We start from the raw sequence: 57,671 nt of genomic DNA, 5'->3' as shown, positions 1-57,671 counted from the left end.
CCGAGACCTGCGCGCGCCATCTTGATCGCGGCCGACAGTGCGTCGATAGCCGGGTCTTGCCCGAACACCACGCTCTTCAGATCGCGATCCAGCGTTTGCAGTTTGCTGCGATCGTCTTGCGACACGCTTTGCGGCGGGACGCGCGCAATCTTCGAGATGATTTCTTCGATCTCGTTCTTGCCGATGGTTTTCTTCTGCTTCGACTTCGGCAGGATGCGTTGCGCCGCGCCCGCTTCGTCGATCACGTCGATCGCCTTGTCCGGCAGATGACGATCCGTGATGAAGCGTGCCGACAACTCAGCCGCCGCCGACAGCGCGCCCGACGAATACTTCACGCCATGGTGCTCTTCGAAGCGCGACTTCAGGCCGCGCAGGATCGCCACCGTCTGCTCGACGGTCGGCTCGGTCACGTCGACCTTCTGGAAACGGCGCGACAACGCCGCGTCTTTTTCGAAGATGCCGCGATATTCCGTGAACGTGGTTGCACCGATGCACTTCAACGTGCCCGACGACAAAGCCGGCTTCAGCAGATTCGATGCGTCCAGCGTGCCGCCCGACGCAGCACCCGCGCCGATCAGCGTATGAATTTCGTCGATGAACAGGATTGCGTGCGGACGTTCCTTCAATTCCTTGAGGACCGTCTTCAGGCGTTGTTCGAAGTCGCCGCGATATTTGGTGCCGGCAAGCAGCGCGCCCATGTCGAGCGAGTACACCTGCGCATCGGCCAGAATATCCGGCACTTCGCCGCGCGTAATGCGCCAGGCGAGCCCTTCGGCGATCGCGGTCTTGCCGACCCCGGCCTCACCGACCAGCAGCGGATTGTTCTTGCGGCGACGGCATAGCACCTGGACCACGCGCTCGACTTCCGACTCGCGCCCGATCAGCGGGTCGATGCGGCCGTCTTTCGCCATCTGGTTCAGGTTCTGCGTGAACTGGGCGAGCGGCGTTTCTTTCTGCGCGGCGGCTTCGTCGGACTCGGCATTCGCGTCGCTCGCTTTCGCGGCGTCCGTGCTGCTGGTCTTGGCGATGCCGTGCGAGATGAAATTCACCACGTCCAGACGCGTCACGCCCTGCTGTTGCAGGTAGTACACCGCGTGCGAATCCTTCTCGCCGAAGATCGCCACCAGCACATTCGCGCCGGTCACTTCCTTCTTGCCATTCGAGGTGGATTGCACATGCATGATCGCGCGCTGGATCACACGCTGGAAACCCAGCGTGGGCTGCGTGTCGACGTCGTCCGTGCCAGGCACGGTCGGCGTGTTGTCATGAATGAAGTTGCGCAGGTTCTGGCGCAGATCCTCGATATTGGCCGCGCATGCACGCAACACCTCCGCCGCTGTTGGATTGTCCAACAGTGCCAGCAAAAGATGTTCGACCGTTATGAACTCGTGCCGCGCCTGGCGTGCTTCCATGAACGCCATGTGCAGGCTGACTTCCAGTTCCTGGGCAATCATGCTTCCTCCATCACACACTGCAGCGGATGCCCGGCCTGCCGTGCGTGGGTAACGACTTGCTCGACTTTGGTCGACGCGATGTCCCGCGTATAGACCCCACAAACTCCCCTGCCCTCGCGATGCACCTTCAACATCACCTGCGTTGCGGTTTCACGATCTTTATTGAAATATTCCTGCACGATCATCACGACAAATTCCATTGGCGTGAAGTCGTCATTCAGCAGCACTACCTTGTACATGGAAGGCGGCTTCAGCTTCTTTTCCTGCCGCTCCAGTACGGTGCCGTCCTGCTTGTCCGGGATAATCGCCATACACCCATTCTAAACAACTAGGACAGGCCCGCAATCCTGTCAAAACCCGGCCGACCGGCCGGTGAGCCCGTTCGCTCCCGCCTGATGGGTAAATACCCCAAAGCGGTGCGTCATTCGACGAGCCGATTGCGGAGCCGGCCCCTATCCTGTGATGCGTCGCGGCCGTGCTGCGCCGCAGTCGGATCGAGTATCGCACAACCTGCCCATGCTGGCTGACGGCACGCCCCAAGCCAGCGGACGGTGTGCGACCCGCAGAACAGCATGTGAGTCGATTATGCGACTTTTCAAGACGCCACGCTTGGGCAACCGCACATAAGAAAACAAAAGCGGGAAAAACCCTGGAAAACGCCTGTTTGCAACGCGACAACGACGTCTCAAAATTTTCTTGACACTCGAATAAAGAGCCTCAACAATCAAGCTGGCACTTTTTTCACTGCGCCATAAATCGAAAAAATGCCGATGGTGAGCTTGTGAGGAGGGAGCGGCTGCATCGCGCGGTCGTCGAGCTTTTCGAGGGCTCGTGGTAGTGACATGAGTTACAGGGGAAGTTGGAATGGCAACTGGTACGGTCAAATGGTTCAATGACGCAAAAGGTTTCGGATTCATCACGCCTGACGAAGGTGGTGAGGATCTGTTTGCACACTTCTCGGCCATCCAGATGAATGGGTTCAAGACCCTCAAGGAAGGTCAAAAAGTAACCTTCGAGGTCGTGCAAGGCCCGAAAGGCAAACAGGCATCGAACATCCAGGCACCTGCCTGATACTGTTCGTTACCCGTCCTTTTGAAACCCGGCTTCTTGCCGGGTTTCTTTTTTTGGGCGGCACATTCTAATTTACGGCAAATCGCGACCGTCGCTTGAGGCGTTGTTTGAGACATTGTTTGAGACGTCGTTTGACACATCGATAACGCGAATACCCAAATAACGGACACTCGCTTCCCTTTCCAAACGCTTTCGATGCTCACCAACTGCCGCCGGCCGTAAAAAAACCCCGGCCGCCTCACGACGCCGGGGTTTTGACTCAGGCTGGAAAAACCAGCGCGAATCGCTTACATGTTTTCGATCAACACCTGGCCAAAGCCCGAGCAGGACACCTGCGTCGCGCCTTCCATCAGGCGCGCGAAGTCATAGGTGACCCGCTTTTGCAGAATCGACTTTTCCATCGACTTGATGATTAGATCGGCCGCTTCGGTCCAACCCATGTGACGCAGCATCATTTCAGCCGAGAGAATTTCCGACCCCGGATTTACGTAGTCTTTGCCGGCGTACTTCGGCGCCGTGCCATGGGTGGCTTCGAACATTGCGACCGAATCCGACATGTTCGCCCCCGGCGCAATCCCGATACCGCCGACTTGCGCGGCCAGCGCGTCTGAAATGTAGTCGCCGTTCAGGTTCAGCGTGGCGATCACGTCGTATTCCGCCGGACGCAGCAGGATCTGCTGCAGGAACGCGTCCGCAATCACGTCTTTCACCACGACGTCGCCACCCGTTTTCGGGTTTTTGATCTTCATCCACGGACCGCCGTCGATCAGCTCCGCGGCGAATTCCTTCTGCGCCAGCGCATAACCGTAGTCGCGGAACGCGCCTTCGGTGAACTTCATGATGTTGCCTTTGTGCACCAGCGTGACCGAGCGGCGATTGTTGTCGATCGCATACTGGATCGCCTTGCGCACCAGGCGCTCCGTGCCTTCGCGCGACACCGGCTTGACACCGATCCCCGAGGTTTCCGGGAAACGGATCTTCTTCACACCCATTTCTTCGCGCAGGAACTTGATGACCTTCTTCGCGTCTTCCGACCCGGCAGGCCACTCGATGCCGGCATAGATGTCTTCCGAGTTCTCGCGGAAAATCACCATGTCGATCTTCTCAGGTTCACGAACCGGTGAAGGCACGCCCTTGAAGTACTGCACGGGGCGCAGGCAAACATACAGATCGAGTTCCTGGCGCAGCGCAACGTTCAGCGAGCGGATACCGCCGCCTACCGGCGTGGTGAGCGGCCCCTTGATCGAGACGACGTATTCCTTCAGCACCTGCAACGTTTCTTCCGGCAGCCACACGTCCGGGCCGTACACCTTGGTCGACTTCTCGCCGGCGTAGATTTCCATCCAGTGGATTTTCTTTTTACCCGCGTAGGCTTTTTCTACTGCGGCATCCACCACCTTCAACATCACCGGCGTGATGTCGAGCCCCGTTCCGTCGCCTTCGATATACGGAATGATCGGCTGGTCGGAAATGTTGAGCGAGAAATCGGCGTTGACGGTGATCTTGTCACCGCCGGTCGGAACCTTGATGTGCTGGTACGGCATGATCGGACTCCAGTGAAGGCTGTGCTGAAAGCTGATGGGAGACTGCGGAAACTGGGTGCTCCTCGCTACGCAATGCCGGACGCCTGCGAGCGGCCTGGTCGCCTATTCTAGCCCACGCCAACGCAGCAACGAGGCCGTATGCGGCTCGGGGTTTTCCAACATTGTCGAAAATCAAGACCACACGGTACATATTCTTATATCTTATATAAGACATAAGACTTAGAGCGGCTCATTATGCATTATTATTCCGCCATTTACTACCGAGCCAGCGCCCTTCCTGGCCTGCGCGGCACGCTACTGCCGCCGCTCGACCTTCATCGATTCCTCTATGCGACTCCTCGCCCTGAACAAACCGTTCGGCACCATCTGTCAGTTTTCGCCGCACGAAACGCGGGCGTCGCTGGCCGATTGGGTGAAGGTGCCCGGCATCTATCCCGCAGGCCGGCTCGACTCCGATAGCGAAGGGCTGCTTCTCCTTACCGACGACGGCGCGCTGCAGGCACGCATCGCCGAGCCGCGTCACAAACTGGTCAAACGCTATTGGGCACAGGTGGAAGGCGCAGTCGATGATGCCACCTTGAAGAAGCTCGCACGCGGTGTCGATCTCGGCGATTACGTGACGCGGCCCTGCCGTGCCGAATACGTCGAGCCGACCGATTCGCTTTGGGCCCGCACGCCGCCGATCCGCTATCGCGCCGCAATTCCCACCACATGGATCGAGTTGTCGATCACCGAAGGCAAGAACCGCCAGGTGCGACGCATGACCGCGGCGGTGGGATTCCCGACATTGCGTCTCGTGCGCGCCGGCATCGGCGCACTCGATATTTTTTCGCTCGGGCTGCAGCCGGGAGAGAGTGTCGAATTGCCGCTGAAGGCTCCGTGGGAAGGCATCGTCTGAATGCGTTTACACGCGTGCCATGTCTGCACCGAACCGGCACTGAACCTGCATCGATCTAATATTCTGACCCGCAGCGAAAAAGCTAACTCGTTGTATCCGCAAACAAAATAGCGCGTGAAACCAATATGAAAAACGCGTGAAACAGTTGCGTTGACGATCGCGTTGCAGCCATTCATTTGCTTCTGCATGAAGGCATATAAATTTTCCGCAAAATTCACGTCAACCGGTGCGCGAGCTCACGCGTTATTCGACGCAGATGCCGCCCGAAGCTATCCGGCATTCAGCCTTAAGGGCCTTTGCACACGCCGCTCTCGCGGTGAGTACGGGGAGTCTGAGCGCTAAGCAGACGTGTCGAAAAAAATGTTCGATGCGGCTGTCAACCGAAAGGTGGATGGCACGTTTACCGACATGACTCTACATATAACCGGGTCATTTGGTTAATCAACTAAAGCTGAGGATTCACAAAATGAACAAACTGATCGCCGCTCTGGTCGCTGGTCTCTTCGCAACGGCAGCATTCGCACAAGCTTCGGCACCGGCAGCAGCTTCGGCAGCTCCGGCAGCAGCAGCTTCGTCGGCAAAGAAGACCACGAAGCACGCTCACAAGAAGTCGCACAAGAAGGCAGCAGCTGCAGCTGCAGCTTCGGGCGCTTCGGAGTAAGTTTGTTGTAAAAACGCAGTCAAGAACTAGCTTCATTGCCGTTCTTACGGCGTTGAAAGGCAGATCACCGCAAGGCGATCTGCCTTTTTGTTTTTGACGCGCTCGCGTAACATTCGCGAGTTAAATTCCAGCAAGGAGTCATGCCGTGCGATTTCCCATGCGCTCGTTGATTGCGCGTTTCGCTGTTGCCGTTGCACTGCCGCTCGCCGCGATGTCGTTCGCCGCGACCACCGCTGCCCCCGCTCATGCGCAACAGATGCCGGCCGGTGCGAAGCAGCCCGGCGATTTTCCTCGCGCAAAGCTGACCGCGGGCATGTTCGTCATCGACGCAGCCGTTGCCGCTAACGACGCCGATCGCGAACAAGGCCTGATGTATCGCACGACCCTCGCGCCGAATGAAGGCATGCTGTTCGTCTTCAATGAAAACGCCGTGCATTGCTTCTGGATGAAGAACACGTTGATCCCGCTGTCGATCGCGTTCATGCGCGCCGACGGCACGGTCACCGACATCGACGAGATGCAGGCCGAGACCACCAACAATCACTGCCCGAAGAACAATGGCGTGTATGCGTTGGAAATGAGCAAGGGCTGGTTCTCGTCAAAAGGCATCAAACCGGGCATGAAAATCCAGGGCTTGCCGGCCGCGCAATAAAGGCGCGTCGACCACGACGACACCCTGCCGATTCTTCAGCGGCCGCTTTTCAGATAAAGCCGGTGCCTTTCGCGAGGCGCCGGCTTTTTTGCATTCAGCGCGGGGCGGGCGATGCCCGGCACCACGCGGCAGACGCCGGCGTCGGCCCGCGAGCCCATACGAGCAGGCCTTCACACGCGGCTGGCAAGATTCCTGCAAAAGACAGGCCGACGCGCTATCCTAGTATTCTTGGCAAAGCAGCATCCAAGGCTCCCCGGGCAGCACAGACTGCCGCCCGGCAAGCGTTTCAGGCGCGCCATTTCAAGGAGGTTCACGTGCCCCGCAAGACTCCCATCGAGCGCTACCGGAATATCGGCATTAGCGCTCACATCGACGCCGGCAAAACCACCACCACTGAACGCATCCTGTTCTACACAGGCGTGACCCACAAGATCGGCGAGGTTCACGACGGTGCTGCGACGATGGACTGGATGGAACAGGAGCAGGAGCGCGGCATCACGATCACATCGGCTGCCACGACTGCTTTCTGGAAGGGTATGGCCGGCAACTATCCAGAACACCGGATCAACATCATCGACACCCCGGGTCACGTCGACTTCACGATTGAAGTTGAGCGCTCGATGCGCGTGCTCGACGGCGCCTGCATGGTGTACGACTCGGTCGGCGGCGTGCAGCCGCAATCCGAAACCGTGTGGCGTCAGGCGAACAAGTACAAGGTGCCGCGTATTGCGTTCGTCAACAAGATGGACCGCGTCGGCGCGGACTTCTTCCGCGTGCAGCGGCAGATCGGCGATCGCCTGAAGGGCAACGCGGTGCCGATCCAGATTCCGGTCGGCGCGGAAGATCATTTCCAGGGCGTGGTCGACCTCGTCAAGATGAAGGCGATCTACTGGGACGAAGAGAACCAGGGCATCAAGTTCGAGTACCGCGACATTCCGCCCGAACTCGAAGCTACCGCGAAGGAATGGCACGACAAGATGGTCGAGTCCGCCGCTGAAGCGAGCGAGGAATTGCTCGACAAATATCTGCACGGCGGCACGCTAACCGAAGAGGAAATCAAGCACGGCATTCGTGTGCGTACCATCGCCAACGAGATCGTGCCGATGCTGTGCGGCAGCGCGTTCAAGAACAAGGGCGTGCAAGCCATGCTCGACGCGGTGATCGACTATCTGCCGTCGCCGATCGACGTGCCCGCTATCACGGGTCACGACGAGTACGACAAGGAAATCGAGCGCCATCCGACTGACACCGATCCGTTCTCGGCGCTCGCCTTCAAGATCATGACCGACCCGTTCGTCGGCCAGCTGATTTTCTTCCGTGTCTATTCGGGCGTGGTGAATTCGGGCGACACGGTCTACAACGCGGTCAAGGAAAAGAAGGAACGCCTCGGCCGGATCCTGCAGATGCATGCGAACGAGCGCAAGGAAATCAAGGAAGTCTACGCGGGCGACATTGCCGCGGCCGTCGGCCTGAAGGAAGCCACTACCGGCGACACGCTGTGCGATCCGAATCACGTGATCATCCTCGAACGGATGATCTTCCCGGAGCCGGTGATTTCGCAGGCCGTCGAGCCGAAGACCAAGGTCGACCAGGAAAAGATGGGCATCGCGCTCAATCGTCTGGCGCAGGAAGACCCGTCGTTCCGCGTGCAAACGGATGAAGAATCCGGCCAGACCATCATCTCGGGGATGGGCGAGTTGCACCTGGAAATTCTGGTCGACCGGATGAAGCGCGAGTTCGGCGTTGAGGCCACCGTCGGCAAGCCGCAGGTGGCTTACCGCGAAACGGTGCGCAACAAGATCGAGGACGTCGAAGGCAAGTTCGTCAAGCAGTCGGGCGGCCGCGGTCAGTACGGTCACGCTGTGATCACGCTGGAGCCGGCGCCGCAGGGCAAGGGCTACGAATTCGTCGACGCGATCAAGGGCGGCGTGATTCCGCGTGAATACATTCCGGCGGTCGACAAGGGCATTCAGGAAACGCTGAAGGCCGGCGTGCTGGCAGGCTATCCGGTGGTCGACGTGAAGGTGACGCTGACCTTCGGTTCGTACCACGACGTCGACTCGAACGAAAACGCGTTCCGCATGGCCGGTTCGATGGCGTTCAAGGACGCCATGCGCAAGGCCAAGCCGGTACTGCTCGAACCGATGATGGCCGTCGAAGTGGAAACGCCGGAAGACTTCATGGGCAACGTGATGGGCGATCTGTCGAGCCGTCGCGGCATGGTGCAAGGCATGGAAGACATCGCCGGCGGCGGTGGCAAGCTGGTACGCGCCGAAGTACCGCTCGCGGAGATGTTCGGCTATTCGACGTCGCTGCGTTCGGCAACGCAAGGCCGCGCGACGTACACGATGGAGTTCAAGCACTACGCTGAAACGCCGAACAACGTCGCGGAAGCCGTGATCAACGCGAAGCAGAAGTAAGCACCGCGGGCTGCAATACGCCATGTGCTGCACCCCGCAATGCAATACGACGCCATGAAGGCAGACAGCAAAAGGCCCGTCCCTGTGGATGGGCCTTTTTTTCGTCCGCGACGCCGCCTGGGGCAGCCGGCAACACACACGTTTTTGAACATGCAAAAATGCCAAACGGCGCCGTGCTGACCGCCCGGACTCACGCCCACGAGGAGACACACCATGAGCCAGGATCACGAACACCCGCACTACAAGGATGAACAACCGGCGGCGCCAATCGACTGGCGCGAGCACGGCGTCAAGGTCATCAAGGGCGACCAGCTCGACAGCAATACCGCGCAAACGCCGGGCATGAATCGCGCGGCGGCGATCAACGCGGCGCGCGTCGGCGCACAGAAAATCTGGGCCGGCACGGTCACGATCCATCCGAATGCGAAGACCGGCGCGCATCATCACGGCGCGCTCGAAAGCGTCATCTACGTGGTGCGAGGTCAGGCACGCATGCGCTGGGGCGAGCATCTCGAGTTCACGGCCGAAGCGGGCCCGGGCGACTTCATCTTCGTGCCGCCCTACGTGCCGCACCAGGAAATCAACGCGAGCACCGATGACCCGCTCGAATGCGTGCTGGTGCGCAGCGACAATGAAGCGGTGGTGGTGAATCTGAATATCGACGCCGTGGAAGCGCCGGAAACGGTCTTCTGGGTCGATCCGATTCACAAACATCCGCACGATCACTAAACCTCTTTCACGCAACTCATGACGCCGACCGCCTCGCTGCGCCCTCGCCTCATCACGCTGTATGCCGTCCTGATCGCCGCCAATCTCGGCGCATGGGCGTGGGCGCTGATCGCGTTTCGCCACTATCCGCTGCTGCTCGGCACCGCGCTGCTCGCCTACGGTTTCGGTCTGCGCCACGCCGTAGATGCGGACCACATCGCCGCGATCGATGCCGTCACGCGCAAGCTGATGCAGGCGGGCAAGCGGCCGCTCGGCGTGGGCCTGGCGTTTTCGCTGGGGCATTCGACGATCGTGATCCTCGCGACGATCGGCATTGCGTGGACGGCTCATTCGCTGCACGGTCGCTTCGAGACCTTCAAGGCGGTCGGCGGCCCGATCGGCACGGTTGTGTCGGCGGTGTTTCTGCTCGTGCTGGCGTGCGTGAATCTCGTGATTCTGCGCGATGTGTGGCGGCGCTATCGCCACGTCCAACGCGGCAGCGAACTCGCTACTGAAACGACGGCGAGCATCGCGCCCGCCGGTCTGCTGTCGCGCGCATTGCGGCCGATGTTCCGGCTCGTGACGAAAAGCTGGCACATGTACCCCGTCGGCGTGCTGTTCGGCCTTGGCTTCGACACCGCGACCGAGATCGGCCTGCTGGCAATTGCCGCGTCCGAAGCCGGCAAAGGTCTGCCGCTGTATTCGATCCTCGTGTTCCCGGCGCTCTTCACCGCGGGCATGACGCTGGTCGATTCGACCGACAACGTACTGATGGTCCACGCCTACGGCTGGGCCATGGACGATCCGAAGCGCAAGCTCTACTACAACGCGAGCATCACGTTCGTTTCGGCGGTGGTGGCGATCGTCATTGGCGGCGTTGAAGCGCTGGGACTGCTGTCGGACAAACTCGGTCTGAACGGCGGTGTTTGGGACGCAGTGGGCAGTCTCAACGAGCACTTCGGCGCCCTGGGTTACGGCATCGTCGCAACCTTCATGGCGTGCTGGATCGGCTCGGTGCTGTTCCATCGCTGGCGCCGCGCCGACACGGTTGCGCGGTAAATCCAGTTCGCCTGCGCGGAGAATCGGTAAGGTTTCCACAGCGGTGGCGACGCAACGGCAATTTCCGCGCTGCGGCATCCTGGGCTTCACACAGGCCGGGCGAGACAGCCCGCCGAGCGTTGTCGTGACGACACACGCCGGCCCTTTTATACGCCAAACGGCGACCGGACCGCGCCGCAGGCGCGCCGAACCGGTGGCCAATCGCTTACACTGAAACCGCTTTTCAGCACTGCAGCGCACTGCAGCTTTTCGTCATTGCAATAAGTCGCCTTGTCGCGCGTATCCGGCGCGGCCCTTCAGAACCGACAGCAGAACGGACTGGACACTCCATCGATGAAGACTCCCGCGGACCGATTTCCCGAACTCGAGTTGGCCTTAGCCCGCCGCACCGCCGACGCCTACGGCAACCACGCCATCGACGAATTCGTCGCCGGCCGCATCACGCGCCGCGATCTGCTGCGCTATGCCAGCGTGATCGGTTTGTCGCTGGTTGGCGGCGGCGTGCTGAACGCACCGCAGGCCCGTGCGCAAGGCGCAGCGAGTCCGTCTAACCAGACAATCCGTGTGGCCCATCTGACGCCGGCCGGCGCGGTCGATCCGCTCACCGTGAACGATGCCGCGAGTCTCGCGCTGCTGAACCAGACCGGCGAATTCCTGATCGACGACGACGGCGAAAAGCTCATGCTGAGGCCGGCGCTCGCCTTGTCGTGGAAAGCGAACGATAAGGGCGACGTGTGGACCTTCGCGCTGCGCCCGAACGTCAAATTCCACGACGGCCAGGCGTTCACCGCCAAAGACGTCGTCGCCACCTTCGACCGCCTCGCCGATCCGGCGAGCGGTTCGGCGGCGCTCTCGGTGTTGAAGGGCGTGCTGTCGAAAGGCGGTGCGAAGGTCGTCGACGAGCACACGGTCGCCTTCCATCTCGATGCACCGAACGGCAATTTCCCGTACTACGTTTCCTCGGACAATTTCAACGCCGTGATCCTGCCCGCGAACTATGCAGGTGGTTATGAAAAGAGCTTCATCGGCACCGGTCCGTTCAAGCTCGAAAAGTATCAGGCGAAGGTCGGCGCCTCGTTCGTGCGCAATCCGGACTACTGGGGCGAAAAAGCGTTACCGCAACGCGTACAGTTTTCGTTCTACGCCGACGAGCAGGCGCAAATGCTCGCGTTGCAAGGCCATCAGGCCGATGTAATGGGCACATTCACCGTGCAGGGCGGCGCCGGCATTCTGAACAATCCGGACTACAAGGCAGTCGGCGTGAAGTCGAGCGCGCATCGCCAGATTCATATGCGCAACGACAGCCCGCTGTTCAAGGACAAACGCGTGCGCCAGGCGCTGGCCTTGTCGCTCGATCGCGACGTGCTGGTGCGAGGGCTGTTCAAGGGCCGTGCACAGATCGGCAACGACAGCCCGTTCGCACCGGTATTTCCGTCGTCCGATGCGGGCGTCGCGCAACGCAGGATCGACACCGCGAAGGCGAAGCAACTGCTTGCGCAAGCGGGCGTGCCGAATGGTTTCGACGTCACGCTGACCACCGAGAAGTACATGGAGATTCCCGATCTCGCGGTGGTCGTGCAGAACGCGGCGAAGGCGATCGGCGTGCGTATCAACCTGAAGGTGGAGAGTCAGTCGCTGTACTACGGCGCGGGCACACCGGGCAAATCGGATTGGCTCGACTCGCCGCTCGGCATCACCGATTACGGTCATCGCGGCGTGCCGAACGTGTTTCTGAACGCGCCGCTCACCAGCACCGGCACGTGGAACGCCGCGCACTTCAAGAACCCGCAATACGATCAACTGGTCGCGCAATTCGTCGCGGCAGTCGACCTCGGCACGCAGAAGAAAATCTCCGGACAGATCCAGACGCTGCTGCTCGATGAAACGCCCGTGATCATTCCGTTCTTTTACGATCAGTTGATCGCGATGCGCAAGGGTGTGAACGGCGTACGTTTTACCGCGCTCGCGCAACTCTATTTCGACCGCGCGGTGTTGAGCGCGTGATGTGGACGCAAAAGCGGTGGACGCAAAAGCAGTGAACACGAAAGCAGTGGGCGCAAAAGCCATGGAAAGCATGAGCGCACGGCACTTCTTCGGCAGGAGATCACAATGTCGACCACGGTGACCCCTTCCGCCTCTCCGGTCCCCAACGGCAATGCCGGCCGTGTCGTGCGGTTTCTGGCGACGCGAGTCGGTTTGTCGTTGATTACGCTGTGGCTGCTGTCCGTGATCGTGTTCGCGGGTGGCCAGTTGCTGCCTGGCGATATCGGCCGCGCCGTGCTCGGGCCGCTCGCCGATGCGCGCGCGGTCGCCGCGCTTAATCATCAGCTCGGCGCAGACCGGCCGCTCATGACGCAATACGTCGAGTGGATCTCGCATTTCGTGCGCGGCGACATGGGGCTTTCCTATGCGTACCGCGAACCGGTTGCGCCGTTTATCGCCGACGCGCTGGCGCATTCGGCCAAGCTCGGTCTGCTCGCGTTTATCGTCGTCGTGCCGCTCGGCATTGCAGGCGGTGTGTGGTCGGCCATGCATGCAGGACGTTGGCTCGATCGCACCATTAGCATCGCCGGGTTGTCGGCGACCGTGGTGCCGGAGTTCGTCTCGTCGATCGTGCTGATTCTGGTGTTCGGCGTGTGGCTGCGCTGGTTACCGATCGAAGCGTCGTATCCGCCCGAAGCGAGCGCGCTCGAACAATTGCAGCACCTGATTCTGCCGGTGCTGCCGCTGGTGCTGGTGTTCTTCGGCTACATCGCGAGAATGGCGCGCGCGGGCACCGTCGAAGCGCTCGATGCGGACTACACCCGCACCGCAATCCTCAAAGGCTTGCCGCGCCGTACCGTGATCTGGCGGCACGTGTTACGCAATGCGCTGCTGCCGACCATCACCGTCGCCGCCACGCAACTCGGCTACATGATCGGCGGCCTCGTAGTGGTCGAGACGCTGTTCCACTATCAAGGTATCGGCTCGCTGATCTACAACGCCGCCAAGGCCAAGGATTTTCCGATGCTCGAAGCGGGCGTGCTGACAATCGGCGTGGTCTACACCGTCGCCAACCTTGTCGCCGATGCACTGCATATCCTGCTTAATCCGCGACTGCGAGTGAGGAGCGCCGAATGAGCACCATCGTTCCGCCGGCCGCGCCGCCCGCGCCACGCCCGGCTACTGAACCGCGCTTCGATCAGTTGCGCGTGCTGCTGCGCTCGCCCACGTTTGTGGCCGGCGTGTTGATCGTTGGATGGTGGATCGTCTGTGCAATCGCCGGGCAATGGATCGTGCGGATCGACCCGTATGCCTCCGACCCACTCAACTCGCTCACGCCGCCCGATGGCACGCATTGGTTCGGCACCGATCAACTCGGTCGTGACGTGTTCTCCCGAGTCATTGTCGGCGCGCGCGACATTCTGACCATCGCGCCGTTGGCGACCCTGCTCGGCACTGTCGCGGGAACGGCGTTGGGCCTGATCGTCGGCTACTTCGAAGGCTGGGTCGACAACGTCGTGGGCCGCGCGATCGACGCCGTGCTCGCGCTGCCTCTCGTGATCGTCGCGTTGCTCGCGCTGGCCGCGGTCGGTGCATCGAACTTCACCGTGATTCTCGTGATCGGCATTACCTTCACGCCGATCACCGCGCGTACGGTACGCGCCGCCGTGTTTGCCGAACGGCATCTGGACTACGTCGCCGCTGCGCAACTGCGCGGTGAACGCGCGCCGTACATCATGTTCGCGGAGATTCTGCCGAACGTGTTGCCGCCGATCATCGTCGAGGCGACCGTGCGTCTCGGGTATGCCATTTTCGCGGTCGCCACGTTGTCGTTTCTCGGCTTCGGCATTCAGCCGCCTTCCGCGGATTGGGGCCTCGCGCTGTCCGAGTCGTACACGCTGATGGCGGGAGGCGCATGGTGGACCGTGGTGTTCGCGGCCGGCGCCATCGCTTCGCTCGTGGTCGGCGTGAATCTGATCGCCGATAGCGTGCAAGGAGTGCTCGACCGATGAACGGCCCGCCGCCCGCCTCGTTCCCCGCCTTCGACGTTTCGAAGAGCGATCGCACCGATGCGCTGACCGTCGTCGGCCTGACGGTCACGTACCGGATGCGTGGACGTGATCGCGAAGTGCTGCAGGACGTATCGTTTCGCGTGCGGCGCGGCGAAGCCTATGGCCTCGTCGGCGAATCGGGCTGCGGTAAATCGACGGTCGCAATGGCCGCGCTGCGCTATCTGCCGCGTAACGGCAAGGTGAAGGCCGGCAAGATCATCATCGCCGGCCAGGACGTGCAGAAGCTCGACGCCGACGCGTTGCGCACGATGCGCGCGAACGCGATTTCAATGGTCTATCAGGACCCAGGCCGCGCATTGAATCCGTCACTGACGATCGCGCGGCAAGTCACGGAAGCCTTCGAAGCCGCCGGCGTCTCGCGTGACGAAGCAGTGCAGCGTACGGTCGAGATACTGCAGCGAGTGCGCATTGCTTCGCCCGAGCGCGTGATGGACAGCTATCCACATCAGTTGTCGGGCGGCATGCAGCAGCGCGTAGTGATCGCCATGGCGCTCGCCTCGAACCCTGCCTTGCTGATTCTCGACGAACCGACCACCGGCCTCGACGCCACCGTCGAAGCCGAAGTGCTCGATCTCGTGGCGCAACTGCGCGAAGAGCTCGGCACCGCGGTGCTGTTCATCAGCCACAACCTCGCGGTGATCGGCCGGATGTGCGAGCGCGTCGGCGTGCTGTACGCAGGCAAGCTGGTTGAGGAAGGCGCCACCCAGGACGTGTTCGCGCGGCCGCGTCATCCCTATACGGTTGGACTGCTGCGCTGTTTGCCGACCACGGGACGCAGCAAGGACACCGAGCGGCTCGACACCATCGCAGGCAATTTGCCCTTGCCCGGTTCGGTCACGCAAGGCTGCATTTATGCCGACCGTTGCCGTCTCGCCGACGACCGCTGTCGCCGTGAAGCACCGCCGCCTTATCGCGTGAGTGCCGCACACGGCGATCAGATGTCGCGCTGCCATTATCACGAACGCGCAATCGAACTGCCGCGCGCGTCTGCGGAGGGATTGCCCCTGCATGGCGATGAGTCGCGTGAGAGCGAGCGCCCTGCTCTCGTGCTGCGCGCAGAAAAACTCTCGAAGACATTCCACGTGTCCGGCGCGCCGCTGCGCGCGGTCGACAACGTTTCGATCGATCTCGCCAGTGGCGAAACGCTCGGCCTTGTCGGCGAATCCGGCAGCGGCAAGACGACGCTCGCGAAACTGATGCTCGGCCTGCTCACACCGGATGCGGGCAGCGTACTCGAACTCGACGGCACCCCCCTCGCCGCGCGCGTCACGCGACGCAACGACGAGCAGGTCAAGTCGCTGCAGATCGTGTTCCAGAATCCCGACTCGGCGCTCAATCGCGCGCATTCGGTGAAGCGGTTGATCGGTCGTGCGTTGTCGCGACTCACCGCACTGCGCGGCGCCGCTATCGACGAGCGGCTCGCTACATTGACAGCAGCCGTGCGTTTGCCCGAGCGCTATCTCGGCTCGCGCACGCGTCAGTTGTCCGGCGGACTCAAGCAGCGCGTGGCGATCGCGCGCGCGTTTGCCGGTGAGCCGCGCGTGGTGGTTTGCGACGAACCCACGTCGGCGCTCGACGTCTCCGTGCAGGCCGCGATCCTCAACCTGCTCGCCGATCTGCAGCGCGAGCGTGGTGTGAGCTACGTGTTCATCTCGCATGATCTGCATGTGGTGCGCTATCTGTCGGATCGCATCGCCGTGCTGTACCTCGGCCGCCTGCTGGAGATCGGACCGGCAGCCGCGGTTTTCGGCGGACCGCATCATCCCTACACCGAGGCGCTACTGTCTTCGGTGCCGACACTCGACGCCCACGACAACACCGCCCGCATACGGCTGTCCGGCGATCTGCCGAGTGCGGCATCGCCGCCGTCCGGTTGCGTGTTCCATACGCGCTGCCCGCGCAAACTCGGAGCGATCTGCGAGCAGCAAGACCCTCCCTTCCTCGAAGCCGGCAGCGGTGACGCGGGTCAGCCGTCCGCGCATCGCATCCGCTGCCATATTCCCGTCGACGACCTGCGTGTACTGCAATCCGCCGCGCGCGACAACGCCGGCAAGGTCTCCGGCAACGGTTCGGAAAACGCACCGGAAAACGCCGCGCGTAACGAATAACGCGTAATAAAGCGGCTTTCCGGTCGCGCGTTTCATCATCGAAACATTTTCCTGCGTTTTTTCCTCGCGGCCATCGCACACCCCTATTCGACACCCGTCGCCGCAAGGCTTTGCGGACCGTGGCATGGATATCGCTAAGTACTGTCCAGACATTCGAATCCAGAAGAGATCGAGAGAGAGAGAGCCGGAAGCGCCGCTTGGGCGAATCGCAGCGACAGGAAGCGATACGTGACGAAGCGCGTTTGAACGGTATCGGCTGAAGCGCACGCAAGCGTTTGTCAGCAAACCGGCTACGGCGTCGGGAAGACGGTGATGGTGTTTGACTTGCATCCGCAAAACAGACTCGGGGGGCGACGAGGCTAGCGCTCAGACAGGCCCGGCGTCGGCGGTTCAGCGTGGGAGATGGCGACAGCGAGGTGTCGGCGTCCCCTCGGGAGAGACGTGATGAAAACCAGAAAATTCAATCAGTACTACTTCGGGGTCTTACGGAGTACAGCAATCGCAGCGGGCGTAGCTTTGCTGATCACGCAGGTCGCGTATTCGGCGTCAACGGATGCGGTCCCCAAGTTGATGACGGTTGCCGATGCGCCCATGCCTGCGAGCGGCGCGCACGCAGCGACGCAAAGCGTGCAGGACGACAGTTCGGCGGCGGGCGCAGCGGCGACCGGCACCGCGCCTGATGAACCGACCGCTGCCGACGACGCAGCCATTGTGTTCAGTCCGCGCGATTGCACAAGCACCAGTATCGGAGGGTGCGCGCAGCATCGCGGCGGCAACGGCGCGGCGAGCGCAGGCAGCGGTGGCTCGGGTGCGAGCGGCAATGGCGCCGGCGGCGCAGCAGGCTCGGGCAGTGGCGGCGGTAAGGGTAACGGCGGCGGCAGCGGCGGTGGCAGCGGCGGTGGCAGCAGCGGCGGTGGCAGCAGTGGCGGCGGAAGCAGCGGTGGCGGAAGCAGCGGCGGTGGCAGCAGCGGTGGCGGAAGCAGCGGTGGCGGAAGCAGCGGCGGCGGTAGCAGCGGTGGCGGAAGCAGCGGTGGCGGAAGCAGCGGCGGTGGCAGCAGCGGTGGCGGAAGCAGCGGTGGCGGAAGCAGCGGCGGCGGAAGCAGCGGCGGTGGCAGCAGCGGCGGTGGCAGCAGCGGTGGCGGAAGCAGCGGCGGTGGAAGCAGTGGCGGCGGAAGCAGCGGTGGCGGAAGCAGTGGCGGTGGAAGCAGTGGCGGTGGAAGCAGCGGCGGTGGCAGCAGCGGCGGTGGCAGCAGCGGCGGTGGCAGCAGCGGTGGCGGCAGCAGCGGGAGCGGCGGCTGCGGTTGCGGCGGCGGCCCCGGCGGCGGGTTTGGCGGCGGAAAAGGCGGCCCCGGTGGTGGTTTTGGCGGAGGCTTCGGTGGCGGGTTCGGCGGCGGCTTTGGCGGAGGCTCCGGCGGCGGTCACGGAGGCAAGGGTGGCGGCGGCAATGGTGGCAATGGCGGAGGAAACGGGCACTGACAGTCGCCTGTTTCCCGGGTAGGGGGCCCCCGCGCCCTACCCGTCGCTAACGACATGCGTATACCGTTCGCAGTCCCCCGGCAGCGGCGGTGATGTCTCGATCCCCCGGTCGAGCGTCACCGCCCGAAGCCGGTCGAAGTCGGCAGCACCCGCAGGCGGTCCGGCGAAACGGCGCGCACCGCCGCGAAACGCCGACAAGCAGTTCCTGTTCTCGCACACGTTTAAAACCAGAACAATCGATCGTGTCGTGCGTGACCGGAACCAAACCGAAGCGATTGCCTCATATCAGATTCAACGTTCGATATGAGGGCACCACAACATGCAACGAAACGTCCCCCACTCCATAGCGCGCACGGCCACCGGCCTGCTGATGGTCGCCGCTCTGGGCCTCGCATCGCTCGCCAATGCGCAAACTGCGGCGCAAGCACCGTCGCAAGCACCGGCCACATCACCCCAGCCGCAGCCGCCAACCCTGTCGCAAGCTGCGCCGCCGGTCGATCCCACCTTCTCCGCCTATTCGCTCGCGCAAACCTGCAAGCTGAAAAACGATAACGTTGCGCAAGGTCAATGCGTCGGCGCGATCCGCGGCATCATCCACGGCTATCAGTACGGCGTGCTGTTCCTGGGTCAGCGCGCGTCGCTGCCACCCAACGAAACGCAGCGTGTGTCGCTGTGTTTGCGCAATACGCAGGTGTCGTCGATCGTCGACGAATTCGTTGCCGACGCCGCCCAGGTCAACGAAGATTCGCTCAAGCACACGCCCGCTGAAGTCGCCGTTCTGGGTTCCGTGCACATGCACCACGGTTGCAATTAATGACGCCGGTGCAGCGAGCCGCAGCGCCATAAGCGTCGGCTCCACGGCCGCCGCAATTCACTAACGGCTGCAACTGCGCTCACAGCATTTCGAGTGGCCGCTTGCTACGCGGCGGTTTGAAATAAGTGTCGATGGCAGCGAGTTCGCGCGCGTCGAGTTGCAGTTGCGACGCCTGATGGTTGTCGCGCACATGCTCGACGCGCCCCGCTTTCGGAATGGCGAACACGCCGGGCTTTTGCAGGACCCACGCAAGCGCCACCTGAAACACCGAGACACCGCGTGCGTCGGCAATATCGTCGAGCGGCGAGCGTTTCGGCAGGCGCGCGTGATCGACCGGACTGTATGCCATCGCCGGCATGTTGCGCGCGGCGAGCCACGGCAACAGGTCGAATTCCGGTCCACGGCGCGCCACGTTGTAGAGAATCTGATTGGTCGCGCACGCCTCGCCGCCCGGCGTGGCGACGAGCTCTTCCATATCGTCGGTATCGAAGTTGCTGACGCCCCAGTGGCGAATCTTGCCCGCGCTGCGTAGTGCCTCGAATGCCTCGACTGTTTCCGCGAGCGGCACCGAGCCGCGCCAGTGCAGCAGATACAGATCGAGCCGATCGGTTTTCAGGCGCTTGAGGCTCTGCTCGCAGGCCGCGATCACGCCGCGCCGGCTGGCGTTATGCGGATACACCTTGCTCACGAGAAAGACCTGATCGCGCAGCCCCGCCAGCGCTTCACCGAGAAGCAATTCCGTGGCGCCGTCGCCGTACATTTCCGCCGTGTCGATCAGCGTCATGCCCAGTTCGATGCCGCAGCGCAGTGCGGCGAGTTCCGAGGCACGGCGCGCCGGTTGTTCACCCATCTCCCAGGTGCCCTGCCCCAGTTTCGGAATACGCTCGCCGTCGGGCAGGCTCACGCTCGCGATATCGGTCGTCATGCTTTCTCCTCGAAGTGGCTAAACATAGGGCAACGCGTTCATTTCGATGCGGCGGCGCGGGCGAATCCGCGACGCATGATACGGAAATCATAGGGACGAGTTTAGCGGTTGCACGAGCATCGGATCGGGCACCAGGCAAAAGCCCGCTATAACGGAGCGCGCCGATGTCTTAGAATTGCCGCTTGCCCTTCTTGCGTGAGCCCCATGACCTCTGCCTCGGAAGACCGCTGGCGCGACCTGCGCCCGGACCCGGAAAACGACACGCCGCTGTATCTGCAACTCGCTCGCAAGCTCGGCAGCGCGATTCACGAAAACCGTTGGAACGCGGGCGAGGCGCTGCCCTCTGAGCGCGTGCTGTCCGAAGCGCTCGGCGTATCGCGGATCACCTCGCGCAAAGCGATTGCCCTGCTGGTCGAACAGGGATTGATCCGCCGCACTCAAGGTGCGGGGAGCTTCATCACGCCGCGCTATGAAGATCCGCTATCGCGTCTGTCGAGTTTCAGCGAAATGCTGCGGCGACGCGGCTTTACGCCGAGTTCGAAGTGGTTGTCGCGGGAAATTTCGCCGGCTAACCGCGATGAGGTGATTCAACTGGGCCTGTCGCCGGCGGCGGCGGTGACCCGGCTGCGCCGCTTACGCCTGGCCGACGGCATCGTGATGGCGGTGGAGAATTCCACCTTCCCTGCCGCAGTGATTCCCGATCCTCAGGCAATTGGCGATTCGTTGTACACGTACCTGGAAAATCGCGGACTGACGATTGTCCGCGCGCTGCAGCATTTTCGCGCGGTGAACGCGAACGACGAGATCGCGCAGCAGATGAGCATTGCCCCTAACGAGGCGCTGCTGCTGATCACGCGCGTCGGGTACACGGCGGATCAGCGGGCGATCGAGCTGACCGATACCTACTGCCGCAACGATTACTATGATTTCGTGGCGGAATTGAGGAAGTAAGCGCGGCGTTTGTCCTTCGGCAATCGCAACGCCTTCACGCCCATTTCGCCTCATGCGCCCCTATCCGGGCCGGCGGCAAGTCAAAGCGCGCAGGCGTTTCCTCAAGACGCTCAGCCGGCAGAACGCCCAGCACCCGCCCGAACTCCGACTGCACGGTTCCCAGACAATCCCGCACATCGTCGATGGAAACGTCGGGCGCCTTCCAGCCGTCGGGAAGCAATCCGAAGGATTGCAACCACCGTCCGGTCTGCGCGAGCGACACCCTCACGTGCCAGCTTCCGCCTTCGGTGGCTCGCCGCGCCAATGCGGCCATTGCGCCGAAAGCAGCCAGATAGCCCGTCGCGTGATCCAACGCCTGACACGGCAGATGCTTCGGCTCATCCCATCCCGCCGCCTCGCGCTCGGTAAAAGCAATTCCACTCGCGGACTGCACCAGACTGTCGAAGCCGCGCCGCCCGGCCCAAGGGCCTGTGTGCCCATACGCGCAAACCGAGACATAGACGATCCCCGGCCGCACTCGCGCCAGTTCCTCGGGACCGAACCCGCGCGCCGCGAGCGCCCCTGGCCGATACGCCTGCAAAAACACATCGGCGTCGCGAACGAGGCCATTTAACGTTTCCCGACCCGTTGCATCGCGCAAATCGATCACAGCCGAGCGCTTGCCGCGCCCGTTGTCGATCACCAGCGGTGCGATGTTCGGCAAGTGCGGACCGTTGACCATCAACACTTCGGCGCCGTGCTGCGCGAGCGCGCGCCCCGCTACAGGCCCGGCAATGATGCGCGACAGATCCAGCACCCGCACACCCGTCAGCGGCCGCTCCGCGCCGGCCTCTCGCGGTGGCTCGACCGGCGCGTCGCCGATGCGCTCGATCTCGAACAACGGCAGCCCCGCAATCGCTTTCGCCTGATCGAGCGCGGCCCACTCCTCGGGCGTGCGAATCAATGCCGCACACAAACCGGCGTCGGCGAGCGTCTGGTCAAGCGTCGCGCCATCCCAGCCGCGAATCGCCTCGGCCACCGCCGCGCGATCGTTCGCGCAGCCGAGCACCTTCAGCACGCCTTCAAGATGATGCGGAAAGTTTGTGTGCAGTTGAATCCAGCGGTCGTCGCGCGTCGCGTAGAAACCCATCACTGGATCACGCAAAGCGGGCGGCGGACCGTCGTCGATGCGCAGATAACGCTCGCTGCGAAACGAAGCCAGCGCGCGCCGCATCTCCACGGTGACGTGTTGCCGGCGCCCCGTGCGCAAGCGATGGTATTCGGCAGCCGCCAGGCCGCTCGCGGCAATCGTCGCCTGCGCCAACGCGCCGACCCGATAGACCGACGGCAAGCCTGGATCTGTGCCGGGAAGCGAAACGGAGCGCAGCGCAGTCGGGTCGCATTGCGCGGTCATCCAGATATGTTTGAGTGCGAGTTCAGGCGTCATCGTGCTCATGTCGTTCATCTCGTTCGAGTTAGGACAGGAAGAAAGTGAACCGAGTCTAGAATTTCGCCTTGCTTCAATCAATCTTGATTATGATAATCAATATATATTGATTTCTTCGGTTTCTACGCGTTTCCATGCCGCCCACTCATTCCCTCACCGCTGCCGAAGCGGCCGCCACGCTCGGTATCAGCCTGACTACGCTGTATGCCTATGTCAGCCGCGGCATGCTGAGCTCATCGCCGGATGTGCAAGGCAAGCACCGGCTCTACGACGCCGGCGAAGTACGGCGGCTCGCCAGGCGCAAGGAAGACGGCAAGCGCGCCGGCAAGGTCGCGCAAAAGGTGTTGGACTGGGGCGTGCCGGTGCTCGAATCGTCGATCACGCTGGTGGCCGACGGCCGCCTGCTGTATCGCGGGCACAACGCCATGGAACTGGCGCGCACGGCATCCCTGGAGGATATCGCGGCGTTGTTGTGGGAATGCAATGCGAGGCGTATCGCCGATGCACCGGCCGTCCCGTTCGCCGCCGCGCAGTGGGCCGCGTGGCTCAAGCTCTGGAGCGACAGCACCCCGCTCGATCGTGCGCTCGTCTTGTTGCCGGCCGCCGCCGCCCAGATGCCGCGGGTATGGGCGCTCGGCCGCGACGCGCAACTCGACACCGCCTGCGCGGTCATGCGCTTGCTGGCCGCCGCGATGGTGTCGGCGGCGCCGTCGAACGAACCGCTGCACAAGCAGTTGGCTTCGGCGTGGAACGTACGCAACCGTCAGCAGGCGGGGCTGCTGCGCGCGGCGTTGGTGGCTTGCGCGGATCATGAACTGAATGCGTCGACCTTCACGGTTCGCTGCATCACGTCGACGGGAACGCATCTGTTCGGCGCCGTGGCCGGCGGTCTGGCCGCCTTGGCCGGCCCGCGGCATGGTGGCGAAACAGTACGGATTGCCGCGCTGCTCGATGAAGCTTCACGCGCACCCGATCTCGACCGCTATCTGGCGAACCGGCTCGCCCGCCACGAACACGGCGCGCATGGGCCGGTGTTGTCGGGCTTCGGTCATCCGCTTTATCCGGACGGCGATCCGCGCGCGCGTTTGCTGCTCGAGATGCTCGCCGACTGCGCGCCGGCCCGTTCGCCGCTAGGCGAACTGCAGGCGATCGCGCGCACGGTGCGCGAGACGACCGGCGCGGAGCCGACCGTCGACTTTGCGCTCGTGGGCATTGAACGGGTACTCGGCCTGCCAGCCGGCGCCGCATTCACGCTGTTCGCGGTTGGCCGGGTGGTCGGCTGGATCGCCCATGCAATGGAACAAACGCGCGACGGCCGGTTGATCCGGCCACGCGCGCGCTATATCGGGGAGGTTGAGGCGGCCGGATGAGGTGTAGCCTTGACCAGCCGCGAAGCAGGCGCGAAGCAGGCGCGGTGCACATCCGTGCCCGCATCAGGCGCAGCGGTTACAGGGGCTGAAGCAATTGCCGCAGCCCCCGCTCCCCGTCACGCCACACCGAACCAGCGCGGCAGCCAGTTCAACATCGGCGACCCGCTCAACGGCCGCGTTACAGCGCGTTCCGACCCGCTAGCCAGCGCGAAACGCGCACCGGCCCGCCCTGCGCTGACCCACGCCAGCGCACCGCGCGGCAACTCGATCGACTGTCCCGTTGCCAGCCAGTGATCGCCGTTTTCGCCTTCAACGGTCAACCAGATCTCACCCGAGATCACCTTGAAGACCGACGGACGCGCGACACGCCAGGCCGCCGCAGGCTCGTCATGTTCCATTTCGAAAATCCGGACTTCACGCATCGCTGTTCTCCTTCAAAGAACTTTCCTGTTGTATTGATTATTGACGTGTGATCATCAGATACCCATGCACAGTTCCGAACACTTTTATCGGAACTGTTCAGTCGAAAAAACGGACAGTTGGCGGCAATCGCGCTTCGTAGGTACGTGCAGCGCACGCCGCACCGACGGCTCGGCGCGCCGGCACCCTGACTGCCCGGCGAAGGAAAGGCATCGAATGAAACTCGAAATTCAACTCGATCGGGATAACGGCGTACCGCTCACCGAACAGATCGTCACGGGCGTCACCGCCTGGATTCGCTCGCGCACCGCTCACCCCGGCTCCAAGCTACCCTCGATCCGCCAGTTCGCCGCCGATTACAGCGTGAGCCGGTTTCCCGTGATCGAGGCTTACGACCGGCTGGTGTCGCTCGGTTACGTCGACTCGCGTCACGGCTCGGGCTTCTATGTCGCCGACCGCCAGCCGCCAAGCACGCATTGCGAGGGAACCTCGGATCCGCGCCGCGCCGAGGACGAATCAGGCCACATCCTCCAGCAGTTCAATTACCAAAGTGAGACGCTCAAGCTCGGCAGCGGCTTCATTCCCGATGCTTGGCGCGATACTGAGAGCCTCGCGCAGGCGATCCGCCACGTATCGCGCACCGACAGCGCGAGCATGGTCGATTACGCGCTCCCGCTCGGCAATCTGACCTTGCGCGAACATCTGCAAGGCCGCATTGCACAGCTGGGGATTCAAGCGGACGTCTCGCAGATTCTGATCACCAATGGCGCGAGCCAGGCGCTCGATCTGCTGATGCGCTACATGCTCAAAGCCGGTGACACGATCTTCGTGGAGGACCCCGGCTACTACAACCTCAACGGTCTGCTGAAGCTGCACGGCGTGAAGCTGATCGGGATTCCGCGTACCCGCAACGGTCCCGATCTCGATGTGCTGCAGGCGCAATTGCAAGTGCAGCGGCCGAAGCTGATGTTCATCAACACGGTATTCCACAATCCGACCGGCACCACGGTCGCGCCGCCGGTGGCGTTCCGGCTGCTGCAACTGGCCCGCGAACACGGCTTCACGATCATCGAAGACGACATCTACGCCGACTTCCAGTCCGACGTCACCGACCGTCTCGCCACCCTCGACCAGCTCGAACACGTGATTTACGTGGGCGGTTTGTCGAAGACGCTCTCGTCGTCGTTGCGGATCGGCTGCGTGGTGGCGAGCCACGCGATCATCAAGGATCTCGTCGACATCAAGATGCTGACGAGCATCGGCGGTTCGCGTTTTGCCGAGGCGGTCGCCGCGACGTTGCTGGAACGCGGCGCGTACCGCAAGTATCTCGAACGGCTGCGCCGCCGCATGCGTGACGCGCTCGGCTCGACCATCCAGACACTCGAAGACGCCGGCTGGGAGCTGTTCGATAAGCCTGTCGGCGGCAAGTTCGTATGGGCGCGTGTGCCGCACGTCGGGAACGCCGAACGGCTGGTGGCGTGCGGCGCACCGCTCGGCGTGACCGTGGCGCCTGGCAGCTATTTCCGGCCGAACATGGAAGTGAGCCCGTGGACCAGGATTCACGCCGCGTTCGGCAATGACCCGCGTGCTCAGGCATTTTTCCATGCCGCGGTGGCGTTGCCTCCCTCGGACTAACCGCTTCGTCCTGTCTTCGCGCTGGGCGTATATCCGCTGCGCCGGGCCACGCTTTTCCCTAGAATAGCGACTCCCAGCCCGTCCCTGCGCGCCTAGCCGCCCTCCATGTCCACGCCGCCGACCCTGCCCGCCGCCGCCCCTGCCGCCCCCGCCGCCACTCCGGGCCCCTCGGCCCGCTCGCTCACCGTGATGCTGTGGCTTGTCGCCACCGGCTTCTTCATGCAGACGCTCGACTCCACGATCGTCAACACCGCGCTCCCCGCGATGGCGACGAGCCTCGGCGAGTTGCCGTTACGCATGCAATCGGTGGTGATCGCGTACTCGCTGACGATGGCGGTGATGATCCCGGTGTCCGGCTGGCTCGCCGACAAACTCGGCACGCGGCGCGTGTTCTTCAGCGCGATCCTCGTGTTCGCGGTCGGCTCGCTGCTGTGCGCCAACGCGCATACGCTGAATCAACTGGTGATCTATCGCATCGTGCAAGGCGTGGGTGGCGCGATGCTGCTGCCGGTCGGGAGGCTCGCGGTGCTGCGTACCTTTCCGGCGGAGCGCTATTTGCCGGCTTTGTCGTTCGTGGCGATTCCAGGGCTGATCGGACCACTGATCGGCCCAACGCTCGGCGGGTGGCTCGTGAAGATCGCTTCGTGGCACTGGATCTTTCTGATCAACGTGCCAGTGGGGATCGTGGGTTGCATCGCCACGTTCATCTTCATGCCGGATAGCCGCAACGAGCACACCGGCAAGTTCGATCTGAAGGGCTATCTGCTGCTGATTTTCGGCATGGTGGCGATCTCGTTCGCGCTCGACGGCCGCACGGAGTTCGGCATCCAGCACGCCACCGTACTGGTGCTGCTGATTCTCAGCCTCGCCTGCTTCGTCGCCTACGGCTTGCACGCCGTACGCGAGCCCGCGCCGATCTTCCCGCTCGATCTGTTCAAGATCCACACCTTCAGCGTCGGCCTGCTCGGCAATCTGTTCGCGCGGATCGGCAGCGGCGCGATGCCGTATCTGATTCCGCTGCTCCTGCAGGTAAGTCTCGGCTATAGCGCCTTCGAAGCCGGCATGATGATGCTGCCGGTGGCGGCTGCGGGTATGGCGGCCAAGCGCCTCGTCACCACGCTGATTGTCAAATACAGCTACCGGCGCGTGCTGATCGTCAATACGGTGCTGGTGGGGCTGACCATGGCGAGCTTCGCGCTCACGTCAGCCAGCCAGCCGCTGTGGCTGCGACTCGTGCAACTGGCGTTCTTCGGCGCGGTCAATTCGATGCAGTTCACCGCGATGAACACGCTCACGCTGAAGGATCTCGGCACCGGCGGCGCAAGCAGCGGCAACAGCCTGTTCTCGCTCGTGCAGATGCTGTCGATGAGTCTCGGCGTGACGGTCGCAGGCGCGTTGCTCGCGACCTTCACCGGCCTCCTGCCGCGCGTGACGGCCGCCAACTCGCTGCCCGCGTTCCACGCGACGTTCCTGTGTGTCGGCATCATCACCGCCGGCTCGTCGTGGATCTTCGCGCAACTGTCGCCGGACATCCGTACACCCGCGAAAAAAACCGATCCTTCGGAGCGGACCTGAGTTTTGCGCCAGGTTGCGGTGGCGTTGCCCCTACCCGTCGCTACCTGCTACTACCCGCCGCGCCCAGTCGCCGACCCGCAACGGGGCGCGGGCCGCACCACCGAAGTGCGAATCATCGCCTTCGCGCCCGCGCTAGCGCACAATCGCCGTACTGACAGCGGTAAGCAGGCGTGCGCAGAGTGTTTCCGCACGCGCATAGTTCTTGCTCGCCTATCCTGTAAACTCACATTTTGCGCGTGCCCACTCGTGCCGAGCATGAGAAGCGCGCCGCCACCTCCACACGACTGACATGATGAGCATGATCGAACTCGATCCTCCCGGCTTCCAGCCGCCGCGCCCGATGGCCGGCGACGAAGGCTCCCGGCGCACCGTCCTGTACGGCGGCTACACGGTTTTCAGCGTGTTCCAGCCGGTTTTTTCGGTGTCGCACCGGCGTGCGATCGGTTATCACGCTTCCCTGCGCGCACACGACGAACATGCGCTGCAGGTGCCGTCGCACGAGGTTTTCACGCAGGCGGCACGGCGCGGCGACCTGCTGGAGCTGGGACGGCTCGCCGAATCACTGCATCTGGGCAACTTCAACGCATTCGACAGCCATGACGAATGGCTTTTCCTGAGCCTGCACCCGGCCGCGCTGATGGACACCAGTTACGGCGACGCACTGCTCGCCGGCCTTAAGGCGCTGGGCCTGCCGCCGCAACGGGTGGTGCTGGAAGTATCCGAACAGGCCGGCGGTGAAACCACGCGCTTCGCCGAAATCATCGACGCGCTGCGCAAGTCCGGTTTTCTGATCGCGCTGGACGGCTTTGGCGCCAAGCATTCGAACATCGACCGCGTGTGGAATCTGCGTCCGGACATCGTCACGCTCGACCGCTGCATTCTTGCGCAAGCGAGCGAACATTCGCATATCGAACGCGTGCTGCCAGGCCTCGTCTCGCTGCTGCACGAATCCGGCCAACTGGTGCTGATGGGCGGCCTGAGCACCGAACGCGACGCGCTGATCGCACTTGAATGCAACGTCGACTTCGTGCAGGGCGCGTACTTCGCGGGTCCGAGCGTCGAGCCGGTCAAACCGCAAGCGGCGGCCGGCCTGATGGACTCGCTCTCCGCGGCGCTACGCGAACGGGTTGCCGCGCGCGAACGCGCACAGTCAGCACGGCTCGCGCCCTATGTCACGGCGCTGGAAACGGCGGCTGCGCAACTCGTAGCAGGGGAATCGGTGACCCAGGCGACCGCGACGCTGCTCACGCTCGGCGAGACGGCACGCTGTTTCATGCTCGACGGTTCGGGTCGGCAGATCGGCGACAACGTGCTGCCGGCGGGGCGCGCTTCGCAACGCGCGAAGCGTTTCCGGCCATTGCTGCATTCGGAAGGCGCGAGCTGGGAGCGCCGGCCGTACTTTATTCAGGCCATGCGCGTACCCGGTCAGGTACACCTCACGCCGCCTTACCTCTCGATCAACGAAGCGCACCTGTGCGTGACGGCCTCGATCGCCGCGCATACGCCGCACGGCACCCAGGTGCTATGCGTTGACATCAACTGGGAAGTCGCCGCGCATCGTAATTGAGGCAAGGGCGTTCCGCTGGATCCGCGCGAGCAGCTTCATAATCGCCGCGCGGCCCAGCAAACGGTTGGCCGCCTGCAAACGCGCCGCACTGGTAACGGCGCGCAACGCGACGATCCTGGTCGACCCATCCGCCAGACTTTGCGTGGACACGTCGATGACCCCCACAACCTCGCCTTCGAAGAGCAACGCAATACACATTGCGCCTTCGACCGACACCACCTCTGCATGGCTCGCCTGATGCGCGAGCGCTGTCACCGTCTCCATCCAGGCCACTGGCGCCAGTTCCGGCGTGCACACCGGCGCGTCGCTAACGACTTCCGGCGCATCGCTAAAGAGGCGTAGCAAGCCCGCCCGATCCTGCGCCTCCAGCGCGGTGCGCAAGCGTTCCACGATCCGTGCATGCGCGGCGGGGTCCGGCCGTTCAAGCGGCGCGCCAGCACGCTGCAAACGCCCCTTCGCCCGATGGACGATCTGCCGGCAACTGGCCGGCGTACGGTCGAGGATTTTCGCAATCTCCGCGTAGTCGCAATCGAACGCTTCGTGCAGCACGAATGCCGCCCGCTCATCCGGCTTCAGACGCTCGAGCAGAAGCATCACACCGTACGACATCTCCGCCGCGCGTAGGGCCAACTCCTCCGCCGACGGCGCCACCTCGTCAAGCCAGGGCTCCGGCAGCCAGCCGGCGGCCTGTGACGCACGTTCGCGCTGCACATGACGCAGCCGGTCGATCGCCGCGCGCGTGGTGATCGTGGTGAGCCAGGCGGCCGGTGTCTGCACCTCTTGCGTATCGGCGAGATGCCACTTGAGCCAGACGTCCTGCACCACGTCTTCCGCTTCGGCGCGGCTGCCGAGCATGCGGTACGCCAGCGCGAGCAGGCGGGCACGCACGGCCTCGAAGCTGGATGCCTTGTCAATTCCTTGTTCCGTCATGCCTGAACCTCCTGATCTACATCCTCTTTACCTAGACGCTCGGGCTCCCGCCGATGTGACAGCTCAACGAAAAAATATTCCTGTCACGCCACCGCCCTTCCCCTCGTCATACGGGCAACAACCAACGCAACGGGTGCGTGGTTGTTCGAATCGGCCACCGCTCCCGGCTACCGGCAACGCGCCACCTGAAACGAGGCAACCATGCATTCCAGCTATCCGTCCATCACCGGCCTCGGCCTCGTGCCCACCGTGATCGAACAGTCCGGCCGCGGCGAGCGCGCCTACGACATCTATTCGCGTCTGCTGCGCGAGCGCATCGTTTTTCTGGTCGGTCCGGTGAATGAACAGTCGGCCAGTGTGATCGTCGCTCAATTGCTGTTTCTGGAATCGGAGAATCCCGACAAGGATATTTCTTTTTACATTAATTCGCCGGGCGGCTCGGTATATGACGGCCTCGCCATCTATGACACGATGCAGTTCATCAAGCCCGAGGTGTCGACCTTATGCACCGGCTTTGCCGCCAGCATGGGCACGTTTTTACTGACCGCCGGTCAGCGCGGCAAACGTTACGCGCTGCCGAACGCACGCATCATGATTCACCAGCCGTCAGGCGGCAGCCAGGGCACCGCTGCGGACGTCGAGATCCAGGCGAAAGAGGTGCTCTACCAGCGCGAACGTCTCAACGCGATGATGGCCGAGCGCACCGGGCGCAGCATCGAGGAGATCGTGCGCGACACTGACCGCGACAACTTCATGTCGGCGCAAAGCGCGAAGGAATACGGCCTCGTCGACGAGGTGCTGGAAACACGAGCGGCGCTTGGCGACCCAGGTGACCCGGCTCGTCACCGTGACATGTAGCGCGGCGTGGCCGCATCGTCAGAGAGGTCCTTTATCCGGGCGGCTTTTGCCGTCCCTATCGGTGCGCCGAAAACACAAAAGCTGATCACCTCCGCTGGAATCGCTATCATGGTCGCGATTCGTCGAATTCGACGATCGCTTCAATGGAGATATTCATGGCGTCATCCAACGAAACCGTCAGCATGGCGCTATTCTGCGACTTCGAAAACGTTGCGCTCGGCGTGCGCGACGCGAAGTACGACAAGTTCGACATCAAGCTGGTGCTCGAACGTCTGCTGCTCAAGGGCAGCATTGTCGTGAAGAAAGCGTATTGCGACTGGGACCGCTACAAGAGTTTCAAAGGCGCGATGCACGAGGCCAATTTCGAGCTGATCGAGATTCCGCACGTGCGCCAATCGGGCAAGAATTCCGCCGACATCCGGCTCGTGGTCGACGCACTCGACCTCTGCTACACAAAATCGCACGTCAACACCTTCGTCATCATCAGTGGCGACTCGGACTTTTCGCCACTGGTGTCGAAGCTTCGCGAGAACAACAAGCAGGTGATCGGCGTCGGCGTGCAGCAATCCACCTCCGATCTGCTGATCGCGAACTGCGACGAATTCTTCTTCTACGACGACCTCGTGCGCGAAAGCCAGCGCACGGTCGCGAAGCGCGAGTCGTCGCGCCCGCAACAGACCGCGCAGCAGACGGCCAAACGCACGCCCGACGAAGAAAAGTCACGCAGCAAGGAAGACCTCGAAAAACGCCGCACCAAAGCGGTCGAAATTGCCGTGCAGACGTTCGACGCGCTCGCGTCAGAACGTGGCGACAGCGGCAAGATCTGGGCATCGGTACTGAAGAACGCGATCAAGCGCCGCAAGCCGGATTTCAACGAGACGTACTACGGCTTTCGCGCATTCGGCAATCTGCTCGAAGAAGCACACGCGCGGGGGCTGCTCGAATTCGGCCGCGATGAGAAGTCAGGCGCGTACGTTTATCGGGGCGCGGCTGGAAACGCGGGCGCCGAAAACGTGAACGAGCCGGCCGAAGCAAACGAGTCGGCAGAACAGATCGTCGAAGCACAGGTTGCCGAGACTGTGGTCGCCGAGTCGGGTGGCAAGCACGAGTCGCGCCGCCGAGGCCGCGGCAATCGCAAGCCCGGCCGCGGTCAGCAGGAATCCGCGCAGGAAGAGCGTGCGGCGGTTGACCACGGCCGCCATGCGCAGGCTCAAACTGACGCGGGGCACACGCAAGCGCCATCGGCCACAGAATCCGTTTTCGAACAGCCGGAAGTCGCTTGGGCAGAACCGGAGGCCTTTGCAGCTGAACCGGTCGCGGTAGCCCAGGAAGAAGCGCAGGAAACGGGCGGCGCCCAACCCAAGCGCCGCAAGGAACGCGCACCGCGCAAGACAGCCGCGAAGAAAACGAAGAAGGCAACGCCGAGAAAGGTCGCCGAGGTGCCGGAAATCGCGGCGCCCGCCGAAGCGCCTGCTGCGTCTGTCACCGAAGAAAAAGCGCCCGTGGCCGCCAAAAAGGCGGCGCGCAAAACCGCCCCGCGCAGTCGCCGTCCGCGTAAAACAGCGGCAACGAGCGAGGCGGAATAAGCGTCTCACTTTGCGTGACGTGCGCCGGTTTCTTCCGGCGCACCGATAGCAATGTAAGTGCCTCCGCTCAAACTCCGCTGCAAACAAAAAGCCCCTGCTCGCCATGAGCAGGGGCTTTTCCATTTCCAGTTCTCCAGTTCGCAACACCTACAACAAACCAAACACCGCTACCCCATTCGTCGTGCCCACAAACACTTTGCCTCGGGCGATCATCGGCGTGATGAACTTGTTGCCCGCGCCCCACTGATCGCGCGCGCCGGCCTGATTACTGTTGTACAGCTCGCTCGCGAGGTTGCTTGCGTCGTACGCATGCAAGGCACCCGTCGTGCCGTTTTCCGCCACCCAGACGATGCCGTTGCTCGAACCATTGGCCGACACGGCCGGTGTCGCGCCGGGATAGGCAAACGTCGTGGGACTCTTTGACGACGCGGTGGTCGCGAGAAACGCACCGGAGATCGGCAGCGCCTTCAGGTTATCGTTCCAACCGCCGTAATAGACCACACCATTGTAATAAGCCGGCGACCCCCAGATGCCGCCCGCGAGCGTGCCGGTCAACACCTGCCAGTTATTGTTCGCCGTGGGACTGAATTTGCCCATCGAGTCGCGATCGACCACGTAGATCAGATTGTCCTTGCCCGCAGCCACCGCGAGGTGTTTGACGACGCCGCTCGCGGTCGTCTGATCCGGCAACAGCATCACGCCGCCCGAACCGAAATCGTTGTCGGCATTTGCCTCGGCCACGACGTTATCCATGGCGAAATAATCGGTGACCTGCAGGTTTCCTAACGACAGCTTCATCAACGAGTTGCCGAAGTCGCCGTCAACCGGGAAGCCCTGCGCATTCAGCGTGGTGCCGAACGTGCCGTTGCCGTCGACGACGTAAATCGAGGTGCCGTCTGACGCCATGCCTGAGCCGGCCATCCAGATCGATCCCTGGCTGCCGTTCGGCGCGACGTCAAACACGCTGGTCTGCTGCAAAGTGTCCGCGCTATAGGCCATCAACCAGCCGGTGTAAGCGCCCGACATGCAGTGCGCGGTCCAGCCCATGTAGACGTTGCCGCCGACCAGCGTGAGCGCCGCGCGCACCGCATGCAGTGAAGGATTGAAGGTGATGGTGCCATTGACGCTCCCCGCGCCGTTACCGGGGAAGCTCGCAGCAATCTCCGTCGGGCCGCCGAGCACCTCTGCCCCGGTGGTCAGATCAAGCGCATGCAACCGGTGATGGTAGCCACCGCTGCCGTCTTTGGTCATCGCCACGGCATACAGCACGCCATTCGCGCCGCGATTGCGATCGATCACCGGCGTCGACGTTATGCCGATTTCCGGCGTGATGTCCTGGCAACCACGGTCGTCGCTGGATGTCTCGCCGCTGCCGACCAGCGAGACCTTCCACAATTGCGCGAAGGTGGTGGCGTCATACGCGTACACGCTATCGTGTTCGGTGGCGACGTAAACCACGTCGTGAGCGGTCCCGCCAATCGACAGACTCGTGACGAACAGCGGCTGCGCGTCGACCTTGCCGTCCGCGGCGAGAAACGCGACTTTGCCGAAGCTCGTTGAATTGACGTTCGCGAGCGTCAGCGTGGTCTCGGCGAGCATCTGACCCGTGCGGGCGAGATCGTTGTGATGCGTCAGGACGTCAGTGGCGAAGGCCGTCGTTCCCATCGACGTGCCACCGGAACTGGTTGAGCCGGTGCCGCCACTGCCGGTCGTCGAGCCGCTGCCGGTCGTGCCACTGCCGGCCGAAGAACCCGTACCCGATGAGCCCCCCGAGCCGCCGCCGCAAGAAAGAAAGCAGCTTGCGACGAAAGCAACCGCCAGCCACTCGCACACGCGGGACCACACAGTCGGATTGAACTTGCCGGTTTGCGGTCGCTGCATGATCGCCTCGTTCGCACGATGTCCGGCTCACTCCGTGCGTCGGGCTGCGTCGAACGGCGGAGTCAGAAACGGAGGATGCCGGCAGGGATGGAGTGGAGTTTGCGGGCTGCGCGGAACCGCCGGGCAACTGGCGTCCCTAACCCTCCATCCAAACGTACGCCCTTTGCCGGGCGGGTTGCCGCCATCGTTTCGTGTCTTTCCGCCAGACATGACAAAAGCTTTACAGCAACAAACTTGCCTGCCCCCTGGCGCAAACGGTGTGTTTCGGCGAAGCGAGGTTTCCGATCGACCTCAGTTTCAGTAATACGGATAAGGCGCGTACATTACCGGCGGCGCGACATACCTCGGCGGCGGAGCATAGTAGTACGGCTGAGGTGCGTAATAAGCCGGCTGCGGCGCATAGTAGGCCGGTTGCGGCGGCTGCGAGATGGTGTTGCCCTTCGAGGTCATGCACTGCGCGTAGGAGGCGTCGTAGCGCGCTTGCAGGCCCGCCGCGGAATACTGCGCGCCATTCGCGCCGTTCGCGCCGCCGATCAGCAAGCCGCTGCCCGCGCCGATCGCCGCACCCGCGCCCGCATTGCCCGCCGCCGCACCGATCAGCGCGCCGACCGCCGCGCCGCCAAGCGTGCCCAGCGCCGCGCTGTTCACGCTGTTGGTGGTCGCCGCCTGGGCGGCCGCATTCGGATCCGTCGAGCGGTTCGCGTAGTCGCGGCATGCATAGTCGTCCTGCTGGAACTGCCCGAGCGGCTCGCCGCTGCGCGGCAGCGCGACCACGCTTGGGCCGCTCGGCGGCATGACCGCACAACCGCCGAGCGCGAGCGCAACGACGGCGGCCGGTATGGCGAGGCTTATCGACTTGGTGCTGGAGATCATGTTCGTGCGCTTCAAAGACATTGGAATTCAAACGTTATGCCAATCGGTATCGCGCTTGGTTACGAGATCGTTACAGAAAGTTTTTCGCTTACATTCTCGCGCGCGTTCGCGCGGCATGGCCTCGCAGCCAGGAAGGCGCACCGCCGCGTCATATCGGGTAACGCTTGTAAGCGAAGCCGCAATCTGTTTTCGCAGCGCGCGGCCTAAACTGGCTTGCGCCAATAGTGGGCAACGAATCAGAGGAAGACTCGATGAACAGGCTTGTTTTCGTGGTGGCGGCGGCTTCTGCCGCCTGTATACCGCCCGTTTTCGCGCAGTCGAACACGACGTTCCCGAGCAGCGCTATCGAGCCTTCGACAACGACCTTTCCCAGCGCCTCGATCGCGCAGAATTTCCAGTACATCAATCACCCGCCTCCGCCTCCCGCGCCGGCGAGCTCGGTGTCGCCCAGCAGCGGCGGCCGCGGCCACCGGCATCGGCAGATGTCGACGGATTCCGATACGACCGGGGCGGCGTCGACGCAGCCTTGATCGAACGTGCACAAGGTCTGAATCGGCGCGGAACACGCGTCCGCTGACCTTGCCGCAGTTACTATCTGTGACAAAGCTTGCACTCCCGACCAGCCCGGCAGTCATCAAGCTGACAACTATTTCTCCCCTTTACCTCGTAACTGCCGGAAAAACGCGCGTGGCTCGCCCTCCGAGGGCTTCGCCTGGCATCGTCATTCCCCCTGCTGTAGCGCTGTCGCGCCAGGCCGGCGTGGTCCGTTGCCCCTGCTTGCACCATGTTCCCCAGACGTGGCGGTAAGCGGCCTCGACATGGCGCGCAAAGCGCACGCCGTCCATCAACGGCGACGCCGCGAGCCGTGCCCGCAGGCTCGCACGCATCGCGCTCAGGCGCGGCAGATCGCGTACCAGTTGAACGGCCGTCTCGACGAACTGTGCGTCGCTGTCCGCGGCGAGGTCGCGCAGACCCAGGTTCTCCAACTGGCTCAGTCCGGCGCGCCCTACCGACGTGCCGCCGACCCGCGTGACGACCGGCACTCCCATCCAGTACGAGTCGAGGCTCGTCGTATGGCCGTTGTACGGAAACGTATCGAGCCCGATATCGATCTGGTGATACGTGCGCAGGTAGTCCGCGCGCGGCCGGAACAATGTAAAGGAGACCCGCTCCCGGGCGATCCCATGGTGTCCCAACCGCTCGAGCAGAAGCGCACGGGCCGCGCCATTCGGGGCCATCAGCAGCAGCCTGGCGTCCGCGACTTCGCGCATCACGTCGCCCCACAATCTGAAGGTCGCATCGCTCAGCTTGCATGGATTGTTCAGACAGCCGAACGTGGGATAACCGCTCGACAGCGCGGGCAGCGCATTGACCTCAGGCGTATCCGTCAACGCGTCATAGCACCAGAAAGAGTGCGGCAGGCGGATGGAAACTTCGCTATACCAGGCATCGCTGCCCACCGGGTCGAGCCACGGGTCCGTGAGCCGGTAGTCAATTGCATCGATGCCGGTCGTCCCCGGATAGGCCAGCCAGGCGATCTGCACCGGCGCGGGTTTGCGCGCGAACAGCAGCGGACGGCCATCCGCCATATGCATGGTCAGGTCGATCAGAATATCGATCCGGTCGTCGCGGATCAGCTGTGCGAGCCGCTCGTCGTTGAGTGCGCGCACGTCGCGCCATACGTCGGCATGGCCGGCTACGCGCTGCGTCAGATCGTCTGGCCGGGTGACGCTCGCGTAACAGAAAACTTCGAACTGTTCGTGATCGTGATGCGAGAGCAGCGCAAGCGTGAACAGCGTCTGGCAATGATCGCGGAAATCCGGCGACACATAGCCGATGCGCAAGCGGCGGGACGGCGTCGCATCGTTCGGATGCGGTTCATGGGTGCCGCGATACGGCGCCTCGTGGCGCGCGGACCATCGACGGCATTCGTCCAGTAACGGCTGGGGATGCTCGGCCTGGAAACTCAATGCGTAGACCAGATTGCTATGCGCGACGACGTTGTAGGGATCGCACGTGAGCGCCCGGCGATAGCAATCGATGCCGTCGTCGAGGCGACCCTGGTCTTTCAGCACGTTGCCCAGATTGTTGTGCGTGACGGAGTGATGTGGGTCGACGGCGAGCGCCTCGCGCAAATGAGATTCTGCCTCGGCAATGCGGCCGAGCGTACGCATCAGGGTCGCCGCGTTGTTGAGCGCGGCCACGAACCCGGGGCGCAGGCGGATCGCAGCGCTAAACGCCTCTGCGGCGTCCTCGTGCGATCCCGATTCCTGAAGGACGATACCCAGATTGTTGTAGGCATCGGCGTGTGCCGGCGCTTGCTCGATCGCCCGTTGATAGTGGCTGACCGCTTCGCTCCGTCTGCCGAGCGCATGCAGCGCATTGGCCAGGTTATACGCTGCTTCGGGGAAGACGGGGTCCAACTCGAGCGCGTGCGTCAGCAACTCGGCGGCTCGCACGAACTCGCCGCGCCTGTGAAGCGCGACGCCGAGATTCACCAGGCCACAAGGCGAATCCGGCGCCACGCGCACCGCCGCCTCGAGCTGCACGACAGCTTCGTCCAGACGGCCGTGCGCCTCGAGAAGCGTGCCGAGATTCGTGAGTGCGTTGGCGTCGTCGGGTCGCGCAGCGATCGCGCGGCGGTATGCAGAGTCCGCGGCAGGCAGGTCACCTTGTTGCCGGTGGCAGTTGCCCAGGTTGTTGAGCGCGTCGACGTGCCCGGGTTCGAGCGCCAGCAGCGACGTATAGGTCTCTATTGCAGCAGCGTATTCGCTGACTGCTTGCAGCGCCGCCGCCAGGGCGAACAGCACGTCAGTGGAACCGGCTTCGAATGACAGTGCTTGCAGATAAGCGTCGATAGCATCGGCAAATCGTTGCGCGGCGGCAAACACCTGCCCTCGAACGAAGTGATATCGCGCGTTTTCCGGCGCGCGCGTCAGCGCCGCATCGAGCCACGCAAGTGCAGCCTCGTATGCGCCGCCTTGCATGTCGAGCACACCGAGGCGGAACATCACGTTCGCGTCGTCGGGGTTGATCGCGAGCGCACGTTCGTACAACTCGCGGGCATGGCCGAATTCACCCGCGAGATGGTGTGCCGTCGCGAGATCCAGAATCTGAGTGGTTTCCATCGTGCCCCGCCAGAGGACTGCTGTTTCACCGATGTCACGTCGACCCGGACCACTGTCCGCATCACATCCTTGCGATGCCGTCGCGCGAGGCGAACCACAGGCTGCGCGAAGGGGAACGAACATCAGCGAACGATAGCGAGCGAGTCCTTACCGAGGTTTACCAGCGCTCACCACAAGAAACATGTGGCGATGCAGTCACACCGCTTCCAGCCGGGGAGCGGCACATCGTGGAAGCTTTCAGGGTTCGAAACTGTAAGCGTGCATGGCAAGCGCGCGGCGCATAGCCAGTGCGACGCATGCTCCATTCAGATGCCGGAGGCGACGATGACAAGTCTTTCGATGGCAAGACCACGAGCTTTCGGCAAGACAGCATCGTGAATGCGGAACGCTGACGAAGCTTGCCGGCAGCAAGAAATATCCAGTAACCCGTAAGTAACAATGGATATGAATGGCGAAAGATTTGACGCGCAAATGCGACGGACGCCAAACCCGGAGAACCAAAAAGCAGAAAGCCCTCACGAAGGAGGGCTTTCTGCTTTACTACCGTTTCCAGACATCATTGCGGCGATGCGTTCGAATCTCCAGTTTCGTTGGACATCCGAACTATCCTGTCACGCTGCAACCGGCAAACTTACGCGAAGTTCTTCGACGCGAATGCCCAGTTAACGATGTTCCAGTACGCTTCAACGAACTTCGGACGCGCATTGCGGTAGTCGATGTAGTACGCGTGTTCCCACACGTCGATCGTCAGCAGTGCCTTCGCGTCCGTGGTCAGCGGCGTAGCTGCGTTGCTCGTCGACACCAGGTCGAGCGAACCGTCAGCCTTCTTCACCAGCCATGCCCAACCCGAGCCGAACGTGCCGACTGCGGTCTTGGCGAATTCTTCCTTGAACTTCTCGAACGAACCCCACTTGGCGTTGATCGCGTCAGCCAGTGCGCCAGTCGGTGCACCGCCACCTTGCGGCGACAGGCTGTTCCAGAAGAACGTGTGGTTCCACACCTGAGCAGCGTTGTTAAAGATGCCGCCCGATGCCTTCTTGACGATCTCTTCGAGCGACAGGTTCTCGAACTCCGTGCCCTTGATCAGATTGTTCAGATTGGTCACATAGGTCTGGTGGTGCTTGCCGTAGTGATACTCGAGCGTCTCTTCCGACATGTTCGGAACGAGTGCGTTTTTTGCAAACGGCAGCGGCGGGAGCGTATGTTCCATGGTGCTTTCCTTGTGTCTGTATCTGTTGTGGGGGAGTCTGCGGATAAGGCTTTAGAGCACTCGATTGTAGGCGAGTTGGAATAACCCCGCAAACCAACGGACTTTATGTCCGGCATCGGCGAACATGCCGCACACATAGCGTAATTAGTGCATTCGCACGGGCCGTGCCCGGTTCTCGCGACGGTCAAAAATGCGCTTTTGAGCGCCATCGGCGAAGTGTCAGAAACCGTCGGTCAGGCGCGGTTGCACGTCGGCGAGGGCAATGTCCGCCGCCCCTTCCGCGAGATGCACCGTCAGGCGCCGCCCCGGCTTCAGCGACGATGGCGCACGCACCGCGCGACCGCTCTGCGCGTCGAGCACGGCAGCATAGCCACGCTCCAGCGTGCGCTGCGGGCTCAGTACTTCGAGCCGCGCAGCCAGCGTGTCGATACGCGCGGACTGACGTTCATGCTGGCGTAACAATGCGGCGTCCAGACGCTGCGAGAGCATGCCGAGCTTTGCCTGATGCGCGGCGAGATCAGGCCGCCAGCGCTGCCAGCGCATCTGCAGCAGAGAAAACCGCGCTCGGGCGTCACGCACAGGGCGCGCGCCTGCCGATGCCAGCCGCACGCTCAATTGCTGCAAATGCGTACGCTGCCGCGCGAGCCGCTCGGCCGGCGACACGAGCCGGCGCGCCAGCCAGTCGAGTTGCTGTGCGCGCCGCTCCATCATGCGGCCGAAGCCACGAGCGAGCGTTGCATGCCGATGATCGAGCTCGCGCAGCAACAGCACGCGTTGCGGGCTGACGAGTTCGGCGGCGCCGGTGGGCGTGGGTGCGCGCACGTCGGCGGCGAAGTCGGCGATCGTGAAATCGGTTTCGTGACCCACGCCGCTCACCACCGGTATCGCGCTTTCGGCAATCGCACGCGCCAGCACTTCTTCGTTGAACGCCCACAGATCTTCAATCGAGCCGCCGCCGCGGCACACGATCAGCACATCGACTTCGCGGCGCGCGCTGGCGGCATCGACCATCGCGGCTACTTTGGCGCTGGCGCCTACGCCCTGCACCGGCGCCGGATAGACGATCACCGGAATATGCGGGGCGCGGCGCGACAAGGTGGTCAGGACGTCGCGCAATGCGGCCGCCTGTAACGACGTCACGATACCGATCGCCCGCGGATGGGCCGGCAAGGCGCGTTTGCGTTCGGCGGCAAAGAGGCCCTCGGCTTCAAGTTGCGCCTTCAGCCTGAGAAAGGCTTCGTAAAGACGGCCCTGCCCCGTGCGGCGCACCGCTTCCACATTCAGTTGCAACTCGCCGCGCGGCTCGTACATCGTCACCAGCGCGCGCACTTCGATGCGATCGCCTTCGCGCGGCGTGAACTCGGCGTATTGCGCACGACCGCGGAACATCACGCAGCGCATCTGCGCCTGCGCGTCCTTGATCGAGAAATACCAATGGCCGCTCGCGGCACGCGTGAAGTTCGACACTTCCCCGGACACCCAGACGAGCGGAAACGAGCGTTCGAGCATCGTGCCAATGGCTCGGTTGAGCGCGGAAACGGGGACGACAACTTCACCGCCGGGCGTAGCCGACGCGGAAAAAGGGCTTTCGGGATTCATGCGAGGAATATCGGTGACTGGCCGGACAGACGATAGACCGAGTGGCCATCGGCGTCCAGCACAGCAGACGAATTGTTAAAAGTGTCCACATGTCGGGAGCCATTAGACGAATGCCGCCAGATCGCCCGCCAGATCGCGTGAATTCGAAGCATGTCATTGATTTATATGGATTTTGCATCTCACTAAAGAGAACGATTACCGATACGGAGCGCTCAGCATGGCCTTCTCAGCCCGTTGACGGTCGGGTTCTCCACAAAGTTATCCACAGGCTGTGAGCCTCGTCCGGAACCGCCAATTGCCGCGCGGCACGAGGCGCGTGACTTGCCGGGCGGGACTTGCGCGCGCTAGAGTGGCGGGTTCGACGGCACACCGAACGCCCCGCGGCGCTCGCCATTGCGGCACACTGACTGCACACTGCGCGAGCGCATCGGAAATAACCGTTGCCTGACCTTTTCGCTTCACTTTTCGATTGTCCGGAGAACCGCGTTGATGCTTGCACCGCGTATTGCGCCTGGCGCTTCCATGCCGCCGTCCCGGCCCCTTTCGCCTGCTCTTGCGGCTTGCCGATGAGTGGACTGAGCGACCGTCTCGAAACACGCTTCGCGCGCGAGTGGCAGCAGCGTGGACCGCTTGCGTGGGCGCTGACGCCCTTCGCGTGCGTGTTCGGCGCGATTGCCGCCGCGCGCCGCGCCGCTTTCTCATTCGGCTGGCTGAAATCCGTGCGCATTGGCGTGCCGGTGGTAGTGGTCGGCAACGTGACCGTCGGCGGCACCGGCAAAACGCCAACCGTCATCGCCCTGGTCGAAGCCTTGCGCGCCGCCGGCTTTGAGCCCGGCGTGGTCTCGCGTGGCTATGGTGCGCGCGTCAAAGGACCGACGGCGGTTCTCGCGACGTCGGCGGCCAGCGTCGGCGGTGACGAGCCGCTGCTGATCGCGCGCCGCACCGGCGCGCCGGTGTGGGTTTGCCCGGATCGCGTCGCCGCCGCGCAGGCGCTGTGCGCGGCGCATCGCGAAGTCGACGTGATCGTCAGCGACGACGGCTTGCAGCACTACCGCCTCGAGCGCGACGCCGAACTGGTGGTTTTCGATCACCGGCTCGGCGGCAATGGCTTTCTGCTGCCGGCCGGTCCGTTGCGCGAGCCGCTGTCGCGCCATCGCGATGCGACGCTGATCAATGATCCGTACGCCCGCACGTTGCCCCCATGGCCGAACACGTTCGCGCTGCAACTTGCGCCCGCCGACGCCTGGCATCTCGACAACCCCGCTCTGCGCCGCCCGCTCGCGCAATTCAGCGGCGAGCGCGTGCTGGCGGCAGCCGGCATCGGCGCGCCGGAGCGTTTTTTCGCGACGCTGCGCGCGGCCGGCCTCACGCCCGCTACGCGCGCCTTGCCGGATCACTACGCGTTCGAGCGCAATCCTTTTGCGGACGTCGACGCGGACGCCATCCTGATAACTGAAAAGGATGCGGTAAAATTAGGGTCCTGGCGCGACGCGCGCATCTGGGTTGTCCCTGTCGAAGCCGCGCTCGATCATCGCCTCATTGCATTAGTTGTGGAGAAAGTCCGTGGACGCTCGCCTGCTTGAAATTCTCGTCTGCCCGATCTGCAAGGGCCCGCTCAGCTACGACCGTTCTGCGCAGGAACTGATCTGCAACGCGGATAAACTCGCCTATCCGATCCGCGACGGCATTCCCGTGATGCTGGTCGACGAAGCACGCCAGACCGTGGAAGGCACGCCGGTCGATCTGAATCCGGGCTCGGTAGCCTGAGTCGGCTTTTGCCCGACGCAGGGCGGATGCGGCGCGCGGCCATTCAACGCGCCGCGCGTGTCTAGTCCGCAATCGCCGCATTTGCCGTCTTCATTTGCCGTCTTGTTTGCCATCTTTCCCATCAACGCCCGCCTTGTACTTGCGAGCGCTTTCTTCCGGTTTCATCGCCGCTTGCCCTTCCGATGACCAACGCTAACGCCACCACTCCCCCGTTCATTGCCGTCGTGCCGGCCCGGCTCGCTTCGACGCGTCTGCCCAACAAGCCGCTCGCCGATATCGGCGGCAAGCCGATGGTGGTCCGGGTCGCCGAACGCGCACGCGAATCGGGCGCGCAGCAGGTGCTGATCGCCTCCGACGCGCAGACGGTGCTCGATGTAGCCCGCGAGCACGGTTTCGAAGCCGTGCTGACGCGCGCCGATCATCCGTCGGGCACCGACCGTCTCGCGGAAGTGGCGGCGCAGTTCGGCTGGAGCGACGAGACGATCGTGGTGAACGTTCAGGGCGACGAGCCGCTGATCGACCCGGCGCTCGTGCGCGGCGTGGCGTCGCACCTGGCTTCGAGCCATGGTTGCGCGATCGCCACCGCCGCCCATCCGATCACCGATCCTGCAGAAATTTTCAATCCGAACGTCGTCAAGGTTGTGCTCGACGCGCGCGACGTCGCGCTGTATTTTTCGCGCGCGCCGATTCCGTGGGCGCGCGACGCCTATCAGCCGCATTGGCCCGACGTGGCGTCGATTCCCACGCCGCCGGCGCCCGCCGTTGTCCATCGGCATATCGGCCTGTACGCGTATCGCGCGGGATTCCTGCGCTCGTATCCGGGTCTCGCGATCTCGCCGATCGAGCAGGTCGAAGCGCTCGAACAACTGCGTGCGATGTGGCATGGCGAGCGAATCGCCGTGCTCGTCACGCAGAATGCGCCGCTGCCCGGCGTCGACACGCCCGCCGATCTCGCGCGCGTGCAGGCTTTATTCGGGGCGTGAGCGGAAAAACCCATGGCATAATCGGACGGTTGTGCGCGCCTCCGTTTAAACGCGAGAGCCAGGGTTTGCCCGGTCGCACCGTTGTGGTCTTGCAGCGCCGTCGTGTTCGACGTGCTGCGCGAGATGCAAAACGGAAGCCGATGCGGGTCCCTCGACGAATCGCGGGATGGCTGCAGCGTCACCAAAGAATTCACATAGATCTGGAGATATCACATGCGTTTGATCCTTTTGGGTGCGCCCGGCGCGGGTAAGGGCACTCAGGCAACTTTCATCAAGGAAAAGTTCGGCATTCCGCAAATTTCCACCGGTGACATGCTGCGCGCCGCCGTTAAGGCAGGCACGCCGCTCGGCCTTGAAGCCAAGCGCTTCATGGATGCCGGCGAACTGGTCACAGACGAGCTGATCATCAACCTGGTGAAGGAACGCCTGCAAGAGTGCGATTGCGCGAACGGTTATCTGTTCGACGGTTTTCCGCGCACTATTCCGCAAGCTGAAGCCATGAAGCAGGCAGGCGTCGCGATCGACTACGTGCTGGAAATCGACGTGCCGTTCGACGAGATCATCGTGCGTATGAGCGGCCGCCGCTCGCACGCCGCGTCGGGCCGTACGTATCACGTCAAGTTCAACCCGCCGAAGGTTGAAGGTGTGGACGACGTGACGGGCGAGCCGCTGATCCAGCGCGACGACGACAAGGAAGAAACGGTCAAGAAACGCCTCGACGTGTACGTTGCGCAAACCAAGCCGCTGATCGAGTACTACAACAACTGGGCGCAAAACGGCGACCCGTCGACCCCGCTGACGGCCCCGCAATATCGCCGCATTTCGGGCCTCGGCTCGGTTGATGACATTCGCAACCGCGCGTTCGATGCGTTGAAGTAATCTCGCCTCTGCGTTTGCCGCTCGAAAAACCCGCCCATTCCGGCGGGTTTTTTTATTGCATGCGGCGTGGCTTTCGCGTCTCGTCAGGCTCCGTCATCCGCCATGCCCCGCATTGATTAGCCATCCGTAGCAGTTCAGCGGCACTATTGGTCTTCGACAGTGGCCCCATCCGGCCCGCATCCCTCGCCGCTTCGCTTTCCGCATTGCAGCATAGCCGTTACAATCGATCATCGAAAAGATATTCGATCGAGACATTACTGAACTGAAGCAAAGGAGAAGACATGGAGATTCGCGACAATGTATTCCTGATCACCGGCGGTGCATCGGGCCTTGGCGCGGCCACGGCGCGCCTTTTCGTCGAGAACGGCGGCAAGGTGGTGCTGGCCGATCTGAATCAGGATGCCGGTGAGGCGCTCGCGAAGGAACTCGGCGGCGTGTTCGTCAAGTGCGACGTGAGCCGGGAAGACGACGCCACGCAAGCGGTCGAAGCCGCCACGAAGCTCGGCACGCTGCGCGGTCTCGTCAATTGCGCGGGCGTTGCGCCCGCCATCAAGACGGTCGGTAAAGACGGCCCGCATCCGCTCGAGTCGTTCACGCGCACCATCTCCATCAATCTGATCGGCACCTTTAACATGATCCGGCTCGCCGCCGCGGCCATGTCGAAGAACGAACCGAATGCGAATGGCGAGCGTGGCGTGATCATCAACACGGCGTCGGTGGCCGCGTTTGACGGCCAGATCGGTCAAGCCGCTTATGCGGCCTCCAAGAGCGGCGTGGTCGGCATGACCTTGCCGATTGCCCGTGACCTGTCGCGCAACGCGATTCGCGTCATGACGATCGCCCCGGGCATCTTCGAAACGCCGATGCTGCTCGGCATGCCGCAGGAAGTGCAGGACGCACTCGGCGCGATGGTGCCGTTCCCCCCGCGTCTCGGCAAGCCGGCTGAGTACGCAATGCTGGCCAAGCAGATCTTCGACAATCCGATGCTCAACGGCGAAGTGATCCGTCTGGATGGCGCGATCCGGATGCAGCCGAAGTAAGGATGTTTCCGGCGCGCCGAGTTACGCGGCCGCGCCAATGAAAAACGCCTGCGCATGAGTCATGTGCAGGCGTTTCTGTTTTGAACGGCAGACTGGAGGCGGTATTAGTCGCGGTCGTCGTACTGGGTGCGTTGGCGCAGTTCATGCAACTGCGACTCCACCACCGTCGCGTCCTCTGCATCCGGCCGGTCGCCGAGATAGCGTTCAAGATCCTCGAGCGCGGGGCGCAGATAATCGAGCCGCGCATAGGCGAAACCGCGATCGCGCACTTCTTCGATACTGTCCGGCAGCAGGATCACGAGACGCTGCTGCACCGCCAGCAGACGCTGCCAGCGTTCCGTCTGAAGATAAGTGGACTTCAGATTGCGCAGCATGCGAGCGATGATTTCGCGGCGCGTAGCCGGTTGCAGCAACATGCGCAGCGCCCTGCTCACCGACTCGCCCGCCGACGCCACATACGGTTCCAGCATGTCCACCATCTGCGATTCGGACAGCGAGTGCCCGCTGGTCGGATCGAGCATCACGTCGCCGTCAGGCGTCGTGACGCGCAACAGAAAGTGACCTGGAAACGACACACCGCGCGCGGGAATGCCGATTTGCTCGGCCATCTCCAGATACAGCACCGCCAGCGAAATTGGAATGCCGCGGCGCCGCTTGAGCACCGCGTTCAGATGGCTGTTGTCGGGATCGTAATAATCGTTGAGGTTGCTGGCGAAACCCAGCTCACGGAAGAAAAAACGGTTGAGAATGCCGACCTTCTGCCTGATGTCGGCATCGTCCGGCATGCGGCGCTGCAAACGCAAAACCAGCTCATCGATCTCGGCCAGTGTGCCTTGCAAATCGAGATCGGGATAAGCGTCCTGCGCGAGCGAGAGCGCCGCCTCGGTCAGCGGCAGGCTGTCATCTTCGGCAACCAGCGTACTGAAATAGTCGAGAACTCGCGTCATCGTGATCACTTCACTCGCCTTTTGAAATACGCGTACTTGAAGCCCATCAGCCAAAGCATACCGAAATATAGCGCGGCGAACAGAACCAGGCACGCCCCCAGCAACACGATGCGGTCGACCGGCCGGTTATGCATGCCGATCCAGTCGAAGCTGATCGCAAGCCAATGCATCGTGCCGGCCAGCACCAGACAGGCGCCGAACAATTGCACGAAGAACTTTAACCAGCCGTTCGACGGCATGTAGATGCCACGCTTGCGCAGGCCGAGAAACAGGAACAGCGCGTTGACGCAAGCGCCCAACCCGACGCTCAGCGTGAGACCCGCATGCGCGAAGATCGGCACGAACAAATAGTTGCTCAGCTGCGTGACGATCAGCACGCCGATGCCGATCTTCACCGGCGTCTTGATGTCCTGTTTCGCGTAAAAACCGGGTGCGAGGATCTTGATGAGAATCAGGCCGATCAGGCCGATGCCGTAGGCCGACAGCGCGCGGCCAACCATCACCACGGAGTTGCCGTCGAACTTGCCGTAGTGAAACAGCGTCGCAGTGAGCGGCTGGGCGAAGAAGAACAGCGCGACGGCGCTCGGGGCGGCCAGCAGGAAAGTAACGCGCAGCCCCCAGTCGAGCAGCGACGAATACTCGTGCGGATCGGCGTCCACGTGCGCCTTCGAGAGGCTCGGCAGCAGGATCGTGCCGAGCGCGACGCCGAGCAGCGCGGTCGGAAACTCCATCAGCCGGTCGGCGTAATTGATCCAGGAGACGGCGCCCGGGCCGATGCGCGACGCAATATTGGTGTTGATGATCAGGCTGATCTGCGCGACCGACACGGCGAACATCGCCGGCACCATCTTCGACAGCACCCGCTTCACACCGCGATGCGCGAGCGCCTTCAGCGGATTCAGACCAATGCGCGGCAGCATGTCGATCTTTTTCAGACCGGGCAGTTGCACGATGAATTGCAGCACGCCGCCGGCGATCACCGCCCACGCAAGCGCGTAGACCGGCGTCTGCAGGCGCGGCGCGACAAACACCGCAGCGACGATGAAGGCGACGTTCAGCAGGACCGGGGCGAAAGCGGGCAGCGAAAAGTTCTTGTACGTGTTCAGCACGCCTGACGCCAGCGACGTCAGCGAGATGAAAATGATGTACGGGAACATGATGCGCGTCATCGTGACCGCGAGCGCATAGGCCTGGCCTTCATGCGCGAGCCCCGACGCGACGATGAACACCACGCCCGACGCTCCCACCACGCCGATCAGCGAGAGGATCGCGAGCGCCCAGGCCAGCACGGTCGAGGTCGCGTCGACGAGCGCCTTGGTGGCGTCGTGCCCTTGCTGGTTCTTGAATTCGGCCAGAATCGGCACGAAGGCCTGCGAGAACGCACCCTCGGCAGAAATGCGGCGTAGCAGATTGGGAATACGGAAGGCGACGTAAAACGCGTCAGTATATTGACTGGCGCCGAACGCGCGGGCGATCAGCGTTTCGCGGGCCAGTCCGGTCACGCGCGACAGCAGCGTGAAGCCGCTGACCGTCAGCAGGGCTCGGAATAGATTCATGGGGCGCTTATTATACGGGTGCCGCAGGTGCGGACGACGAGCCGGAACGCGAATCGGACCGATTTGCACCGTAGACGTTCGGTCGAACTAGCGGATCGGGCCGATTTTTGTTTGTTTTTGTTGTCCGCGACACGCGTTGCGTGCCTGGCCTGCCATCCGCTTATACGTTACAGCACGTTCGCCGGCACGCCCGCAGGCGGCCCCTTCCCTGTCAGGGCTAAAGGAATCCCAGACCTCGCCCGGTAACGCGGCCCACCGGAATTGGCGATTCCCCGTTGCCACGTGCCTGATTTTGTTGCTATAATCGCCGGTTTCGAAGCTCGCTCAATTTTCGGCCGGGGTTCAGGTCGGCGCCAAACCGCCCCTCCTATCCTCGAAACACGCCGGAACACGGGCCCGCCTTCGCGTAGTCCGATCGATTTTTTCGACACTTTTTGCGCTCTTGGGCAATCGCTTCCAAGAGTTCGATCTAAAAGCAGCACCTCACCACTTGAAGGTCAGGTACTGGAAACAGGAACAGGATAAGGAACCGTCATGGCTAACTCCGCACAAGCACGCAAGCGCGCCCGCCAGGCCGCCAAGGCAAACTCGCATAACTCGGCACTGCGCTCGAAGTTCCGCACGGCTATCAAGGCTGTCCGCAAGGCAATCGAAGCAGGCGACAAGGCTAAGGCCGTCGAGATCTTCCAGGCATCGTCGAAGACCATCGACATCATCGCCGACAAGAAAATCGTTCACAAGAACAAGGCAGCTCGTAACAAGAGCCGTCTGGCTGCAGCCCTCAAGGGTCTGCAAGCACCCGCAGCGCAGTAAATTCGGTCAGCCCGCTTCGGTGGGCTACCTCCTGTTTCCGCTGCTACAGAAAGGCTCGCTTCGGCGGGCTTTTTTGCTTGGTACCGATGGAATCGGATACTGACTCAGACCCGTTTGCTGATCAGCTAACTGCACTTCGAAGCCACCGCATTTGAACTGCCCGCCTTGAAGCCGATGCTTCAGGCGCAAAAAAACCCGCCACTGGCGGGTTTTTCTTTTGGCGATCCGGCAAAGTTCGCGCTAGATCACATGCCGCTTCTCTTGCGGCGTAGCGTGCTCGAGTTGCAACTCGCACGCCTCGGTCACGAGAAGGTCATTATCTTTCGCGAAGTTCAGGACGAAGTCGAAGGCCATCGGCTCGATGTCGCGCAAGCGCGAATCGAGAATCACGCATTTGAGGTCACCGATCATGGTGGGCCGGACATACAACGAGTATTGCATGTAAGCATTCGGCCCCCTGCCGCGCGGGCTGGGACCAAAGCACGCCATGACGCCCGCGAGCCGCTCCGACCAGTCACTCGGCCGAAACTTTTTTCCGGTCGACGTGATGCCCTGAATGAAATATTCGGTTGGAGCTGCTTCGGCCATGTAGGAATACCTGTGTGACTGCCCAGCGGGATGACGGCAAAGCTGACTACAAAGCGGCTTTGGGATGCCTGAACACGTTGGCCACGCCTGAATGGCGAGCTGCGCCGCCAGAAACCACGAAGGGCCAGACAAGCCGCCTCGGCGCTCATCTTGACGGCGCATCGCGACGAAACTTTCCGGAGTGCGCGAGCCGTGTCCCGCAAGCTTGATACCGGCCTGCTGGGCTTAGGGATAACCGGTAGATTATAGCGCAGCGGACCTTTTTCCGCAGCGCACACAAGCCTCGTTTGAGGGTTGCGAAAGGCTTTCAGACAGCTTGCCTGGCCTTTTGGCCGACTCGTCAAACGGGGCGAAATCCTTTATGCTGCATTGAGTTGCCACAAAAGACGGCGGCGCCGTCCGGCAATCCTGCCGGGTGAGACCGCCGTATTTGTTTCATGACCGCCAAGAAAATTCGCCACTACCTGCAGTTCAAGGATTTCTCGCTGGAAGACTACGAGTACGTGCTGGAACGCGCGCGCATTCTGAAACGCAAATTCAAGAACTACGAGACCTACCACCCGCTGCACGATCGCACGCTGGCGATGATCTTCGAGAAAAACTCGACTCGCACGCGCCTGTCGTTCGAAGCCGGCATCTTCCAGCTGGGCGGCCACGCCGTTTTCATGAGCACGCGCGACACGCAGCTCGGGCGCGGCGAGCCGATCGAAGACGCCGCGCAAGTGATCTCGCGCATGGTCGACATCATCATGATCCGTACGTTCGGCCAGGACATTCTCACGCGCTTTGCTGAGAATTCGCGCGTGCCGGTGATCAATGGGCTGACCAACGAATATCACCCGTGCCAGGTGCTGGCGGATATCTTCACGTATTTCGAACATCGCGGTCCGATTCGCGACAAGACCGTTGCGTGGGTCGGCGATGCGAACAACATGCTGTACACGTGGATCGAAGCCGCCCAGATTCTCGGTTTCAAACTGCGCCTGTCCACGCCGCCCGGCTACAAGCTCGACCACGCCATGGTCGCTGCTGAAAGCGCTCCGTTCTATCAGGAATTCGACGATCCGAACGAGGCCTGCGCGGGCGCCGATCTGGTCACCACAGACGTGTGGACCAGCATGGGCTTCGAGGCGGAAAACGAAGCCCGCAAGAAAGCCTTTGCAGACTGGTGCGTCGACGCCGAGATGATGGCGCGCGCCAATTCCGACGCATTGTTCATGCACTGCCTGCCCGCCCACCGCGGCGAGGAAGTCAGCGCGGAAGTGATCGACGGCCCGCAAAGCGTCGTATGGGACGAAGCGGAAAATCGTCTGCACGTGCAAAAGGCGTTGATGGAATACCTGCTGCTCGGCAAGCTGAATCACTAAGCGAGTCGGCGAGGCAGCACCTGCGTGAAGCGTGACGGGGCCTTGAATACGAGGCAAGGCATCCACGTCTAACGCCACGCATCGAGCCGGCGTCCGCAGATGCAAACGGAACCGGCTCACCCGCCGCACCACTCCAAAAACGCGGGCAAGCGGCGGTTTAGTGTCAAAATAGTGGTTTTCCGCGCTCCGGAACCGCCGGCGCGCCTTGTTTTCCAGCTTTCTCCAGCTACGAGTTCACCATGAGCGATATCAAGAAAGTCGTGCTCGCCTATTCGGGCGGCCTCGACACCTCCGTCATCCTGAAGTGGTTGCAGGACAATTACGACGCCGAAGTCGTCACGTTTACGGCCGACATCGGCCAGGGCGAAGAGCTGGAACCGGCGCGCAAGAAAGCCCTGCAACTCGGCATCAAGCAGGACAACATCTTCATCGAAGACCTGCGCGAAGAATTCGTGCGCGATTACGTGTTCCCGATGTTCCGCGCCAACACGATCTATGAAGGCGAATACCTGCTGGGCACGTCGATCGCGCGTCCGCTGATCGCCAAGCGTCAGATCGAAATCGCCCGCGCCACCGGCGCACAAGCGGTCTCGCACGGCGCAACCGGCAAGGGCAACGACCAGGTTCGTTTCGAACTCGGTTACTACGCGCTGGAACCGGGCATCAAGGTGATCGCACCGTGGCGCGAATGGGATCTGCTGTCGCGCGAAAAGCTGCTCGCGTACGCGGAAAAGGCCGGCATTCCGATCGAAATGAAGCACAAGCAAGGTGGCGCGCCGTATTCGATGGACGCGAACCTGCTGCACATCTCGTTCGAAGGCCGTCACCTGGAAGACCCGAAGGCCGAAGCCGAAGCCGATATGTGGCGTTGGACGGTGTCGCCGGAACAGGCGCCCGACCAGGCTGAATACCTCGACATCGAGTACGAACACGGCGACCCGGTCGCGATCAACGGCAAGCGTCTGTCGCCGGCTGACATGCTGACCGAGCTGAACCGCCTGGGCGGCAAGCACGGTATCGGCCGTCTGGACCTGGTCGAAAACCGTTACGTCGGCATGAAGTCGCGCGGCTGCTATGAAACGCCGGGCGGCACGATCATGCTGAAGGCGCACCGCGGTATCGAGTCGATTACGCTCGACCGCGAAGTGGCCCACCTGAAAGACGACCTGATGGCTCGTTACGCTTCGCTGATTTATAACGGCTACTGGTGGAGCCCGGAGCGTCGCGCAATTCAGGTGCTGATCGACCATACGCAAGAGAAGGTCAACGGCTGGGTGCGCGTGAAGCTGTACAAGGGCAGCGTGTCGGTTGTCGCGCGCGATTCGAAGGAAACGCTGTTCGACAAGACGATCGCTACGTTCGACGACGACGGCGGTGCGTACAACCAGGCCGACGCTGGCGGGTTTATCAAGCTGAACGCGTTGCGTATGCGGATTGCTGAGAACGCGCGTCGTCAGCGCGACTAAAAATGCGCGCTTCGGTGTGAAGGCTAATTTCGTGCAAGCGGAGCGAAGCTAAGCACCGAAACTGCAGCGCAGATGCGAAAAAAGGCGCCGGGAGGAAACTCCCGGCGCCTTTTTTCATTACGGCGTGCTGTGCACCCAATCGAACGACGGCAAACCGGCTTCAAGCCGCGCCCAATCGCTACGACGACAGCCAATCATCTACGCACGGTTTGCTCCGCCCCCTCACGCAATCACAAGCAAACCGGCTCTGCTTCAAGCTCAACCCCAAACCGCGCCAGCACATCGCGTTGAACGGCCTTTGCAAGCGCCAACACCTCAGCCCCGCTCGCCCCACCGCGATTGACCAGCACCAGCGCCTGCCGTTCATGCACGGCCGCGGCTCCCATCGCACGGCCTTTCCAGCCACATCGATCAATCAACCAGCCCGCCGCGAGCTTCACCCGGCCGTCCGGTTGCGGGTAAGACACGACCTCGGGCTCCTTGACTTTCAGCGCCTCGAACTGCGTTGCCTCGACGACCGGATTCTTGAAGAAACTCCCGGCGTTGCCCAGCTGGAGCGGATCGGGCAACTTGGCGCGCCGCACCGCGACTACCGCGTCGAAAATCGCCTGCGCACTCGGCGCGGCGGCATCGGCATGACCACCGGCAGCCAGTTCACGCGCGATATCCGCATAGCCGGCGCGTGGCTGCCAAACCTTCGGCAAACGGAAAGTGACTGACGTGATGACAAACCGGTCGCGCCCTTCCCGCTTGAAAAAGCTGTCGCGGTAGCCGAATCTGCACGCCTTTGCATCGAGCTCGACGACAGCGCCCGTTGCCAGCTCAACCGCCCGCAGCGACGCGAATCGCTCGCACATTTCCAGCCCGTAAGCGCCGATGTTCTGAATCGGCGCCGCCCCCACCGTGCCCGGAATCAGCGCGAGGTTCTCCAGCCCCGGGAGCCCTTGCGACAAAGTCCACGCGACAAAGTCATGCCATGGCTCGCCGGCTGCCGCCTCGACGTACCATGCATCATGGTCCTCGCGCACCATGCGGCGGCCTTGCAGCGCCACTAGCAGCACCAGTCCGGCGAAGTCGCCCGTCAGCACGACATTGCTGCCGCCGCCCAGCACCAGCCGCGGCAAGCCGGCAGTACGCGGATCGCGCACGGCCGCCATCAGTTGCGCTTCGTGCTCGATCCGGCACGCAAACTGCGCGCAAACATCGAAACCGAAGGTGTTGTGCGCCTTCAGCGGATAGCCGGCAATGAACGCGGCGGAGTCGGATCGGGACATCGGAATGAGAAGAATGGAACGGCCAGCTAAACGGCATCGGGCCCCGGCCGCACGACAATGCACGGCGGCCTTAGGCAAAAGGGAGTGGCGTCGGTAAAATGACGTCCGGTCCGTGATTATAGCGAGTGCCTCGTGAGCAGCCGACCGGCCGCGCCACGCACCGCAGCACTATTGGGAGAAAACAATGCCATCGTTTGACGTCGTCTGCGAAGCAGACATGATCGAAGTCAAGAACGCGATCGAGCAGTCCAACAAGGAAATTTCAACCCGCTTCGACTTCAAAGGGTCGGACGCGCGCGTCGAGCACAAGGAAAGCGAAATCACCGCCTACGCAGACGACGATTTCAAGCTCGGCCAGGTGAAAGACGTCCTGTTGTCGAAAATGGCCAAGCGCAATGTGGACGTGCGCTTTCTCGACTACGGCAAGATCGAGAAGATCGGCGGCGACAAGGTCAAGCAGATTATCAAGATCAAGAAGGGCGTGTCCGGCGATCTGTCGAAGAAAATCGTGCGCCTCGTGAAGGACAGCAAGATCAAGGTTCAGGCGAGCATTCAGGGCGACGCGGTGCGTATCACCGGCGGCAAGCGCGACGATCTGCAAAGCGTGATCGCGATGCTGCGCAAGGACGTGACCGACACTCCGCTCGACTTCAATAACTTCCGCGACTGAACGCGCGTCACGCTCAAGGCCGGGCGCGTGTTGCCGCTCGACAATGGGCGTGCGTTGAGACTCGGCAACGCGCCGCGTGGTGACTTAGCATCCCACTCCGCACCCGCACGGGCTGCATGCGCTCATGCACGTAGCCTTCGCCTTAGTGCGTACTTCGTGATGGCAATCAGGCACGCCGGCTAACACCCGGCCACGCACTACCCAAGTTCAAAGTTCATTACCACCCGCCGCGCTAGGCTGCCGCGTCGGGTTTCTTCTTCGCGCCGATGCGGCTTTCCTGACCGCGCATCAATTTGGCGATATTGCCGCGATGGCGCCAGACCAGCAGCGAACTCATCACCACAATCGCCAGCGCGATGATATGCGGCCCGAACAGAAAGCCGTCGAAGATCGGTGCAAACACCGCCGCGGCCAGTGCCGCCAGCGAAGAATAGCGCGTGAAGAACGCCACGATCAGCCACGTCAGCAAGGTGGCCACGCCAAGGATCGGGTTGATCGCGAGCAGCACGCCAGCCGCAGTCGCCACGCCCTTGCCGCCCTTGAAGCGGAAGAAGATCGGATACAGGTGGCCGAGAAACACAGCAATGGATGCAATCGCAACCGACGTATCGTCGAGCCCGTAACGCGCGCCGAAGTGCACCACGAACCACACCGGCAGCCATCCTTTGAAGGCATCGCCGATCAGGGTGAGAATCGCGGCCTTCTTGCTGCCGCTGCGCAGCACGTTGGTGGCGCCCGGGTTGCCCGAGCCGTACGAGCGCGGGTCGTCCAGCCCCATGGCGGCGCTCACGATCACGGCAAACGACACCGAGCCGATCAGGTAGGCAACGACAGCAACGATCAGGTTTTGCATCTGGGACTCTTATAAGGATCGGCGGTCTGAAACTCGACACCCCAACCGCAACAGGGAACAAGGCGGCGCACATTCTACCGAACCCACCCGCCCGGAAAACATTGAGACAAACGTCAATCGACGCTCGCGCACTGAACCGGCTTCGCCGCCAGCAAGCCGGTCAGAATCGTCGGCTCGATGCTGACCAGAAAACCGCGCCGCCCGCCGTTCAGCCAGATCTTGTCCATCTCGAGGATGCTCGATTCGACGTACACCGGCATCTGCTTCTTCGTACCGAACGGCGACGTGCCGCCGATCAGATAGCCGGAATGCCGGCTCGCCACCTCGGGCTTGCATGGCTCGACGCGTTTCGCGCCGATCTGCCGCGCCAGATTCTTGGTGCTGACGGTGCGGTCGCCGTGCATCAGCACGATCAGCGGCTTGGCGTGCTCGTCTTCCATCACCAGTGTCTTCACAACATGGTGTTCGTCCACGCCGAGCTGGCGCGCCGACTCCTCGGTGCCGCCGTGCTCTACGTAATCGTAAGGATGTTCGCCGAAAGTGACGCCGTGACGGCGCAGAAACTGCGTCGCGGGCGTTTCGGAGACGTGTCTGGATTTGCTCATCGGCGCATTGTAATGGCGAGTTTGCGCAACGGCTATTTGCCGAACGGCCAATTGTGCGGGATCGGCGATTGTGGCACGATCGTTCGCAAATCTTCCGGCACACTGTATGTCTGGAACCGAATCATCTCCTGGAGACAGCATTGAGCCCCGATTCATCCACCCGTTCCACAATCGACATTCCCGCGCTGCTAGCCGGCCTGCCCGCGCGTATTGCCGACATTCCGGCACTCGCTGCCGCGCGCGATCCGCAACACGTCGCCTTGATCGAAGATGCGCGCCGCCTCACCAGCGCGCAACTGATGGAAGCCGTCGACGCCACCGCCGCGCAGCTGCGCGAATGGGGCGTGCGTGGCGGCGATCGCGTGATGATCGTGGCCGAGAACAGCATCGTGCAGATCGTGCTCCTGTTCGCCACCGCTAAACTCGACGCGTGGGCGTTAGTGTCAAATGCCCGTCTGTCCGCCGCCGAACTCGACGCGATCCAGGCGCACGCGCAGCCTCGCGTGGTCGCGTATGCGGTCGAAAGCTCCGTGGATGCCCAACAGCATGCGCAGCGGCACCAAGCCACGACAGCGCCTGCCATCACGCCGGATATCGGCGCCTGGTCGTACACGATCGACACCAACGCGAAAGCCGAACCGGTCGAAGCCGCGAATAACCGGCAATGCGCCGCGCTGATCTACACCACGGGAACCACGGGCGCGCCGAAAGGCGTGATGCTGTCCCACCGCAATCTGCTCTTCATTGCAACCGTATCGAGCCGTTTGCGCAAAGTCGCTCCGGACGATGTCGTGTACGCGGTTCTGCCGATCTCGCACGTGTACGGCTTTGCCTCGGTCTGTCTCGGCAGTCTGCACGCCGGCGCGACCTTGCGCCTTGCGCCGCGTTTCGCACCGGAAGCCGTGCGGCGCGCGCTCGCCGATGAGCGGGTGTCGATCTTCCAGGGCGTGCCGGCCATGCACGCCAAACTGCTTGAACATTTGCAGACGCACGGCCACGCGTGGTCCGCGCCGCATCTGCGCTTTGTCTATTCGGGCGGCTCGCCGCTCGACGCCGCGCTGAAGGCGCACGTCGAGAGCGTCTACGGCCTTCCCCTGCACAACGGCTACGGCATGACCGAGAGCAGCCCGACCGTCTCCCAGACCATGCTTGATGCGCCGCGCAGCGATTGTTCGGTTGGTGAGGTCATTCCTGGCGTCGAGGTGCGGTTTGTAGGACTCGACGGCGTGGATGCCGCACCGGGGGAAGTCGGAGAACTGTGGGTACGTGGCCCGAACGTGATGCTGGGTTACTACCGCAGCCCGGAGCAGACCCGCGCCGTCGTTACCGAAGACGGCTGGCTCAAGACCGGCGATCTCGCCCGGCAGGACGCGGACGGTGCATTGCATATCGTCGGGCGCAGCAAGGAGCTGATCATCCGCTCGGGCTTCAACGTGTATCCGGCGGAAGTCGAGCATGTGTTGAACGCGCACCCGCAGGTGGTGCAGTCAGCGGTAATCGGGCGCGCCGTCGAGGGCAACGAGGAAGTGGTCGCCTTCGTTGAATTAATCGCGGGCGCGAAGGTGACACCGGCTGAACTGATCGCGTGGTGCGGCGAGCGTCTCGCGCCGTACAAGCGCCCGGCCGAAGTGAAAGTGCTCGCCGCGCTGCCGGCCGCGTCGACGGGCAAGATTCTCAAGCACCGGCTTCGCGAATTCGTCTAACGCGCATCACCCGCGCGGATGATGCTGCGCATGCAGCGACTTCAACCGTTCGCGGGCCACGTGCGTATAGATTTGCGTGGTCGAGATATCCGTGTGACCGAGCAGCAATTGCACGACGCGCAAATCGGCGCCATGGTTCAGCAGGTGCGTCGCGAACGCGTGCCGCAACGTATGCGGCGAGAGCGGCGCGTGCACGTCGGCGGCCGCCGCGTGACGCTTGATGATGTTCCAGAACTGCTGGCGGGTCATACCCTCCGCACGGCTCGTAACGAACAGCGCATCCGTCGCGCGCGCACCGAGCAAAGC

At 62.7% G+C, this 57,671-nt stretch carries 51 protein-coding genes (2 of these 51 only partly in view); 30 read left to right on the top strand and 21 right to left on the bottom strand.

From position 1 onward, the window contains the following. Positions 1-1,454, bottom strand: the 5' portion of a protein-coding gene (gene clpA / locus R8871_RS13295) for an ATP-dependent Clp protease ATP-binding subunit ClpA (protein ID WP_074282414.1). 844 nt of this gene lie to the left of the window's left edge; 1,454 of the gene's 2,298 nt are visible here — the first part of the coding sequence; its start codon is at positions 1,452-1,454; its stop codon lies beyond the left edge, outside the window. Beyond that, positions 1,451-1,765 (bottom strand): ATP-dependent Clp protease adapter ClpS, encoded by a 315-nt coding sequence (gene clpS / locus R8871_RS13290; protein ID WP_006050100.1) that lies wholly within the window; start codon positions 1,763-1,765, stop codon positions 1,451-1,453. Before clpS ends, clpA begins: the two co-directional genes overlap by 4 nt. Positions 1,766-2,318: 553 nt before the next feature. Here clpS and R8871_RS13285 point away from each other — a divergent pair. Beyond that, positions 2,319-2,525 (top strand): cold-shock protein, encoded by a 207-nt coding sequence (locus tag R8871_RS13285; protein ID WP_007180614.1) that lies wholly within the window; start codon positions 2,319-2,321, stop codon positions 2,523-2,525. A 287-nt stretch (positions 2,526-2,812) separates the two neighbouring features. Here the strand turns inward: R8871_RS13285 and icd are convergent, their stop codons facing one another. Next, positions 2,813-4,069, bottom strand: a complete 1,257-nt coding sequence (icd, locus tag R8871_RS13280) for an NADP-dependent isocitrate dehydrogenase (protein WP_175050896.1) — start codon at positions 4,067-4,069, stop codon at positions 2,813-2,815. A gap of 328 nt (positions 4,070-4,397) precedes the next feature. Between icd and R8871_RS13275 the strand changes: the two genes are divergently transcribed. The 10 genes from R8871_RS13275 (at position 4,398) to R8871_RS13230 (ending at position 16,630) form a co-directional block, all read left to right on the top strand. Continuing rightward, positions 4,398-4,967, top strand: a complete 570-nt coding sequence (locus R8871_RS13275) for a pseudouridine synthase (protein WP_175050895.1) — start codon at positions 4,398-4,400, stop codon at positions 4,965-4,967. A gap of 466 nt (positions 4,968-5,433) precedes the next feature. Further along, on the top strand, positions 5,434-5,628 hold the full coding sequence (locus R8871_RS13270; RefSeq protein WP_011489640.1) for a hypothetical protein: 195 nt from the start codon (positions 5,434-5,436) through the stop codon (positions 5,626-5,628). 145 nt (positions 5,629-5,773) lie between these two features. Continuing rightward, a complete protein-coding gene (locus tag R8871_RS13265; RefSeq protein ID WP_054042654.1) occupies positions 5,774-6,280 on the top strand; it encodes a DUF192 domain-containing protein in 507 nt (168 codons plus the stop codon). Positions 6,281-6,594: 314 nt separating this feature from the next. Beyond that, positions 6,595-8,700, top strand: coding sequence for an elongation factor G (fusA, locus tag R8871_RS13260; RefSeq protein ID WP_175050894.1), 2,106 nt, complete (start codon positions 6,595-6,597; stop codon positions 8,698-8,700). 213 nt (positions 8,701-8,913) lie between these two features. Beyond that, positions 8,914-9,429 carry a cupin domain-containing protein gene (locus R8871_RS13255; protein ID WP_093638871.1) on the top strand — a complete coding sequence of 172 codons (516 nt, stop codon included), beginning with the start codon at positions 8,914-8,916 and terminating at the stop codon, positions 9,427-9,429. An 18-nt stretch (positions 9,430-9,447) separates the two neighbouring features. Then, entirely contained in the window at positions 9,448-10,467 is a 1,020-nt protein-coding gene (locus R8871_RS13250; protein ID WP_175050893.1) for a HoxN/HupN/NixA family nickel/cobalt transporter, read from the top strand. Positions 10,468-10,800: 333 nt separating this feature from the next. Further along, positions 10,801-12,471 (top strand): ABC transporter substrate-binding protein, encoded by a 1,671-nt coding sequence (locus R8871_RS13245; protein WP_175050892.1) that lies wholly within the window; start codon positions 10,801-10,803, stop codon positions 12,469-12,471. A 105-nt stretch (positions 12,472-12,576) separates the two neighbouring features. Further along, complete coding sequence (locus R8871_RS13240) at positions 12,577-13,587, top strand: ABC transporter permease (RefSeq protein ID WP_175050891.1); 1,011 nt, start codon at positions 12,577-12,579, stop codon at positions 13,585-13,587. Then, positions 13,584-14,462 carry an ABC transporter permease gene (locus R8871_RS13235; protein ID WP_175050890.1) on the top strand — a complete coding sequence of 293 codons (879 nt, stop codon included), beginning with the start codon at positions 13,584-13,586 and terminating at the stop codon, positions 14,460-14,462. The genes R8871_RS13240 and R8871_RS13235 overlap by 4 nt, the downstream gene beginning before the upstream one ends. Next, positions 14,459-16,630: an ABC transporter ATP-binding protein gene (locus R8871_RS13230; RefSeq protein ID WP_175050889.1), complete on the top strand. Its 2,172-nt coding sequence runs from the start codon at positions 14,459-14,461 to the stop codon at positions 16,628-16,630. Before R8871_RS13235 ends, R8871_RS13230 begins: the two co-directional genes overlap by 4 nt. Before the next feature lie 470 nt (positions 16,631-17,100). On the opposite strand, the gene R8871_RS13225 is transcribed toward R8871_RS13230, so the two are convergent. Beyond that, positions 17,101-17,340 carry a hypothetical protein gene (locus tag R8871_RS13225; RefSeq protein ID WP_175050888.1) on the bottom strand — a complete coding sequence of 80 codons (240 nt, stop codon included), beginning with the start codon at positions 17,338-17,340 and terminating at the stop codon, positions 17,101-17,103. 89 nt (positions 17,341-17,429) lie between these two features. On the opposite strand from R8871_RS13225, the gene R8871_RS13220 reads away from it, so the two are divergent. Continuing rightward, on the top strand, positions 17,430-18,128 hold the full coding sequence (locus R8871_RS13220; protein ID WP_175050887.1) for a hypothetical protein: 699 nt from the start codon (positions 17,430-17,432) through the stop codon (positions 18,126-18,128). Between the two features lie 297 nt (positions 18,129-18,425). Next, the gene (locus R8871_RS13215; protein WP_175050886.1) at positions 18,426-18,920 is read left to right on the top strand and encodes a hypothetical protein; all 495 of its coding nucleotides are present in this window, start codon (positions 18,426-18,428) and stop codon (positions 18,918-18,920) included. Positions 18,921-18,999: 79 nt separating this feature from the next. Here the strand turns inward: R8871_RS13215 and R8871_RS13210 are convergent, their stop codons facing one another. Next, on the bottom strand, positions 19,000-19,845 hold the full coding sequence (locus R8871_RS13210) for an aldo/keto reductase (protein WP_175050885.1): 846 nt from the start codon (positions 19,843-19,845) through the stop codon (positions 19,000-19,002). 204 nt (positions 19,846-20,049) lie between these two features. Here R8871_RS13210 and R8871_RS13205 point away from each other — a divergent pair, with 204 nt between their 5' ends. After that, a complete protein-coding gene (locus R8871_RS13205; protein WP_093635740.1) occupies positions 20,050-20,796 on the top strand; it encodes a GntR family transcriptional regulator in 747 nt (248 codons plus the stop codon). Between the two features lie 34 nt (positions 20,797-20,830). Here the strand turns inward: R8871_RS13205 and R8871_RS13200 are convergent, their stop codons facing one another. Further along, the gene (locus R8871_RS13200; protein ID WP_175051304.1) at positions 20,831-22,222 is read right to left on the bottom strand and encodes a CoA transferase; all 1,392 of its coding nucleotides are present in this window, start codon (positions 22,220-22,222) and stop codon (positions 20,831-20,833) included. A gap of 134 nt (positions 22,223-22,356) precedes the next feature. Between R8871_RS13200 and R8871_RS13195 the strand changes: the two genes are divergently transcribed. Continuing rightward, complete coding sequence (locus R8871_RS13195) at positions 22,357-23,592, top strand: citrate/2-methylcitrate synthase (protein WP_175050884.1); 1,236 nt, start codon at positions 22,357-22,359, stop codon at positions 23,590-23,592. 116 nt (positions 23,593-23,708) lie between these two features. Here the strand turns inward: R8871_RS13195 and R8871_RS13190 are convergent, their stop codons facing one another. Then, on the bottom strand, positions 23,709-24,014 hold the full coding sequence (locus R8871_RS13190; protein ID WP_054043580.1) for a DUF2917 domain-containing protein: 306 nt from the start codon (positions 24,012-24,014) through the stop codon (positions 23,709-23,711). A 214-nt stretch (positions 24,015-24,228) separates the two neighbouring features. On the opposite strand from R8871_RS13190, the gene R8871_RS13185 reads away from it, so the two are divergent. The 3 genes from R8871_RS13185 (at position 24,229) to R8871_RS13175 (ending at position 28,789) form a co-directional block, all read left to right on the top strand. Continuing rightward, positions 24,229-25,647: an aminotransferase-like domain-containing protein gene (locus R8871_RS13185; RefSeq protein ID WP_175050883.1), complete on the top strand. Its 1,419-nt coding sequence runs from the start codon at positions 24,229-24,231 to the stop codon at positions 25,645-25,647. A gap of 105 nt (positions 25,648-25,752) precedes the next feature. Then, positions 25,753-27,222, top strand: a complete 1,470-nt coding sequence (gene mdtD, locus R8871_RS13180; protein WP_175050882.1) for a multidrug transporter subunit MdtD — start codon at positions 25,753-25,755, stop codon at positions 27,220-27,222. A gap of 292 nt (positions 27,223-27,514) precedes the next feature. Further along, the gene (locus R8871_RS13175) at positions 27,515-28,789 is read left to right on the top strand and encodes an EAL domain-containing protein (RefSeq protein ID WP_175051303.1); all 1,275 of its coding nucleotides are present in this window, start codon (positions 27,515-27,517) and stop codon (positions 28,787-28,789) included. Here R8871_RS13175 and R8871_RS13170 read toward each other — a convergent pair. Then, positions 28,745-29,719, bottom strand: coding sequence for a sigma-70 family RNA polymerase sigma factor (locus R8871_RS13170; RefSeq protein ID WP_175050881.1), 975 nt, complete (start codon positions 29,717-29,719; stop codon positions 28,745-28,747). The genes R8871_RS13175 and R8871_RS13170 overlap by 45 nt on opposite strands. 201 nt (positions 29,720-29,920) lie before the next feature. Between R8871_RS13170 and clpP the strand changes: the two genes are divergently transcribed. Then, the gene (gene clpP, locus R8871_RS13165; protein ID WP_175050880.1) at positions 29,921-30,577 is read left to right on the top strand and encodes an ATP-dependent Clp endopeptidase proteolytic subunit ClpP; all 657 of its coding nucleotides are present in this window, start codon (positions 29,921-29,923) and stop codon (positions 30,575-30,577) included. Positions 30,578-30,732: 155 nt separating this feature from the next. After that, positions 30,733-32,163 carry an NYN domain-containing protein gene (locus tag R8871_RS13160; protein WP_175050879.1) on the top strand — a complete coding sequence of 477 codons (1,431 nt, stop codon included), beginning with the start codon at positions 30,733-30,735 and terminating at the stop codon, positions 32,161-32,163. A gap of 147 nt (positions 32,164-32,310) precedes the next feature. Here the strand turns inward: R8871_RS13160 and R8871_RS13155 are convergent, their stop codons facing one another. From R8871_RS13155 to xseA, 6 genes are all read right to left on the bottom strand, one after another. Beyond that, positions 32,311-34,044: a PQQ-binding-like beta-propeller repeat protein gene (locus tag R8871_RS13155; protein WP_175050878.1), complete on the bottom strand. Its 1,734-nt coding sequence runs from the start codon at positions 34,042-34,044 to the stop codon at positions 32,311-32,313. A gap of 297 nt (positions 34,045-34,341) precedes the next feature. Next, entirely contained in the window at positions 34,342-34,917 is a 576-nt protein-coding gene (locus tag R8871_RS13150) for a glycine zipper family protein (protein ID WP_175050877.1), read from the bottom strand. Positions 34,918-35,065: 148 nt separating this feature from the next. Next, entirely contained in the window at positions 35,066-35,320 is a 255-nt protein-coding gene (locus R8871_RS13145) for a hypothetical protein (RefSeq protein ID WP_175050876.1), read from the bottom strand. A gap of 256 nt (positions 35,321-35,576) precedes the next feature. Next, positions 35,577-38,045, bottom strand: coding sequence for a tetratricopeptide repeat protein (locus R8871_RS13140; protein ID WP_175050875.1), 2,469 nt, complete (start codon positions 38,043-38,045; stop codon positions 35,577-35,579). Positions 38,046-38,676: 631 nt separating this feature from the next. Continuing rightward, on the bottom strand, positions 38,677-39,255 hold the full coding sequence (locus tag R8871_RS13135; RefSeq protein WP_054034297.1) for a superoxide dismutase: 579 nt from the start codon (positions 39,253-39,255) through the stop codon (positions 38,677-38,679). Between the two features lie 219 nt (positions 39,256-39,474). Beyond that, complete coding sequence (gene xseA, locus R8871_RS13130) at positions 39,475-40,854, bottom strand: exodeoxyribonuclease VII large subunit (protein ID WP_175050874.1); 1,380 nt, start codon at positions 40,852-40,854, stop codon at positions 39,475-39,477. A gap of 566 nt (positions 40,855-41,420) precedes the next feature. On the opposite strand from xseA, the gene lpxK reads away from it, so the two are divergent. The 5 genes from lpxK to R8871_RS13105 all read left to right on the top strand — a co-directional run bounded on the left by lpxK (position 41,421) and on the right by R8871_RS13105 (position 45,523). Then, positions 41,421-42,437, top strand: a complete 1,017-nt coding sequence (gene lpxK / locus R8871_RS13125; RefSeq protein ID WP_175050873.1) for a tetraacyldisaccharide 4'-kinase — start codon at positions 41,421-41,423, stop codon at positions 42,435-42,437. Continuing rightward, the gene (locus R8871_RS13120) at positions 42,418-42,621 is read left to right on the top strand and encodes a Trm112 family protein (RefSeq protein ID WP_006050060.1); all 204 of its coding nucleotides are present in this window, start codon (positions 42,418-42,420) and stop codon (positions 42,619-42,621) included. Before lpxK ends, R8871_RS13120 begins: the two co-directional genes overlap by 20 nt. Before the next feature lie 182 nt (positions 42,622-42,803). Beyond that, the gene (kdsB, locus tag R8871_RS13115; RefSeq protein WP_175050872.1) at positions 42,804-43,604 is read left to right on the top strand and encodes a 3-deoxy-manno-octulosonate cytidylyltransferase; all 801 of its coding nucleotides are present in this window, start codon (positions 42,804-42,806) and stop codon (positions 43,602-43,604) included. A gap of 213 nt (positions 43,605-43,817) precedes the next feature. After that, a complete protein-coding gene (adk, locus tag R8871_RS13110; RefSeq protein WP_175050871.1) occupies positions 43,818-44,483 on the top strand; it encodes an adenylate kinase in 666 nt (221 codons plus the stop codon). 281 nt (positions 44,484-44,764) lie between these two features. Then, a complete protein-coding gene (locus R8871_RS13105) occupies positions 44,765-45,523 on the top strand; it encodes a 3-hydroxyacyl-CoA dehydrogenase (protein WP_175050870.1) in 759 nt (252 codons plus the stop codon). Between the two features lie 104 nt (positions 45,524-45,627). Here R8871_RS13105 and R8871_RS13100 read toward each other — a convergent pair whose 3' ends face one another. Both R8871_RS13100 and murJ read right to left on the bottom strand, forming a co-directional pair. After that, complete coding sequence (locus tag R8871_RS13100) at positions 45,628-46,470, bottom strand: SirB1 family protein (protein WP_175050869.1); 843 nt, start codon at positions 46,468-46,470, stop codon at positions 45,628-45,630. A 5-nt stretch (positions 46,471-46,475) separates the two neighbouring features. After that, positions 46,476-48,026 carry a murein biosynthesis integral membrane protein MurJ gene (gene murJ, locus R8871_RS13095; protein WP_097390261.1) on the bottom strand — a complete coding sequence of 517 codons (1,551 nt, stop codon included), beginning with the start codon at positions 48,024-48,026 and terminating at the stop codon, positions 46,476-46,478. A gap of 534 nt (positions 48,027-48,560) precedes the next feature. Between murJ and rpsT the strand changes: the two genes are divergently transcribed. Further along, positions 48,561-48,839, top strand: a complete 279-nt coding sequence (rpsT, locus tag R8871_RS13090) for a 30S ribosomal protein S20 (RefSeq protein ID WP_054034306.1) — start codon at positions 48,561-48,563, stop codon at positions 48,837-48,839. A gap of 240 nt (positions 48,840-49,079) precedes the next feature. Here the strand turns inward: rpsT and R8871_RS13085 are convergent, their stop codons facing one another. Further along, positions 49,080-49,427, bottom strand: a complete 348-nt coding sequence (locus R8871_RS13085) for a DUF3579 domain-containing protein (RefSeq protein ID WP_097390262.1) — start codon at positions 49,425-49,427, stop codon at positions 49,080-49,082. Positions 49,428-49,864: 437 nt separating this feature from the next. Here R8871_RS13085 and argF point away from each other — a divergent pair, with 437 nt between their 5' ends. Further along, on the top strand, positions 49,865-50,794 hold the full coding sequence (argF, locus tag R8871_RS13080) for an ornithine carbamoyltransferase (protein ID WP_175050868.1): 930 nt from the start codon (positions 49,865-49,867) through the stop codon (positions 50,792-50,794). 239 nt (positions 50,795-51,033) lie between these two features. Then, positions 51,034-52,260, top strand: coding sequence for an argininosuccinate synthase (locus tag R8871_RS13075; RefSeq protein WP_175050867.1), 1,227 nt, complete (start codon positions 51,034-51,036; stop codon positions 52,258-52,260). Positions 52,261-52,490: 230 nt separating this feature from the next. On the opposite strand, the gene murB is transcribed toward R8871_RS13075, so the two are convergent. Further along, positions 52,491-53,534 carry a UDP-N-acetylmuramate dehydrogenase gene (gene murB, locus R8871_RS13070; protein WP_175050866.1) on the bottom strand — a complete coding sequence of 348 codons (1,044 nt, stop codon included), beginning with the start codon at positions 53,532-53,534 and terminating at the stop codon, positions 52,491-52,493. 184 nt (positions 53,535-53,718) lie between these two features. On the opposite strand from murB, the gene R8871_RS13065 reads away from it, so the two are divergent. After that, the gene (locus R8871_RS13065; protein WP_054034313.1) at positions 53,719-54,204 is read left to right on the top strand and encodes a YajQ family cyclic di-GMP-binding protein; all 486 of its coding nucleotides are present in this window, start codon (positions 53,719-53,721) and stop codon (positions 54,202-54,204) included. Positions 54,205-54,436: 232 nt separating this feature from the next. On the opposite strand, the gene plsY is transcribed toward R8871_RS13065, so the two are convergent. After that, positions 54,437-55,057 (bottom strand): glycerol-3-phosphate 1-O-acyltransferase PlsY, encoded by a 621-nt coding sequence (gene plsY, locus R8871_RS13060; RefSeq protein WP_175050865.1) that lies wholly within the window; start codon positions 55,055-55,057, stop codon positions 54,437-54,439. A 113-nt stretch (positions 55,058-55,170) separates the two neighbouring features. Further along, positions 55,171-55,662 (bottom strand): Cys-tRNA(Pro) deacylase, encoded by a 492-nt coding sequence (gene ybaK, locus R8871_RS13055; RefSeq protein ID WP_054034317.1) that lies wholly within the window; start codon positions 55,660-55,662, stop codon positions 55,171-55,173. A 140-nt stretch (positions 55,663-55,802) separates the two neighbouring features. On the opposite strand from ybaK, the gene R8871_RS13050 reads away from it, so the two are divergent. Further along, the gene (locus R8871_RS13050; protein ID WP_175050864.1) at positions 55,803-57,365 is read left to right on the top strand and encodes a class I adenylate-forming enzyme family protein; all 1,563 of its coding nucleotides are present in this window, start codon (positions 55,803-55,805) and stop codon (positions 57,363-57,365) included. A 6-nt stretch (positions 57,366-57,371) separates the two neighbouring features. Here R8871_RS13050 and xerD read toward each other — a convergent pair whose 3' ends face one another. Next, on the bottom strand, positions 57,372-57,671 hold the end of the coding sequence (gene xerD, locus R8871_RS13045) for a site-specific tyrosine recombinase XerD (RefSeq protein ID WP_175050863.1). Its footprint extends 636 nt past the window's final position; the window shows 300 of its 936 coding nt (coding positions 637-936); the start codon falls outside the window, past its right edge; the stop codon is at positions 57,372-57,374.

This window comes from Paraburkholderia sediminicola, from assembly GCF_902859805.1.
Classification (GTDB): domain Bacteria; phylum Pseudomonadota; class Gammaproteobacteria; order Burkholderiales; family Burkholderiaceae; genus Paraburkholderia; species Paraburkholderia sediminicola.
This window is presented reverse-complemented; position numbering and strand designations above follow the sequence as displayed.

Bases quoted from the DNA above. Each gene is read 5' to 3' on its own strand.
- R8871_RS13200 (WP_175051304.1), bottom strand. From the start codon at position 22,222: ATGACGCCTGAACTCGCACTCAAACATATCTGGATGACCGCGCAATGC.
- R8871_RS13240 (WP_175050891.1), top strand. From the start codon at position 12,577: ATGTCGACCACGGTGACCCCTTCCGCCTCTCCGGTCCCCAACGGCAAT.
- icd (WP_175050896.1), bottom strand. From the start codon at position 4,069: ATGCCGTACCAGCACATCAAGGTTCCGACCGGCGGTGACAAGATCACC.
- lpxK (WP_175050873.1), top strand. From the start codon at position 41,421: ATGAGTGGACTGAGCGACCGTCTCGAAACACGCTTCGCGCGCGAGTGG.
- rpsT (WP_054034306.1), top strand. From the start codon at position 48,561: ATGGCTAACTCCGCACAAGCACGCAAGCGCGCCCGCCAGGCCGCCAAG.
- R8871_RS13175 (WP_175051303.1), top strand. From the start codon at position 27,515: ATGAGCATGATCGAACTCGATCCTCCCGGCTTCCAGCCGCCGCGCCCG.
- R8871_RS13250 (WP_175050893.1), top strand. From the start codon at position 9,448: ATGACGCCGACCGCCTCGCTGCGCCCTCGCCTCATCACGCTGTATGCC.
- murJ (WP_097390261.1), bottom strand. From the start codon at position 48,026: ATGAATCTATTCCGAGCCCTGCTGACGGTCAGCGGCTTCACGCTGCTG.
- R8871_RS13285 (WP_007180614.1), top strand. From the start codon at position 2,319: ATGGCAACTGGTACGGTCAAATGGTTCAATGACGCAAAAGGTTTCGGA.
- R8871_RS13255 (WP_093638871.1), top strand. From the start codon at position 8,914: ATGAGCCAGGATCACGAACACCCGCACTACAAGGATGAACAACCGGCG.
- R8871_RS13275 (WP_175050895.1), top strand. From the start codon at position 4,398: ATGCGACTCCTCGCCCTGAACAAACCGTTCGGCACCATCTGTCAGTTT.
- plsY (WP_175050865.1), bottom strand. From the start codon at position 55,057: ATGCAAAACCTGATCGTTGCTGTCGTTGCCTACCTGATCGGCTCGGTG.
- R8871_RS13145 (WP_175050876.1), bottom strand. From the start codon at position 35,320: ATGTACTGGAAATTCTGCGCGATCGAGGCGCTGGGAAAGGTCGTTGTC.
- R8871_RS13235 (WP_175050890.1), top strand. From the start codon at position 13,584: ATGAGCACCATCGTTCCGCCGGCCGCGCCGCCCGCGCCACGCCCGGCT.
- ybaK (WP_054034317.1), bottom strand. From the start codon at position 55,662: ATGAGCAAATCCAGACACGTCTCCGAAACGCCCGCGACGCAGTTTCTG.
- R8871_RS13140 (WP_175050875.1), bottom strand. From the start codon at position 38,045: ATGGAAACCACTCAGATTCTGGATCTCGCGACGGCACACCATCTCGCG.
- R8871_RS13135 (WP_054034297.1), bottom strand. From the start codon at position 39,255: ATGGAACATACGCTCCCGCCGCTGCCGTTTGCAAAAAACGCACTCGTT.
- R8871_RS13210 (WP_175050885.1), bottom strand. From the start codon at position 19,845: ATGACGACCGATATCGCGAGCGTGAGCCTGCCCGACGGCGAGCGTATT.
- R8871_RS13190 (WP_054043580.1), bottom strand. From the start codon at position 24,014: ATGCGTGAAGTCCGGATTTTCGAAATGGAACATGACGAGCCTGCGGCG.
- R8871_RS13205 (WP_093635740.1), top strand. From the start codon at position 20,050: ATGACCTCTGCCTCGGAAGACCGCTGGCGCGACCTGCGCCCGGACCCG.
- R8871_RS13225 (WP_175050888.1), bottom strand. From the start codon at position 17,340: ATGGCTGCGTCGTCGGCAGCGGTCGGTTCATCAGGCGCGGTGCCGGTC.
- R8871_RS13105 (WP_175050870.1), top strand. From the start codon at position 44,765: ATGGAGATTCGCGACAATGTATTCCTGATCACCGGCGGTGCATCGGGC.
- kdsB (WP_175050872.1), top strand. From the start codon at position 42,804: ATGACCAACGCTAACGCCACCACTCCCCCGTTCATTGCCGTCGTGCCG.
- R8871_RS13160 (WP_175050879.1), top strand. From the start codon at position 30,733: ATGGCGTCATCCAACGAAACCGTCAGCATGGCGCTATTCTGCGACTTC.
- R8871_RS13245 (WP_175050892.1), top strand. From the start codon at position 10,801: ATGAAGACTCCCGCGGACCGATTTCCCGAACTCGAGTTGGCCTTAGCC.
- mdtD (WP_175050882.1), top strand. From the start codon at position 25,753: ATGTCCACGCCGCCGACCCTGCCCGCCGCCGCCCCTGCCGCCCCCGCC.
- R8871_RS13065 (WP_054034313.1), top strand. From the start codon at position 53,719: ATGCCATCGTTTGACGTCGTCTGCGAAGCAGACATGATCGAAGTCAAG.
- clpS (WP_006050100.1), bottom strand. From the start codon at position 1,765: ATGGCGATTATCCCGGACAAGCAGGACGGCACCGTACTGGAGCGGCAG.
- R8871_RS13170 (WP_175050881.1), bottom strand. From the start codon at position 29,719: ATGACGGAACAAGGAATTGACAAGGCATCCAGCTTCGAGGCCGTGCGT.
- xseA (WP_175050874.1), bottom strand. From the start codon at position 40,854: ATGAATCCCGAAAGCCCTTTTTCCGCGTCGGCTACGCCCGGCGGTGAA.
- R8871_RS13085 (WP_097390262.1), bottom strand. From the start codon at position 49,427: ATGGCCGAAGCAGCTCCAACCGAATATTTCATTCAGGGCATCACGTCG.
- adk (WP_175050871.1), top strand. From the start codon at position 43,818: ATGCGTTTGATCCTTTTGGGTGCGCCCGGCGCGGGTAAGGGCACTCAG.
- R8871_RS13185 (WP_175050883.1), top strand. From the start codon at position 24,229: ATGAAACTCGAAATTCAACTCGATCGGGATAACGGCGTACCGCTCACC.
- R8871_RS13100 (WP_175050869.1), bottom strand. From the start codon at position 46,470: ATGACGCGAGTTCTCGACTATTTCAGTACGCTGGTTGCCGAAGATGAC.
- argF (WP_175050868.1), top strand. From the start codon at position 49,865: ATGACCGCCAAGAAAATTCGCCACTACCTGCAGTTCAAGGATTTCTCG.
- R8871_RS13270 (WP_011489640.1), top strand. From the start codon at position 5,434: ATGAACAAACTGATCGCCGCTCTGGTCGCTGGTCTCTTCGCAACGGCA.
- R8871_RS13230 (WP_175050889.1), top strand. From the start codon at position 14,459: ATGAACGGCCCGCCGCCCGCCTCGTTCCCCGCCTTCGACGTTTCGAAG.
- R8871_RS13155 (WP_175050878.1), bottom strand. From the start codon at position 34,044: ATGCAGCGACCGCAAACCGGCAAGTTCAATCCGACTGTGTGGTCCCGC.
- R8871_RS13150 (WP_175050877.1), bottom strand. From the start codon at position 34,917: ATGATCTCCAGCACCAAGTCGATAAGCCTCGCCATACCGGCCGCCGTC.
- R8871_RS13075 (WP_175050867.1), top strand. From the start codon at position 51,034: ATGAGCGATATCAAGAAAGTCGTGCTCGCCTATTCGGGCGGCCTCGAC.
- murB (WP_175050866.1), bottom strand. From the start codon at position 53,534: ATGTCCCGATCCGACTCCGCCGCGTTCATTGCCGGCTATCCGCTGAAG.
- R8871_RS13195 (WP_175050884.1), top strand. From the start codon at position 22,357: ATGCCGCCCACTCATTCCCTCACCGCTGCCGAAGCGGCCGCCACGCTC.
- R8871_RS13215 (WP_175050886.1), top strand. From the start codon at position 18,426: ATGCAACGAAACGTCCCCCACTCCATAGCGCGCACGGCCACCGGCCTG.
- clpP (WP_175050880.1), top strand. From the start codon at position 29,921: ATGCATTCCAGCTATCCGTCCATCACCGGCCTCGGCCTCGTGCCCACC.